General features: G+C 29.2%; 61 protein-coding genes and 1 tRNA gene (1 of these 62 running past the window's edge). 22 read left to right on the forward strand and 40 right to left on the reverse strand.

Annotated features, from left to right (window positions below; genetic code table 11):
* The 6 genes from lpxK to ACTTAT_RS04660 all read right to left on the reverse strand — a co-directional run.
* On the reverse strand, positions 1-890 hold an 890-nt coding region (lpxK, locus tag ACTTAT_RS04635), incomplete at its 3' end, for a tetraacyldisaccharide 4'-kinase (protein ID WP_440679916.1).
* Complete coding sequence (locus ACTTAT_RS04640; protein WP_440679917.1) at positions 891-2,120, reverse strand: 3-deoxy-D-manno-octulosonic acid transferase; 1,230 nt, start codon at positions 2,118-2,120, stop codon at positions 891-893. It abuts the gene before it with no gap.
* On the reverse strand, positions 2,120-3,853 hold the full coding sequence (locus tag ACTTAT_RS04645; protein ID WP_440679918.1) for an ABC transporter ATP-binding protein: 1,734 nt from the start codon (positions 3,851-3,853) through the stop codon (positions 2,120-2,122). Before ACTTAT_RS04645 ends, ACTTAT_RS04640 begins: the two co-directional genes overlap by 1 nt.
* Complete coding sequence (locus tag ACTTAT_RS04650) at positions 3,854-5,173, reverse strand: TldD/PmbA family protein (protein WP_440679919.1); 1,320 nt, start codon at positions 5,171-5,173, stop codon at positions 3,854-3,856.
* Positions 5,166-6,026 carry a 4-hydroxybenzoate octaprenyltransferase gene (gene ubiA / locus ACTTAT_RS04655; protein ID WP_440679920.1) on the reverse strand — a complete coding sequence of 287 codons (861 nt, stop codon included), beginning with the start codon at positions 6,024-6,026 and terminating at the stop codon, positions 5,166-5,168. Before ubiA ends, ACTTAT_RS04650 begins: the two co-directional genes overlap by 8 nt.
* 4 nt (positions 6,027-6,030) lie before the next feature.
* On the reverse strand, positions 6,031-6,699 hold the full coding sequence (locus tag ACTTAT_RS04660) for a haloacid dehalogenase type II (RefSeq protein ID WP_440679921.1): 669 nt from the start codon (positions 6,697-6,699) through the stop codon (positions 6,031-6,033).
* A 21-nt stretch (positions 6,700-6,720) separates the two neighbouring features.
* Here ACTTAT_RS04660 and ACTTAT_RS04665 point away from each other — a divergent pair, with 21 nt between their 5' ends.
* A complete protein-coding gene (locus ACTTAT_RS04665; protein WP_440679922.1) occupies positions 6,721-7,425 on the forward strand; it encodes an RsmE family RNA methyltransferase in 705 nt (234 codons plus the stop codon).
* Position 7,426: 1 nt separating this feature from the next.
* Here the strand turns inward: ACTTAT_RS04665 and tldD are convergent, their stop codons facing one another.
* Positions 7,427-8,845, reverse strand: coding sequence for a metalloprotease TldD (gene tldD, locus ACTTAT_RS04670; RefSeq protein ID WP_440679923.1), 1,419 nt, complete (start codon positions 8,843-8,845; stop codon positions 7,427-7,429).
* Positions 8,846-8,916: 71 nt separating this feature from the next.
* Here tldD and coxB point away from each other — a divergent pair, with 71 nt between their 5' ends.
* The 7 genes from coxB to thrC all read left to right on the forward strand — a co-directional run bounded on the left by coxB (position 8,917) and on the right by thrC (position 15,726).
* Positions 8,917-9,741 carry a cytochrome c oxidase subunit II gene (coxB, locus tag ACTTAT_RS04675; RefSeq protein ID WP_440679924.1) on the forward strand — a complete coding sequence of 275 codons (825 nt, stop codon included), beginning with the start codon at positions 8,917-8,919 and terminating at the stop codon, positions 9,739-9,741.
* Positions 9,741-11,348, forward strand: coding sequence for a cytochrome c oxidase subunit I (gene ctaD / locus ACTTAT_RS04680; protein ID WP_440679925.1), 1,608 nt, complete (start codon positions 9,741-9,743; stop codon positions 11,346-11,348). Before coxB ends, ctaD begins: the two co-directional genes overlap by 1 nt.
* A 6-nt stretch (positions 11,349-11,354) precedes the next feature.
* Positions 11,355-12,272 (forward strand): heme o synthase, encoded by a 918-nt coding sequence (gene cyoE / locus ACTTAT_RS04685; protein ID WP_440679926.1) that lies wholly within the window; start codon positions 11,355-11,357, stop codon positions 12,270-12,272.
* 111 nt (positions 12,273-12,383) lie between these two features.
* Entirely contained in the window at positions 12,384-12,908 is a 525-nt protein-coding gene (locus ACTTAT_RS04690) for a cytochrome c oxidase assembly protein (RefSeq protein ID WP_440679927.1), read from the forward strand.
* 8 nt (positions 12,909-12,916) lie between these two features.
* Positions 12,917-13,705, forward strand: coding sequence for a cytochrome c oxidase subunit 3 (locus ACTTAT_RS04695; RefSeq protein ID WP_009359827.1), 789 nt, complete (start codon positions 12,917-12,919; stop codon positions 13,703-13,705).
* Positions 13,706-13,756: 51 nt separating this feature from the next.
* Positions 13,757-14,350 (forward strand): SURF1 family protein, encoded by a 594-nt coding sequence (locus ACTTAT_RS04700; RefSeq protein WP_440679984.1) that lies wholly within the window; start codon positions 13,757-13,759, stop codon positions 14,348-14,350.
* The gene (thrC, locus tag ACTTAT_RS04705; protein ID WP_440679928.1) at positions 14,347-15,726 is read left to right on the forward strand and encodes a threonine synthase; all 1,380 of its coding nucleotides are present in this window, start codon (positions 14,347-14,349) and stop codon (positions 15,724-15,726) included. Before ACTTAT_RS04700 ends, thrC begins: the two co-directional genes overlap by 4 nt.
* On the opposite strand, the gene rnhA is transcribed toward thrC, so the two are convergent.
* Positions 15,723-16,142, reverse strand: a complete 420-nt coding sequence (rnhA, locus tag ACTTAT_RS04710; protein WP_440679929.1) for a ribonuclease HI — start codon at positions 16,140-16,142, stop codon at positions 15,723-15,725. The two genes, thrC and rnhA, sit on opposite strands and share 4 nt — an antisense overlap.
* On the reverse strand, positions 16,135-17,076 hold the full coding sequence (locus ACTTAT_RS04715) for a homoserine kinase (protein WP_440679930.1): 942 nt from the start codon (positions 17,074-17,076) through the stop codon (positions 16,135-16,137). The genes rnhA and ACTTAT_RS04715 overlap by 8 nt, the downstream gene beginning before the upstream one ends.
* A gap of 46 nt (positions 17,077-17,122) precedes the next feature.
* On the opposite strand from ACTTAT_RS04715, the gene ACTTAT_RS04720 reads away from it, so the two are divergent.
* Positions 17,123-17,353, forward strand: a complete 231-nt coding sequence (locus tag ACTTAT_RS04720; protein ID WP_040747250.1) for a CDGSH iron-sulfur domain-containing protein — start codon at positions 17,123-17,125, stop codon at positions 17,351-17,353.
* Positions 17,354-17,361: 8 nt separating this feature from the next.
* On the opposite strand, the gene ACTTAT_RS04725 is transcribed toward ACTTAT_RS04720, so the two are convergent.
* The 8 genes from ACTTAT_RS04725 to ACTTAT_RS04760 are packed head-to-tail and all read right to left on the reverse strand — an operon-like array spanning position 17,362 to position 23,147.
* Positions 17,362-17,853, reverse strand: coding sequence for a F0F1 ATP synthase subunit B family protein (locus tag ACTTAT_RS04725; protein ID WP_440679931.1), 492 nt, complete (start codon positions 17,851-17,853; stop codon positions 17,362-17,364).
* On the reverse strand, positions 17,854-18,426 hold the full coding sequence (locus tag ACTTAT_RS04730; RefSeq protein WP_440679932.1) for a F0F1 ATP synthase subunit B family protein: 573 nt from the start codon (positions 18,424-18,426) through the stop codon (positions 17,854-17,856). It abuts the gene before it with no gap.
* 10 nt (positions 18,427-18,436) lie between these two features.
* Positions 18,437-18,664, reverse strand: coding sequence for a F0F1 ATP synthase subunit C (locus ACTTAT_RS04735; RefSeq protein ID WP_009359834.1), 228 nt, complete (start codon positions 18,662-18,664; stop codon positions 18,437-18,439).
* A 14-nt stretch (positions 18,665-18,678) separates the two neighbouring features.
* Positions 18,679-19,410 carry a F0F1 ATP synthase subunit A gene (locus tag ACTTAT_RS04740; RefSeq protein WP_009359835.1) on the reverse strand — a complete coding sequence of 244 codons (732 nt, stop codon included), beginning with the start codon at positions 19,408-19,410 and terminating at the stop codon, positions 18,679-18,681.
* 5 nt (positions 19,411-19,415) lie between these two features.
* A complete protein-coding gene (locus tag ACTTAT_RS04745) occupies positions 19,416-19,688 on the reverse strand; it encodes an AtpZ/AtpI family protein (RefSeq protein ID WP_009359836.1) in 273 nt (90 codons plus the stop codon).
* A gap of 8 nt (positions 19,689-19,696) precedes the next feature.
* The gene (locus tag ACTTAT_RS04750; RefSeq protein WP_440679933.1) at positions 19,697-22,126 is read right to left on the reverse strand and encodes a chromosome segregation SMC family protein; all 2,430 of its coding nucleotides are present in this window, start codon (positions 22,124-22,126) and stop codon (positions 19,697-19,699) included.
* A 3-nt stretch (positions 22,127-22,129) separates the two neighbouring features.
* A complete protein-coding gene (locus ACTTAT_RS04755; RefSeq protein ID WP_440679934.1) occupies positions 22,130-22,714 on the reverse strand; it encodes a DsbA family protein in 585 nt (194 codons plus the stop codon).
* Complete coding sequence (locus tag ACTTAT_RS04760; protein ID WP_440679935.1) at positions 22,701-23,147, reverse strand: DciA family protein; 447 nt, start codon at positions 23,145-23,147, stop codon at positions 22,701-22,703. The genes ACTTAT_RS04755 and ACTTAT_RS04760 overlap by 14 nt, the downstream gene beginning before the upstream one ends.
* Before the next feature lie 6 nt (positions 23,148-23,153).
* Here ACTTAT_RS04760 and ACTTAT_RS04765 point away from each other — a divergent pair, with 6 nt between their 5' ends.
* A complete protein-coding gene (locus ACTTAT_RS04765; protein WP_440679936.1) occupies positions 23,154-24,167 on the forward strand; it encodes a hypothetical protein in 1,014 nt (337 codons plus the stop codon).
* Positions 24,164-25,282, forward strand: a complete 1,119-nt coding sequence (locus ACTTAT_RS04770) for an FAD-dependent monooxygenase (protein ID WP_440679937.1) — start codon at positions 24,164-24,166, stop codon at positions 25,280-25,282. The genes ACTTAT_RS04765 and ACTTAT_RS04770 overlap by 4 nt, the downstream gene beginning before the upstream one ends.
* Here the strand turns inward: ACTTAT_RS04770 and ACTTAT_RS04775 are convergent.
* From ACTTAT_RS04775 to ACTTAT_RS04785, 3 genes are all read right to left on the reverse strand, one after another.
* Entirely contained in the window at positions 25,277-26,338 is a 1,062-nt protein-coding gene (locus ACTTAT_RS04775) for a site-specific DNA-methyltransferase (protein ID WP_440679939.1), read from the reverse strand. The genes ACTTAT_RS04770 and ACTTAT_RS04775 overlap by 6 nt on opposite strands.
* A gap of 79 nt (positions 26,339-26,417) precedes the next feature.
* Positions 26,418-27,017, reverse strand: coding sequence for a ribonuclease HII (locus ACTTAT_RS04780; protein WP_440679940.1), 600 nt, complete (start codon positions 27,015-27,017; stop codon positions 26,418-26,420).
* Positions 27,011-27,667, reverse strand: a complete 657-nt coding sequence (locus tag ACTTAT_RS04785) for a uracil-DNA glycosylase (protein WP_440679941.1) — start codon at positions 27,665-27,667, stop codon at positions 27,011-27,013. Before ACTTAT_RS04785 ends, ACTTAT_RS04780 begins: the two co-directional genes overlap by 7 nt.
* Before the next feature lie 4 nt (positions 27,668-27,671).
* Between ACTTAT_RS04785 and ACTTAT_RS04790 the strand changes: the two genes are divergently transcribed.
* The 4 genes from ACTTAT_RS04790 to ACTTAT_RS04805 all read left to right on the forward strand — a co-directional run bounded on the left by ACTTAT_RS04790 (position 27,672) and on the right by ACTTAT_RS04805 (position 31,513).
* Positions 27,672-29,348 (forward strand): tetratricopeptide repeat protein, encoded by a 1,677-nt coding sequence (locus ACTTAT_RS04790; RefSeq protein WP_440679943.1) that lies wholly within the window; start codon positions 27,672-27,674, stop codon positions 29,346-29,348.
* A complete protein-coding gene (ispE, locus tag ACTTAT_RS04795; RefSeq protein ID WP_440679944.1) occupies positions 29,341-30,192 on the forward strand; it encodes a 4-(cytidine 5'-diphospho)-2-C-methyl-D-erythritol kinase in 852 nt (283 codons plus the stop codon). The genes ACTTAT_RS04790 and ispE overlap by 8 nt, the downstream gene beginning before the upstream one ends.
* 13 nt (positions 30,193-30,205) lie before the next feature.
* Positions 30,206-30,280, forward strand: a tRNA-Gln gene (locus ACTTAT_RS04800).
* 6 nt (positions 30,281-30,286) lie between these two features.
* Positions 30,287-31,513: a CCA tRNA nucleotidyltransferase gene (locus tag ACTTAT_RS04805; protein ID WP_440679945.1), complete on the forward strand. Its 1,227-nt coding sequence runs from the start codon at positions 30,287-30,289 to the stop codon at positions 31,511-31,513.
* On the opposite strand, the gene greA is transcribed toward ACTTAT_RS04805, so the two are convergent.
* Together greA and ACTTAT_RS04815 are read right to left on the reverse strand one after the other, a co-directional pair.
* Positions 31,514-31,990 (reverse strand): transcription elongation factor GreA, encoded by a 477-nt coding sequence (gene greA / locus ACTTAT_RS04810; protein ID WP_440679946.1) that lies wholly within the window; start codon positions 31,988-31,990, stop codon positions 31,514-31,516.
* A 52-nt stretch (positions 31,991-32,042) separates the two neighbouring features.
* A complete protein-coding gene (locus ACTTAT_RS04815) occupies positions 32,043-32,486 on the reverse strand; it encodes a tRNA (cytidine(34)-2'-O)-methyltransferase (RefSeq protein WP_440679947.1) in 444 nt (147 codons plus the stop codon).
* 81 nt (positions 32,487-32,567) lie between these two features.
* Between ACTTAT_RS04815 and petA the strand changes: the two genes are divergently transcribed.
* From petA to ACTTAT_RS04830, 3 genes are read left to right on the forward strand one after another with little or no spacing between them, the layout of a single operon-like run.
* A complete protein-coding gene (gene petA / locus ACTTAT_RS04820) occupies positions 32,568-33,098 on the forward strand; it encodes a ubiquinol-cytochrome c reductase iron-sulfur subunit (protein WP_440679948.1) in 531 nt (176 codons plus the stop codon).
* A gap of 8 nt (positions 33,099-33,106) precedes the next feature.
* The gene (locus ACTTAT_RS04825) at positions 33,107-34,372 is read left to right on the forward strand and encodes a cytochrome b (RefSeq protein ID WP_440679949.1); all 1,266 of its coding nucleotides are present in this window, start codon (positions 33,107-33,109) and stop codon (positions 34,370-34,372) included.
* Positions 34,373-35,143, forward strand: coding sequence for a cytochrome c1 (locus tag ACTTAT_RS04830; RefSeq protein ID WP_440679950.1), 771 nt, complete (start codon positions 34,373-34,375; stop codon positions 35,141-35,143).
* Here the strand turns inward: ACTTAT_RS04830 and ychF are convergent.
* The 10 genes from ychF to ACTTAT_RS04880 form a co-directional block, all read right to left on the reverse strand.
* Positions 35,120-36,196: a redox-regulated ATPase YchF gene (ychF, locus tag ACTTAT_RS04835; RefSeq protein ID WP_440679951.1), complete on the reverse strand. Its 1,077-nt coding sequence runs from the start codon at positions 36,194-36,196 to the stop codon at positions 35,120-35,122. The two genes, ACTTAT_RS04830 and ychF, sit on opposite strands and share 24 nt — an antisense overlap.
* Complete coding sequence (gene pth / locus ACTTAT_RS04840) at positions 36,193-36,747, reverse strand: aminoacyl-tRNA hydrolase (protein ID WP_440679952.1); 555 nt, start codon at positions 36,745-36,747, stop codon at positions 36,193-36,195. Before pth ends, ychF begins: the two co-directional genes overlap by 4 nt.
* Entirely contained in the window at positions 36,747-37,454 is a 708-nt protein-coding gene (locus tag ACTTAT_RS04845; protein WP_440679953.1) for a 50S ribosomal protein L25/general stress protein Ctc, read from the reverse strand. Before ACTTAT_RS04845 ends, pth begins: the two co-directional genes overlap by 1 nt.
* Before the next feature lie 62 nt (positions 37,455-37,516).
* Complete coding sequence (locus tag ACTTAT_RS04850; RefSeq protein ID WP_440679954.1) at positions 37,517-38,449, reverse strand: ribose-phosphate pyrophosphokinase; 933 nt, start codon at positions 38,447-38,449, stop codon at positions 37,517-37,519.
* Between the two features lie 3 nt (positions 38,450-38,452).
* Entirely contained in the window at positions 38,453-39,217 is a 765-nt protein-coding gene (gene pgeF, locus ACTTAT_RS04855; protein WP_440679955.1) for a peptidoglycan editing factor PgeF, read from the reverse strand.
* On the reverse strand, positions 39,207-40,238 hold the full coding sequence (locus ACTTAT_RS04860) for an SAM-dependent methyltransferase (protein ID WP_440679956.1): 1,032 nt from the start codon (positions 40,236-40,238) through the stop codon (positions 39,207-39,209). The genes pgeF and ACTTAT_RS04860 overlap by 11 nt, the downstream gene beginning before the upstream one ends.
* The gene (lgt, locus tag ACTTAT_RS04865; protein ID WP_440679957.1) at positions 40,219-40,995 is read right to left on the reverse strand and encodes a prolipoprotein diacylglyceryl transferase; all 777 of its coding nucleotides are present in this window, start codon (positions 40,993-40,995) and stop codon (positions 40,219-40,221) included. The genes ACTTAT_RS04860 and lgt overlap by 20 nt, the downstream gene beginning before the upstream one ends.
* Complete coding sequence (locus ACTTAT_RS04870) at positions 40,995-42,296, reverse strand: ATP-binding protein (protein WP_440679958.1); 1,302 nt, start codon at positions 42,294-42,296, stop codon at positions 40,995-40,997. The genes lgt and ACTTAT_RS04870 overlap by 1 nt, the downstream gene beginning before the upstream one ends.
* Positions 42,297-42,977, reverse strand: a complete 681-nt coding sequence (locus ACTTAT_RS04875; protein ID WP_440679959.1) for a response regulator transcription factor — start codon at positions 42,975-42,977, stop codon at positions 42,297-42,299. It abuts the gene before it with no gap.
* Positions 42,974-43,411 carry a MarR family winged helix-turn-helix transcriptional regulator gene (locus ACTTAT_RS04880; RefSeq protein ID WP_440679960.1) on the reverse strand — a complete coding sequence of 146 codons (438 nt, stop codon included), beginning with the start codon at positions 43,409-43,411 and terminating at the stop codon, positions 42,974-42,976. The genes ACTTAT_RS04875 and ACTTAT_RS04880 overlap by 4 nt, the downstream gene beginning before the upstream one ends.
* Before the next feature lie 62 nt (positions 43,412-43,473).
* On the opposite strand from ACTTAT_RS04880, the gene ACTTAT_RS04885 reads away from it, so the two are divergent.
* Entirely contained in the window at positions 43,474-44,364 is an 891-nt protein-coding gene (locus ACTTAT_RS04885) for a branched-chain amino acid aminotransferase (RefSeq protein WP_440679961.1), read from the forward strand.
* Here ACTTAT_RS04885 and pgsA read toward each other — a convergent pair.
* From pgsA to uvrB, 5 genes are read right to left on the reverse strand one after another with little or no spacing between them, the layout of a single operon-like run.
* A complete protein-coding gene (gene pgsA, locus ACTTAT_RS04890; RefSeq protein ID WP_009359864.1) occupies positions 44,361-44,918 on the reverse strand; it encodes a CDP-diacylglycerol--glycerol-3-phosphate 3-phosphatidyltransferase in 558 nt (185 codons plus the stop codon). The two genes, ACTTAT_RS04885 and pgsA, sit on opposite strands and share 4 nt — an antisense overlap.
* Complete coding sequence (gene uvrC, locus ACTTAT_RS04895) at positions 44,918-46,756, reverse strand: excinuclease ABC subunit UvrC (protein WP_440679962.1); 1,839 nt, start codon at positions 46,754-46,756, stop codon at positions 44,918-44,920. Before uvrC ends, pgsA begins: the two co-directional genes overlap by 1 nt.
* A 4-nt stretch (positions 46,757-46,760) precedes the next feature.
* The gene (locus tag ACTTAT_RS04900) at positions 46,761-47,156 is read right to left on the reverse strand and encodes a dihydroneopterin aldolase (protein WP_009359866.1); all 396 of its coding nucleotides are present in this window, start codon (positions 47,154-47,156) and stop codon (positions 46,761-46,763) included.
* On the reverse strand, positions 47,149-47,898 hold the full coding sequence (locus ACTTAT_RS04905) for an SDR family oxidoreductase (protein ID WP_440679963.1): 750 nt from the start codon (positions 47,896-47,898) through the stop codon (positions 47,149-47,151). Before ACTTAT_RS04905 ends, ACTTAT_RS04900 begins: the two co-directional genes overlap by 8 nt.
* Positions 47,895-50,042 (reverse strand): excinuclease ABC subunit UvrB, encoded by a 2,148-nt coding sequence (gene uvrB, locus ACTTAT_RS04910; RefSeq protein ID WP_440679964.1) that lies wholly within the window; start codon positions 50,040-50,042, stop codon positions 47,895-47,897. Before uvrB ends, ACTTAT_RS04905 begins: the two co-directional genes overlap by 4 nt.
* 5 nt (positions 50,043-50,047) lie before the next feature.
* Here uvrB and ACTTAT_RS04915 point away from each other — a divergent pair, with 5 nt between their 5' ends.
* Positions 50,048-51,247: a pyridoxal phosphate-dependent aminotransferase gene (locus tag ACTTAT_RS04915; protein WP_440679965.1), complete on the forward strand. Its 1,200-nt coding sequence runs from the start codon at positions 50,048-50,050 to the stop codon at positions 51,245-51,247.
* Here the strand turns inward: ACTTAT_RS04915 and trxB are convergent.
* Positions 51,244-52,188, reverse strand: coding sequence for a thioredoxin-disulfide reductase (gene trxB / locus ACTTAT_RS04920; RefSeq protein ID WP_440679966.1), 945 nt, complete (start codon positions 52,186-52,188; stop codon positions 51,244-51,246). The genes ACTTAT_RS04915 and trxB overlap by 4 nt on opposite strands.
* A gap of 90 nt (positions 52,189-52,278) precedes the next feature.
* On the opposite strand from trxB, the gene ACTTAT_RS04925 reads away from it, so the two are divergent.
* Together ACTTAT_RS04925 and ACTTAT_RS04930 are read left to right on the forward strand one after the other, a co-directional pair.
* Positions 52,279-53,184 carry a mitochondrial fission ELM1 family protein gene (locus tag ACTTAT_RS04925; protein WP_440679967.1) on the forward strand — a complete coding sequence of 302 codons (906 nt, stop codon included), beginning with the start codon at positions 52,279-52,281 and terminating at the stop codon, positions 53,182-53,184.
* Complete coding sequence (locus ACTTAT_RS04930) at positions 53,181-53,843, forward strand: hypothetical protein (RefSeq protein WP_440679968.1); 663 nt, start codon at positions 53,181-53,183, stop codon at positions 53,841-53,843. The genes ACTTAT_RS04925 and ACTTAT_RS04930 overlap by 4 nt, the downstream gene beginning before the upstream one ends.
* On the opposite strand, the gene carB is transcribed toward ACTTAT_RS04930, so the two are convergent.
* Both carB and carA read right to left on the reverse strand, forming a co-directional pair.
* Complete coding sequence (carB, locus tag ACTTAT_RS04935) at positions 53,844-57,053, reverse strand: carbamoyl-phosphate synthase large subunit (RefSeq protein WP_440679969.1); 3,210 nt, start codon at positions 57,051-57,053, stop codon at positions 53,844-53,846. It lies immediately after the preceding gene.
* Positions 57,037-57,671: the 3' portion of a glutamine-hydrolyzing carbamoyl-phosphate synthase small subunit gene (gene carA / locus ACTTAT_RS04940; RefSeq protein ID WP_440679970.1), read on the reverse strand. 550 nt of this gene lie beyond the right edge of the window; only the last 635 of its 1,185 coding nucleotides appear in the window; its start codon lies beyond the right edge, outside the window; the stop codon is at positions 57,037-57,039. The genes carB and carA overlap by 17 nt, the downstream gene beginning before the upstream one ends.

Below are 57,671 nucleotides of genomic sequence, written 5' to 3' on the forward strand. Positions count from 1 at the left end.
TTATTAATAATCAATTTAATTGATGCGGTGTAAATTATTTTTTTATATTTTTCAGGAATACTATTATAGTTTTTATCTGTTGTAATTAATTTTAAATTTTCATTATTTGCTCTATCTAAAAGATTTAATATTTCTTTTTCTGTGAATTTGTGGTGATCTTCAAATTCTGCAATATCTAAAACTTCGATATTATTTTTTTTTAAAATTTCAAAAAAACTATCATTATCACCAATACCACTAAATGCTAAAAACTTTTTATTATAAAATTCCTCGATATTTTTAATTTCATAATATGAATAAAATATTTTGATATTTGGATTATATTTTTTAAGGGTATCATTTATTTTTTCATTTTTTATTCCATTAATTACTGCAATTTTATATTGCCCTATTTCTTTTAATGGCTCTCTTAAAGGACCTGAAGGTAGTATAAGTTCATTTCCAAAACCTGTTTTAGATTTAACGCAAAGAATAGATATATCTTTTTTAAATGAGTAATCTTGCATACCATCATCAATAATGACTGACTCATAACCTTTTGATTCAGCATCTTTTAGACCGTCAACTCTTTTTTGAGGAGTAAATAAATCTTCTCCAATGTTTAAAAGTTTAATTTCATCATAATGTTTTTCTCTAAATTTTTTTAAAATACAGCACCTCTCCTTTTTTTTTAGCTCATCATATATTTTTTTTACCAAAGGAGTTTTTCCTGTGCCACCAAGGTAAAGGTTTCCAACGCAAATTGTTTTTATTTTTAATTTAGAATTAAAAATTGAATTAACTTTGTTGAATTTAATTAATAAAAAATAAATTAAGGAAAAAGGTAATAACAGTAAAGTAAAAGGGTGGATTTTGCTTTTCCAAAAATAGGGTATTTTAGTTCCAAACATTTAATGAATATAATTGTCTAGAAATTTTATAGTTTTTTTAAAAATCTTTTCACTAAATTCTTTATAATCTGAGCCAGCGTTATCTAAAATAGTTTTATTATTATATAAATATGCCAACAATTCTTTCTCAAGTTCAGATTGGTCATTTACAATTTTTGCAATTTTTTTATAAATTAGTACCTCATATATTTCTTTAAAGTTAAAGATATTGTTGCCGCTAAATATTTTGCAACCATACTTTGCAGGCTCTATTGGATTTTGACCACCATGATTAATAAAAGAGCCGCCCATAAAAACAATTTTTACTTTGTTAAAAATATCATCTGCAATACCAAATCTATCAACAACAACTATTCCACTAAAGTTATCTATTTTGTTGTTTGAAGAAATTTTTTGACAAACTATATTTTGCCTCTGAATTTTATTAACTATATTGTCTATATCATTTAAGTGTCTCGGAATTAAAAAAGTTAAAAAGTTTTTTTCACTGGAACTTATATTTTTGTGAGTTTTAATAATATGATCAACTTCACTATTATGAATACTCATAGCTGCCCAAGCTTTGAATGTATTATTTATTTCTATTATATTCGGTGTATTGGTATTAATATTTGTATATTTAATATTGCCAATAAATTTATATTTTTCAAAATTAAAAAATTTTAACATTTCAGCAACCTCTTGACTCTGAGGTAAAATAAAATCAAATTTGTTAAGAATTTTCCTAAAATTAGGTTTTAAAAATTTCCATTTTTTAAAAGAGTTTTTCGAAATTCTTGCATTGAGCAAAATGATTTTACATTTTTTAGAGGTCTGAAATATCATATTTGGCCAAATTTCAGATTCTACAAATACTGAAAATTTTGGTTTCCAAAATTTCAAGAAACGATAAATAATTATAGGACTATCAATAGGAGCGTACTGATGAAAAGTATTTTCATTTTTTAGATTTCTCTCAAAATAATTTGCAGAACTGGTAGTAACACTTGTTATTAATAAATTAATTTTTTTATTTTTTTGATAATGCTTAATCAAGGCATGGATTGACTTGATTTCTCCAAGACTAGCTACGTGAAACCAAATTATATTAGGTTTAGAATTTATACTTGAGTATCCAAGTTTTTCTATAAAACGTAATTTATCTTCTTTTTTTTTTATAACTCTAATTTTTAAAAAAATTTTTAAAAATGGATGAGTAATTAAGGTAAATAATTTATAAAAAAAAAACATCAATTTAAGGTTTGTTGATCACAAAGCTTTTTATAAATTCCATTTTGTAAAATTAGATCTTCATGTGATCCTTGTTCGGCAATAATTCCTTTATCAATAACATAAATTAAGTCAGCATTTTTTATAGTTGATAATCGATGAGCTATGGTAATTGTGGTCTTATTTTGAGATAAATTATTCATTGCTTCTTGAACTATTTTTTCAGACTCGGTATCTAAAGCAGAAGTTGCTTCATCCAACAAAATTATTGAAGAATTTTTAAGTATTGCTCTTGCAATTGATATTCTTTGTTTTTGTCCACCAGAGAGTTTTATTCCATTTTCGCCAACTAAAGTATTATATCCGTCATTCATTTCTTCAATAAACTTATCGCAATTTGCCTTTTCACATGCGGATTTAATTTCATCATCAGTTGCCAAGGGGTTACCAAATAATAAATTATTTTTAATTGTATCATCGAATAAAATAATTTCCTGAGAAACTAGCGCTATTTCTTTTCGTAAACTTTTAATTGTAATGTTTTTAATATCTTGCTGATCTATAGAGATATACCCTTCTTTTGGATCATAAAACCTAGGTATTAAGTTTAGTATTGTTGATTTACCGCCACCACTAGGCCCAACCAAGGCAACTTTTGTTTTCCCTTTGATCAAAAGTGAAATCGAGTTTAGTACGTTCGGACCGTTTTTATATTGCATAGAGACGTTTTTAAATTCGATATCTCCATTTTTAATATTCAAATCTTTTGCATTGTCATTGTCTTTAATAAGTACCTGTTCATCAAGAATTTTATAAATTCTTGTAGCAGCAGCAAAACCCTCGTTAAGACCTACATTAATACCTGCTAAAGCTCTTACTGGTTGATAAGCTAACATCAATGCTGTTAGAAAAGAAAAAAAAGCTCCCACTTCCAGGTCACCAGCTATACTTCTGTAACCACCAGCAAATACGACTAAAGCAACAGCAATTCCAGTAATAGTCTCCATCATTGGACCAGTTCCAAGTCTTGTTTTTTCTACTTTTGAACTTTTATTAATCCAGTTTTTTATTATTTGTGAGAGTTTTGACATTTCATTATTTTCTCTTTGAAAAATTTTTATCAAAGTTACAGATTTTAAAGTTTCGGATAAATATTTTGTAAATTGCTCATTAGCTTCAAGTGCCCCATAAACCGCTTTACCCATTCGTTTACCTAATTTTTTTGATATTAATGCTGCTAAAGGAATTAAAATAAGGGCAAGCAAACTTAGATAGATATCTTTACTAATCATTAGGGAGACAAGAAAAATTAAGCTTATTAATTCTTTAATAGAAGATAATCCTATTGTTTGAGTAATATTTTGTAATCGATGAGTATCTTCTGTAAAATTAGATATGAATTTTCCAGAATGATTATCATTAACATAAGATAAGTCAGCACCTAGTATTTTTTCAGCTAAGTTTTTTTGTATACTTTCTTTTACTTTGAAAGAGATATTAACTGATTGAATTCTTGTAAAATATAATGAAATAGATTTTGCAACAAAAGCAATTACTATAAGGGCTGGAATTATAAATAACATTTTATTATCTTTTTCTATAAAAATTTTTTTAATTGCCGGATCTAATAACCAAGCTACTGCTGCTGTTGCTGCACCGTTAATGACCATAAATATAAAAATTACACCAAGATCTGGAAGATACTTTTTTATTTGTGTTTTATAAATTCTTTTTGCTAATTGAATTTTATTCATCTATTTTCCTGCGATTGTCATTTGTTCGATAAATAGTGAAGGGGAATTTATTGATGTTTTAAAATCAAGATCATTAAGCGGAAGAGTCATTTTAAACATATCATTTAAGTTGCTAGCAATTGTTACTTCATTTACCGGATATGTTATTTCTCCATTTTCAATCATTAAACCTGAGGCTCCAACACTATAATTTCCATTAGTAACATCGCCAGCTCTTCCTATAAGCTCCAATACAAAAAAGGCTTTTTTTTGCTCAGATATAATTTTTTTTAAGTCGGTATTTCCGTTTTCAATATAAAGATTCGTTAAACCTCCACATCTTCCATTATTCTTCATTTTTAAAATTTTAGAATTGTAGGTATCAAGTAATAGATTTATAAATTTTCCATTTTTGACCAAATTAATTTTTTGATTTTTAACACCCTCTGAGTCAAAACATTGCGATCCAAGACCTCTTTTAATTAATGGGTCATCAATTATATTTATTTCTTTTGAAAAAATTTCACGTCCCAAAGATTCTTTTAAAAACGATATGCCCCTGGCAAAAGAAGATCCAGTGACTGCTGATGCGAAAGTCGATAGTAGTGATTTTGCAACTCTTTTATCAAAAATAACTGGCAATTTTCCAGAGTCTATTTTTTTTGCACCAAGTCTTTTGCACGCCTTTTCTGCAGCTAATTTTCCTACCTCTTTGGCTTTACTTAAATTATCAGAAAAGCGATTTACTGACATTTCATAATCTCTTTCCATTTGACCATTTTTCTCCGCAAGTGCTTCGCAAAAGACTGAGTAAGATGAGGTAGAATACCCTTCACAAAATCCTATGCTATTTGCAAAAATAAAATTAGATTTATTTTCGGAAAACGAAGATCCATTTGAGTTTTTTATTTCTGGAAATGAAAACATTTCATTTTCCATTTCTTTTAAATAGTTCTTTTTAAAATCATTAGATAGATCTTTTTCATCATAAAGATTTAAATCTTGAACTTTATTCTCCAATTCATTTTTATCTGGCAAACCTGCGTACTCATCTTCGGGAGAAATTTTAGTACATTCAATACATCTCTCTATGAGTTGATTGAGATTTTTTTCATTAAAATTAGAAGTTGAAACATTAGATTTTTTCTTACCAATATAAGTTGTTAATCCTAGAGATAGGACTTCTGAACGATCAGAGTGTTCGAGTTTTTTATTTCTAAAATTTATACTTTCTGAAATATTATTACTTAAACCAACTTCAACATCAGTAGCACCTAATTCTTTAGATTTACTTATACATTTTTGCGCTAGATCTGCGAGATTATCTTTGGATTTAAGCATGCTTTAAAACAAGTATTTGAATTATAAAAATAGACAACCCATAATAATTATTTAGTTTAAAAAGACTTAAATTTTTACTGTTATTATTAGTCTTAACCGACTTGATTTGAAATATCAAAAGAGACATTGGTATCAGGTAAAAAATAAACTCGTGCTTAAACAAACCTATGATCTGAAGGTTTGCAATAATTAATATTATAAAACTTAATGAATAAACCAAGGTCAAAAAAAACTTAATATTTTTTTTAAATTTTATTGCAGTTGATTTAACTCCAATTTTTAAATCATCTTCCAAATCTTGCATTCCATAAATAGTGTCGTACCCCAAGGTCCATAAGATTGCTGATAAATAAAAAAGAATGATTTCAAAATTAATTTTTTCAAAAAATACTAGATAACTTAAAATTATACCCCAGTTAAAAACAATACCTAAAAAAAGTTGGGGCCAGTAGGTTATTCGTTTCATAAAAGGATAACATATAATTAGTAATCCAGATGCTAAGCCAAATAAGATTGCATTTAAATTAAACTGAAAAAGTATAGCTAATGAAAGAGAGCATAAAGCAATAATTAAAATCCAGGCATTTATTAGAGATATTTTATTAGAAGCAATTGGTCTTGATTTTGTTCTATCTACTTTTTGATCAATTTTTCTATCAACAATATCATTATAAACACAACCAGCACTTCTCATTAAAACGGAACCAATAAAAAATAATAATAAGTATAAAAACCATTCATTATCCATAGGTCTTTTATTTAAGGCAATTGCAAACCCCCACGAGCATGGCCAGAATAAAAGCATAAAACCAATTGGCTTATCAAGTCGCATCAAAAGTAAATAATTTTTCATTTTTTTAAAAAAGTTTGGAGAGTTCAGATAGATCTTTAATAATTTTATTAGGTTGATAATTAAGTCTATCAAATTCTTTTCCAAATCGATCAACCCAACATGTTTGAAAACCGTATACTCCTCCGCCTACAACATCCCAGGTATTTGAGCTCATAAAGTAAACTTCACTTGGCGCGCATTTATATTTTTTTATTACCATTTCATAAACTTTAGGATTTGGTTTATAAACTTTTATTTCATCAACTGATAAAATATCATCAAATAAATTTTTCACCTTAGCGTGATTTACTAACTCATTAAGAAGAGCGGGGGAGCCATTGGATAAAATGCAGGTTTTAATTTTTTTTTCTCTTAAATATTTTAAACAATTTGATAACTCAGGATAAGCATTTAATTTTTTATATAGATCTAATAATTGATTTTTAAATTTAATATCAATTTTGTGCGTCCGCATTGCAAAGTCTAAAGAGTCTTCTGTGATTTTCCAAAAATCAACGTATTTTTTCATTAATGATCTTAGCCATGTATATTCAAGTTGCACAGTTCTCCAAGTAGAAGAAAAAGAAAGCCAATTTTGTCCAATCTCATCAGATAATTTTTGAGCTGCAGAATTAATGTCAAAGCATGTTCCATAGGCATCAAAAGCACAAACTTTAATATTTTCAATTTTCATAATGAGATATAAATTGATTTAATGACTAAAATTAGATTATTTTTCAATGAATCTCTAGAAGAAAAAAAATCAATTAATATTATTGGTGATGATTATCATTATCTTTCAAATGTAATGAGATGTGAAGTTGGTTCTGATATTTTTCTTTTTAATGATAAAAATGGTGAATATTTATGCAGCGTTATTGAAAAAAATAAAAAAAAATTAATTTTAGAAGTTACTCAAAAAGCAGAGTATGAAAAAATCCAAAATAATATTAATTTAATTTTCTGCCCTCCAAAATCACACAAACTTGATACTTTAATACAAAAATGTACTGAAATAGGAGTTAAAAGTTTTATACCTGTGATCTCTGATCACACAGAAAATCGCAAGTTAAATTTAAATAGAATTAGAAAGATTATTAAAGAAGCGGTAGAGCAGTCTAATCAGCTTAACATTCCACATATATTTGATCCCATAAGTTTTGATCAATTTTTAAATCAACAAAAAGACAAAGTATTTTTTGCTGATATACAGTCAGATATTAATCTTTCGAAATTAAAAATTGATTTAAAAGAAAATAATTCAATTTTAATTGGACCAGAGGGTGACTTTTCATCAAAGGAATTAAAGACTTTAAGATCAAACAATAATTTTATAAGTTTTTCTTTAGGAAAAAGAATTTTAAGAAGTGAAACTGCTGCTATTGCTTCTTTAGTTTTGCTTAACAACTTTTTTAACTAAACTAGATACTTGTTCCGCCAACAGTAATTTGATCAACCAAGATCGATGGCTGTCCAACTCCAACAGGCACCCATTGACCAGCTTTGCCACAAGTTCCAATACCAGGATCAAGTTTCATATCATTTCCAACCATTGAAACTTTAGTTAAAATATCTGGACCATTACCAATCAAAGTAACACCTTTTAATGGAGCTCCAATCTTTCCATTATTAATTTCATAAGCTTCAGTGCATGAAAATACAAATTTACCATTTGTTATATCTACCTGACCCCCACCAAACGAAACCGCATAAATACCTTTATCTACACTTTTAATCATTTCATCTTGAGTATGATTTCCATTAATCATGAATGTATTGGTCATTCTAGGCATTGGTGCATATTCAAAGCTTTCTCTTCTGCCATTTCCAGTTGGTTCAACTTTCATTAGTTTTGCATTCATTCGGTCTTGCATGAAATTTTTTAATATACCATTTTCAATTAAAACATTTCTTGATGTTGGAGTACCTTCGTCATCAATTGTTAATGATCCTCTTCGACTTGCAATTGTTCCATCATCAACAACAGTTACATTTTCATGTGCAATTTTTTGCCCAACCAAATTATGAAATGCAGATGTTTTTTTTCTATTAAAATCTCCTTCAAGACCGTGCCCGATAGCTTCATGTAAGATGATGCCTGGCCAGCCTGGGCCTAAAACAACTTTCATTTCACCTGCGGGAGCTGGTTTGCTATCTAAATTGACCTCAGCTTGTCTAATTGCTTCATCGCAAATATTCTTCCAGTTATCGCTGCCAAGATAATTTTCATAATCCATTCTGCCACCGGTACCATAAGATCCTGTTTCTTTTTTTCCATTTCTTTCCATCATCACAGAAACATTAAATCTGACTAATGGTCTTTGATCTTTGTAAACTTGGTTGTCAGATTTTATAATTTCTACAGATTGGTGTTCGCCAAAAAAAGATGCTGTCACTTGTTTTATATTTGGATTTTTTTGTCTTACATAATCATCTATTTTTCTTAAAAGCTCCACTTTTTCCTTAAAAGGTTTATTTTCAATTGGATCTTTATCTTCGTACAATTTTACATTTGTTCTTTTCGGGTTACTTTGTTTTTGAACTTTGTTTGAACCATTTTTCATGTTTGAAACCAAGTTTTGAGAAGCATCATTTAGAGATTTTTTAGATATAATATTAGAGTGACAAAATGCAGTTTTGTCGTCTTGGACTGCCCTAAAACCAAAACCTAAACTTGAGTCGAAACTTGTATTTTTAATCTTACCATCATCCAGTACGAGAGACTCACTTTTAGAATTTTCTAAGAATAGTTCACCATCATCACAGCTGTTTAAAGTCTCTGATACAACTTGCTCAGCCTGCTGTTGAGAAATGTCAGAATTGTTAAAAAAGTCGCTCATATATTAGTGTTTTGTCAAAGTGTCGCAAAGTACAATTTAGATGTTTTTGCTATAAAAGCAAAATCAAAATCATGAAAAAACTGTATTCTTTATTTTTTATTTTCACATCTTTTTCTGCGCAGGCAGCGCAGCCCAAAGATTGGCAATTAGGTTTTCAGCCTGCGGTAACATCCATAATGCAAGACATAACTTGGATGCACAACTACATCTTATTACCAGTAATTATTGGAATAAGCGTATTTGTTTTATTCTTAATGTTATATTTAATGGTAAAATTTAGAGAGTCTAAAAATCCAACTCCATCTAAATCAACTCACAATGTTATGTTAGAAGTCTTATGGACTGTTATTCCATGTCTAATATTAGTCGTCATTGCAGTACCATCTTTTAAATTACTTTATAAAGAAGAAACTATTCCAAAAGCTGACGTAACTTTAAAAGCCATAGGTTATCAATGGTACTGGGGTTATGAGTATCCAGATGAAAAAATTGCTTTTGAATCTGTGATGATTGAAGATAAAGATTTAAAACCAGGTCAGCCAAGATTATTGGCAACAGATACAAAAATTGTAGTTCCGGTAAATAAAGTTGTGAAAGTTCTAATTACATCTGCCGATGTAAATCACGCGTGGGCTATGCCAGCCTTTGGAGTAAAACGTGATGCAATAAAGGGAAGAATAAATGAGACTTGGTTTAAGGCAGAGAAAGAAGGTGTTTATTATGGTCAGTGTTCTGAGCTTTGCGGGATTAAGCATGCGTTCATGCCAATAGAACTTCATGTTGTTTCAGAAGATAAGTATGCCTCTTGGCTAGTTGAGGCAAAAAAGAAATATGCAATGGAAGATGATAATAATTCTAGAATTGTAAAAAAGAATAAAATTAAGGAGAAAATGTAATGTCAACATATACTGCATCTGCAGATCATGCGCATGATCACAACCCTACAGGTTGGAGAAGATGGTTACTATCAACAAACCATAAAGATATCGGAACACTTTATTTGTGGTTCGCATTAATTGCTGGAGTTATTGGTTTTGCATTTTCAGTAATTATTCGTGCTGAGTTAATGTATCCAGGTGATGGAATTTTAGGTGGCAATTATCACTTGTATAATGTTTTGGTTACTGGTCATGGCTTATTAATGATTTTCTTCATGGTAATGCCAGCAATGATTGGTGGATTTGGAAATTGGTTTGTTCCAATTCAAATTGGTGCACCAGACATGGCTTTTCCTAGAATGAATAATATTTCTTTCTGGTTATTACCTACAGCTCTTATTCTTTTAATAGCTTCACTATTTGTTGAAGGCCCTCCAGGTCAAACTGGTGTTGGAGGAGGTTGGACAATTTACCCTCCGCTTTCTACAACAGCTCAACCAGGTCCTGCGATGGATTTAGCGATATTAAGTTTACACGTGGCTGGTGCTTCTTCAATTTTGGGAGCAATTAATTTCATTACTACAATATTTAACATGAGAGCTCCTGGGATGACTTTACACAAAATGCCATTGTTCGTATGGTCAATGCTAATTACGGCATTCTTATTATTACTTGCTGTCCCAGTATTAGCTGGCGGTATAACAATGTTATTAACTGATAGAAATTTTGGGACTGCTTTCTTTAATCCTGAAGGCGGTGGAGATCCAATTTTATTCCAACATTTATTTTGGTTTTTTGGTCATCCAGAAGTTTACATTTTAATTCTACCGGGCTTTGGAATGATCAGTCACATTGTGTCTACCTTTTCAAAAAAACCTGTTTTTGGATACTTAGGAATGGCTTATGCGATGGTCTCAATTGGTTTTGTAGGTTTTATCGTTTGGGCTCACCACATGTACACTGTGGGTATGGGTGCAGACACTCGAGCTTATTTCACTTTTGCAACTATGGTCATTGCAGTTCCTACAGGAATTAAAGTATTTTCATGGATAGCTACAATGTGGGGAGGTTCAATTAGATTTGATACTCCTATGCTTTGGGCTTTAGGCTTTATCTTTTTATTTACGGTTGGCGGAGTTACTGGAGTAGTTTTAGCTAATGCAGGTGTAGATACTGCGCTACATGATACTTATTATGTTGTTGCACATTTCCATTATGTGCTCTCGTTAGGTGCGGTATTCTCAATTTTTGCAGGTTTTTATTATTGGTTCGGTAAAATGTCAGGTTACGAAATTTCACCATTTTTAGGAAAGCTTCATTTTTGGTTAACTTTTATCTCAGTTAATTTAGTATTTTTCCCACAACACTTTCTAGGCTTAGCAGGAATGCCAAGAAGATATGCAGATTATCCTGATGCTTATGCGGGGTGGAATTATATTTCATCACTAGGATCTATGCTTTCAGTAGTAAGTTTAGCCGTATTTTTTGCTGCAGTTATTCACGCGTTTATGAGAAAGAAAGCTGTGGAAGCAAATTATTGGGGTGAAGGTGCAACAACATTAGAGTGGACTTTATCTTCTCCACCGCCTTTCCATCAATTTAACGAGTTACCTAAAATTAAATAACTTGAAGTGTCTGCGAGAACAACTGAATTAAACAATACTACAGTAAGTTTCTCGCAGATTTTTATTTCCTTTTATGAGCTAATGAAACCAAGAGTGATGTCACTCGTGATTTTTACAGCTTTAGTCGGATTAGTTATTGCGCCAGTAAAAGTTAATTTTTTAAATTCAGTTATTTCTCTTTTCTTTGTGGCAATTGGTGCTGGTGCGGCTGGTGCATTAAATATGTGGTACGAGTCTGATACTGATAAGTTAATGAGCAGAACTTGCCTTAGGCCTTTACCATTAGGTAAGTTAAAGCAAGACCATGCCTTATGGTTTGGCTTATCAATGTCAATTTTATCAATAATTGGACTTTATTCTTTTTCTAATTTTTTATCTGCTTTAGTGTTAACAATTACAATCGGTTTTTATTTTTTTGTTTATACAGTTTGGCTTAAAAGAAAAACTCCTCAAAATATTGTCATAGGTGGAGCAGCTGGTGCTTTCCCACCAGTTATTGGATGGACTATCGCAACGAATAGTATTTCAATTGAACCAGTTATTTTATTTTTAATTATTTTTTTATGGACCCCATCTCATTTTTGGGCGTTAAGCCTATATAAAAATGAAGATTACAAAAATGCAGGCATTCCAATGCTACCAGTTGTAGCTGGAGAAAATTATACAAAAAAAAATATTCTAATTTATTCAGTTCTTTTATTTCCATTTACAATTTTGCCATACTTTTTAGGTTTTGCAGGAATAATAAATTTGATTACCGCAGTAGGTTTTGGGTTTTATTATATTTATTTATCATACAAACTTTTTAAAGAAGTTGATAAAAAAATTTATGACAAGATAGCTACAAAAATTTTTGTTTTTTCAATTTTTTACTTATTCTTTATATTTTCAACAATCTTAATTGATAATTACCTCGGAATTTAAATGGATAAAAAAACTAAGAAAAAAAATTATATCACTCTTGGAATATTAGTTGTGATTATGATTTTCTTGTTTTTTATTACAATTTATCAAATTGGCGTTTCACTAAAATAAGTGTCTAAAACCTTTAAAATCAATCCTAAATACTTAGTAGTATTAGTTATAGGGATGATAGGTTTATCTTTCGCTTCAGTTCCGCTTTATGATCTATTTTGTAGAGTTACAGGTTTTGGTGGAACTACTCAAAAGACTAATAAAGAGTCAAAGGTCGTTTTGGATAAGAAAATTAAAATAAGATTTGATGCGAATACCAGCCCTGATTTATCTTTTAATTTTAAACCCGCTAAAAATTTGAGTGAAGTTAAAATAGGAGAAGTTGATACTATTAAATTTTTAGTTGAGAATCAGCAATCTGAACCAGAAAAGGTGATATCAACTTTTAATACCAGTCCCCCAATTGTTGGTAAGTATTTTCAAAAATTGCAGTGTTTTTGTTTTGAAAAACAAACAATAAAACCCAATGAAATTAAAGAATTTACAGTCGCATATTATGTAGACCCAAAAATTGTAGAAGACCCAGCGACGAAAGGGACCAGTGAGATAACTTTATCTTACAGTCTATTTAAAGTAAAAGATTGAGAATTATTATGGCAGCTGAAAAAAAACATGATTATCATTTAGTTGACCCAAGTCCTTGGCCAATTTTCTGTTCCTTCGCAGCTTTAATTTTAGCAGTTGGTGCGGTTTACTATTTTACATCTAAAAATTTATGGTTGGTTTATGTAGGGGCAGCAGTAACGCTATACGGTATGTTCATGTGGTTTAGAGATGTCATTAATGAGGCCGAGCATAATGGAGATCACACTCCAGTTGTTCAAATTGGCATGAGGTATGGAATGATACTTTTCATTGTTTCTGAAGTCATGTTTTTTGTAGCATGGTTCTGGGCGTATTTTGATGCAAGTCTTTACCCTGATGCAGTTGGCGGGTCAGTATGGCCTCCAAAAGGAATTGAAACATTGGACCCATGGCATATCCCTTTAATTAACACATTAATTTTATTATTATCTGGAACCACTGTAACTTGGGCTCATCACGCTCTATTAGAAAATGACAGAAAGAGTTTAAAACAAGGTTTAATTTTAACAGTTATACTAGGTGCAATATTTACAATGTTCCAAGCGTATGAATATGTGGTTGCGCCATTTAATCTATCATCAGGAATTTACGGAGCTACATTTTATATGGCGACAGGCTTCCATGGATTTCATGTGTTAGTTGGAACATTATTTTTATTGGTATGTTTATTCAGAGTAAATGCTGGACATTATAAACCAGATCATCACTTTGGATTTGAAGCAGCTGCATGGTATTGGCATTTTGTTGATGTTGTATGGCTATTTTTATTTGCTGCAGTCTACATTTGGGGCAGTTAAAATTTTCTGAAGTCAAAATTTTTTAATTTATTTACTTATTTTATAATTCTCATACTCTTTTCACTTGGGTCTTGGCAAGTTTACAGGCTTCAATGGAAAAATGAACTAATATCAGAAATATCAAAGTCATACTTAAAGCCATCTAAAAATTTTAGTTCTAATTCAGAATTATACTCAAAAGTTCAAATTACAGGAAAGATTCTTCATGAACCCATATTTGTTTACTCGCTGGGATCAAAAGGTAGTTATGGGTACGATGTATATTTGCCGATTGAAACTGTAGGTACAATTGTATTATCTAAGGCAGGCTGGTCACCAAAAAAATTTAAATTAGCTAAAAAGGACTTCGAGGACGTCAAAGTTTTTGATGCTATTTTATTAAAACCAAAAAGAAAAAATGCATTTACTCCTGATAATTCCACTGAACTTATTTTCTTTTTGGATATGTCATTACTTGAGTTAAATTATAAAAAAAAACTATTTCCTCTAATTGCAGAAAATAATTCAAATCTTTTAAAAGAGTATAATCTAAAAAAAACAGAGAAAATTAAATTACCAAATAATCATTTGCAATATGCTTTAACATGGTACAGTTTATGTTTTGTGATAATTATAGCATTCTTAGTTTACAGAAAAAAAATATGAAATATTTTAGTACTAGAGATAAAATCTTAGATTTAACATTTAAAGAAATATTCTTTAAAGGTCTTTCGCAAGATGGAGGTTTATTTTTACCAAAAAATATTCCAGTTATCTCATCTTCAGATTTAAAAAGGTTTAGCAATTATAATTTTCAAGAAATGAGCTATCAAATATTTAGCTTATTTGTAGGTGATACATTTTCTCAAGATGAATTAAGATCTATAATTGATAAAGCATACGCAACTTTCCGAAATGATAATATTGTAGACATCAAAAAGCTCGATCACATCTCTTTTGTCCAGCTTCATCACGGACCAACATTGGCATTTAAAGATATTGCCATGCAAGTTTTAGGACAAATGTATGAGTTTCTTTTAAAGGAGACAAATCAAAAAATTAATCTTGTTACTGCAACATCTGGAGACACAGGAGCAGCAGCTATTGATGCAATTCAAAATAAAAAAAATATTAATATTTTTGTTTTACATCCGGATAATAGAATTTCTGAGGTTCAAAGAAAACTCATGACTACCTATGATGCAAACAATGTTTTTAATATAGCAATCAAAGGTAGTTTTGATGATTGTCAAAAAATCGTTAAGGACATGTTTGTCGATAAAGAATTTTCAAATCATATTAATATGTCTGGTGTAAACTCTATAAATTGGGCACGTATTATTGCGCAAATAGTTTATTATTTTTATATTTTTTACAAATGTAACAAAAAAGACTCTATTGTAGTTTCAGTTCCCACAGGGAATTTTGGAGATGTTTACGCAGGATATGTAGCAAAACAGATGGGCTTAAACATAAAAAATCTAATTGTTGCAACAAATCAGAATAATATTTTAGAACGCTGTATTAAAAGTGGTGAATATAAGCCTTTAGAAGTTGTTGGATCTATATCTCCTAGTATGGATATTCAAGTTGCTAGTAATTTTGAGAGAATTTTATTTTATTTATGTAAACAAAATTCTGATGAACTAAGTAATTTAATGAATGATTTAAAAACTAAAGGATTTTTTAATCTTTCACAAACTCAGTTAAAAAATTTACAAAAGGATTTTTCAGCAAGTAGCTGCAGCGAAGATGAAACTCTTGAGATTATAAGAGATATTTATAACAAACATAAATATATTATTGATCCTCATACTGCGACTGCTGTCAAACCACTAAATCAAGAAAATTATAAAGATTATGAGTGTTTTTGTTTTGAGACCGCACACCCATCAAAATTTCCGCTTGCAATTAATAAAGCTATTAATAAATTTCCTAATTTACCTAATGAATTCAATGGGATCGATAACAAAATAGAAAAATTTGATATTCTAGATAATAATATAAATACTGTTAAAGAATATATTTTAAAAAAAATTTAATTCTCAACTTCAGATCTAGCTAACTCATCTGCCATATTATTATATTGATTATTGGCATGTCCCTTTACCCAATTCCACTGTACATTCTTTTCAGAATTTAATTGATCTAATTCATTCCAAAGATCTTTATTTTTTACATCTTGTTTGTTTGCTGTTTTCCAGCCGTTTTTTTTCCAATTCGAGATCCATTTCTCAATACCATCTTTAGTATATTTTGAATCTGTATAAATTTCTAAATCTTTACCTTTAACGTATTTGAGAGCAGATATCACAGCAGTTAGTTCCATTCTGTTATTTGTAGTATTATCTTTCGAGCCAGAAATTTTCTCAATTTTTTCACCATCTAAGATTATAGCGGCCCAACCTCCACGACCAGGATTTCCAGAACACGCTCCATCAGTATAAATTTTAATCATATAAAGTTTTATGTAAATTCTTATAAAAATAATCCATTTTAATTAAATATTCGCGTGGATCTTTTTTGCTAACCTCTGCATTTTTGGGTGTATTTTTTAAATCATATAATCTTGTTACAAAAAATCGAATAGCTGCACCAAGACATAGTATATTAAGTGATCTTAATTCTTTATTACTTATTTTTTTGATAGACAGGTATCCTTGTAAAAGTTTTTTTATTTTTAATTTATTAATATTATTTTGATTAAAACAGAATGCATTAATACATACCGCAAGTTCATATAAATAAGGACTGTTACATGAAAAATAAAAATCTATAAAACCAGAAAATTTATCATTTTTGAAAAAAATATTATCCGGAAATAGATCTGCATGTATTATCCCACTAGAAAGTTTTCTCGGTTTATATTGTTTATATATTTTTAGATACTTTTTTAATTTTTTTGAATAATTAGGGTAATTTTTTTCAGTTTTATTAAATATTTTTACCCATTCACTATAACCAAGAGTATTTTTTCTTTTAAGTTTTATCCGTGATGAAATTTGATGAAATTTTGCAATTTGTTTTCCTACATTTAAACAGTTTTTGTATGAAAGTTTTCTTTTTGACTTTCCATCTAGAAAAGACACAATAATTGCTGGTTTATTATTAATTTGAAAGATTGTTCTATTATTTTTATTTCTAATAGGTTTTGGGCATTTAATTTTTTTTTTGTTTAGTACATCCATTAAATTAACAAAGAATGGTACATCTTGTTTACGAACACGCTTTTCGAAAATCGTAAGTATTAATTTTTGTTTTGATGTTTTGATAAAGTAATTAGTATTTTCTATTCCTTCTTTGATGCCATGAAATTTTTCTAATTTACCGATATCATAATTATGAATGATTTTTTTTATGTCGATTAATTTTAATTTTGTAAATACAGCCATTTTTTATTTTACATTTTTAAATTTTAGCATAGGTATGTATAGACTTATGGATAAAAAAGTTAAACAACCGATTCAAGTAAATCTTGATAAAGATCGTGTATATTTTTGGTGCACCTGTGGGCTATCAGACAAACAACCAATGTGTGATGGATCACACAAAGGTAAGTCAGAAAAAAAATCTCAAAGTTTTAGAGTTGAAGAGACGAAGGAGTATTATCTTTGTACATGTAAATTAACAAACAACCCACCATATTGTGATGGTTCACATAATTCTTAAAAATATTATTAATTAATATTTTTCAATTTTTCTATAGATTGTTTAACTTTAGAAAGATTAATTTCTTCTTGTTTTTTACTATCTAAATTTTCAGTTAAAACTTTTTCGACAGTTTCAAGAGCAACCTTTGTTGCCACTTTTTTTACTTGATTAATTGCATCATTTTTAGCTTGTTCAATTTTATTTTGAGCTGCTTTTTCCTTATTTTCTAAAGAAATCTTCATTTTTTCTAACGAAGCTGAAATTTCATCGTCACTTATTTTTTGAGCTTTAGCCAAAATATTTGAATTTTCTTCATCAGATTTTTCTAATTTACTTTTTGCCTCACTTAGAAGTTTTTCACTATTTGATTTCAACTCCTCTGCTTCATTAATTTTATTTTTTAATTCATTTATTTTATTATCAATTTGTCCCAATACAATTTGTGGAACTTTTTTAAAGACTAAAAGAAGCACAAAAAGAAAAAATGCGATAGCTACCCAAAAGCTTGCATCAAACATTTAATTTAATTCTCCCATTTTCTTTTTGCTGATATCTTCAATCTTTTTAATAATAATATTTTGATCAATTTCATCAATAAGTGAAAGCTCTTTAAGTAATTCCCCAGATACTTGACTTGCAATCGTTTGCACATCTTTAATTGAATTAGATTTAAAACTTTGTATTTCTTTTTCAGCTTTCTCAGCAAGTTCTGAAATGTTTTTATCTAATTCGTTCTTTTTTTTATCAAACTCAGCATTTAATTTTTTTCTTCCGTTAGTGATAATTTCTTGAGCTTCTTTTTTTGAATTAGAAATTAATTCTTTGTATTCATTATTTAATTTTTCAGTTTGCTCAGCTAGAGTTTTTGCTTCATCTACCAGATCACTTACGTAATCATTTCTTTGTTCAATACTTTCAGAAAGTCTTGGAAAAACTATTTTAGATATAACAATATACAGGCCTCCAAATGTTACAATTAACCAAAAAATTTGAGGCACCCAACTATTTGGATCAAGTTGGGGCATTCCACCACTTTCAGCAGCAAAAGCTGCTGAAGAGGCAAAAATTGAAAATATTAAAACCCTTAACATTAAAAATTATTTAAAATGCAAATAAGATAATTAATGCAACAACTAATCCAAATAATCCTGTGGCTTCTGCTAATGCGAAACCAAGTAATAAATTTGGAAATTGTTTTTGAGCCGCTGATGGATTTCTAATTGCTGCAGAAAGGTAATTACCAAAAATAGTACCAATACCCACACCTGCTCCAGCTAAAGCTATCGCTGCAAGTCCTGCTCCAATTAATTTTGCTGCTGCTACTTCCATTTTTTCCTCCTTTGTTAATGATGTAAATTAAGCGCATCATTTAAATAGATGCATGTTAAAATTGCAAAAACATACGCTTGAAGAAAAGCAACAAGTATCTCCAAGCCAGTTAATGCAACAGAAAAACCTAATGGCAACCAACCACCTACTAAACCTAAACTAATCACAAAACCACCAAATACCTTCATCATAGTATGACCAGCCATCATGTTTGCAAAAAGTCTTACTGATAAACTTACAGGTCTACTTAGGTAAGATATCACTTCAATTACAACTATAATTGGAAGCAATACTACCGGTACTCCCGAAGGTACAAATAATTTTAAATATCCAAAGCCATGTTTAACAAAACCTATAATTGTAACACCTATAAAAATAAAAATTGCTAGTGCAAAAGTTACAATAATGTGACTTGTAACTGTGAACGAGTAGGGGATCATTCCAATCATGTTACAAAATAATACAAAAAGAAATAAAGTTAAAATAAATGGAAAATAAGGTCTCGCCTTACTGCCTGCAGTTTCAGAAATCATTTTTGCTACAAACTCGTAGGCCATTTCAGCTAACAACTGTAGCCTTGATGGTACTAATGATTTTTTTTGTGTCGCAAATATAAATAATAAAGAAATTGTAGCTACTGTTATTACCATAAATAAACTTGCATTACTGAACGAGATATCAAAGTTTCCTATTTCTATCTTTGGGCCAATGGTTTTGACCTCGAACTGATTCATTGGATTTGCCATAAAATTTAGTCTTTATTAATCATTTTAGAAGATCGCACAACATTAAATATGCCTGCAACTGATCCGATAATAAAAAAAATTATTATAAAAACTGGCGTAGTTTCAAGCCATTTATCAACATAAAATCCTATGAAGCTTGCGACAAAAACAGCAGCAACAAACTCCGTACCCATTTTCATTGCAATCCCAAGAGGACTAGCATTTTTTTCTTTGATTTCTTTTTCTTTTAACTCTGATTGAATTTCTTTAACTTTGTCTTTTAATTCTTTGAGTTCCATTAATTAATTTATGCTACTAATTCTTCAGCCTTATCTAAATTAACAGCAACTAACTGGCTTACACCTCTTTCGGCCATAGTAACTCCGTATAATCTATTCATTTTTGACATGGTAAGCGCATGGTGTGTTATGATTACAAATTTTGTATCTGTAAGTCTTGTAAGTTCTTCTACCAATCCATTGAACCTAGTGACGTTAGCGTCATCTAGAGGTGCATCGACTTCATCCAAGACACATATTGGAGCAGGATTAATCAAAAATACGGCAAAAATTAATGCAAGTGCTGTTAAAGCTTGCTCACCTCCAGATAATAGTGTGATTGATTGAAGTTTTTTACCAGGTGGACTGACCAAAAGTTCAAGACCTGCTTCTAGAGGATCATCGGACTCTATTAATTCTAATCTTGCATTTCCACCTGCAAATAACTTTGTATATACATCATTAAATTTTCTATTAACTTTTTCAAAAGCATCTAACAATCTTTCACGTCCTTTTTGGTTTAAATCATTGATACTTGACTTAAGTTTTTGAAGTCCATGAACTAAATCTTTTCTGTCATTCATCATTTTATCTATTTTATCCTGTAGTTCTTTAGTTTCGTTGTCTGCTCTCAAATTTACTGCACCCATTGACTCTCTACTCTTTTTTAGAATGTCCAAATGATTTTGGGCATCTTCTATTGATAATTGATTTAGATTTTCAATTTTTGAAAAGTCAGCAATGCCATTTAAATCTATGTTAAAATCAATTAAACTTTTTTGCTGCAATTCTTTGAGTTTAGATCTTAAACCTTCAATAATTGTTTGTGATCGCACTCTAAACTCAGTTTTTTGCAGTGTACTTTCGTTAATTTTTTTTAAAGCTAAATTTAACTCATTAATTTTATTTTCTTTAATAATGAGATTTGACTTTATACCCTCAATATCCTCTTCTATATTTTTAATATTCTGTTGATACGATCCTCTTTTTTCTGCAATTTGTCTTGGTTTATCCTCTTCTTTTTCTAATCCATTTTCTAAAGAGTTAACTTTTTCTTTAAGCTCACTTAGTTTATTTGTTGAATTTTCTTTTAAATCTCTCCAGTTTTGAATTTCTTTATCAATATTATTTAGCCTTTCTTTTCTTTTGATTGCTTCTTGCTTTACTAAATCATATTTACCAAATCTTGATGCATATTTTTCCTGTTGATTTTCAATATTTTCAAATTCTTTGTTAAATTCTTGTTGAATAGCATCTTCATTGATTTCCTCTTTATTTTTAACAATATTAATTAGTTTATTAAAAAAACTTTTAAGAGCTTCTTTTGCTTTGTTTAGTTGATTTAAAGAATCCTTGTAATCGTCTGTTGCTGCTTTCTCAATTTCATAATAATTTTTTTCAACTTCAGCAATATCATTCCTTTCTTTAATAAGCCTCTCTTCATTATTGGTTGAATTTGCTATGATTTCTTTTTCTCTGCTAATATCCGAATAAGTTAATTTTATATCTTTTTTTATTTTTTCAATTTCAATTTTGACTCTTTCCTCATCTTTATTGATTTGATCAAATTCAATTTTTAATTTTTGCAAATTTGAGCTTAACTCATTTGATTTAATATTTATTGGTTGTATTTCAGCTTTAAGTTTTTCAATTTCATTCTCATTAAAGTTTTTTTCAATGTTTACAGCGCTTATTTCGTCTTCAAATTCATTTAGCTTATCTTTGTTTTCTTCAATTTCTTTTTCAACTTGGATAGAATTTAAAAGTATAATAGCTGCTTCATATCTTCTAATTTCATCTGAAATTTCTTTATATTTTGATGCCTCTTCTGCTTGCTTGACTAAATTCTTAAGTTGGTTTTCTGTTTGCTTCATTAAATCGTCAGCTTTTTTTAAATTATTCTCAGCTGCATTTAATCTTAGCTCTGCTTCATGTCTTCTGGCGTGTAATCCCGCAATACCTGCCGCTTCTTCTAATATTGCTCTTCGATCAGTCGGTTTTGCAGTTATTAAAGCTCCGACACGCCCCTGACTAACCATTGATGGAGAATGTGGTCCAGTAGATAGGTCGGCAAAAACAATTTGAACATCTTTGGCTCTAACTTCTTTACCGTTAATATAATATTTTGAGCCTTTATCTTTTTCTAACTTTCTTTTTATTTCTATTTCTGGAATGCCTTTAAATTGTACAACATCATCGTTATTTTCAAGTTTTATAGAAACTTCACAAATATTTTTTGACGGTCTATTAGATGTCCCATTAAAAATAACATCTTCCATTCCAGATCCTCTCAAACTTTTAGCAGAAGTTTCACCCATTACCCATCTAAGAGCTTCAACAACATTTGACTTACCGCAACCATTTGGTCCAACTATTCCAGTGAGACCTTTTTCAAAATAGAAATTGGTTTTATCAGCAAATGATTTAAATCCAGAGACTTCTATTTCTTTAAATTTCATTTATTAAAGTAACTTATCTATATATTTTTCAAGTTCTTTCGTGGAACCTTTAAATTTTTTTTCATTTATAATTAAAGTTGGTGTAGAGTCTATTTCATATTTTGATTGTGCTTTTATACGACTTTGCAAAACAGCATCTTCATTCTTTTTATTTTTTAAACAATCTTGAAAATCTTTCCCTTGCAGCCCGAGTTTACTGGTTATTTTTTCAATGTTTGATTCTAACTCCTTTAGAGTTTTTGCAGTTGTCCATTGTGGTTGCGTTTTATAAATTTCATCTAAATAGGATTTTTGCGTCTCTAAAGGTAGACATTTTTGAATTTGAGCAGCTTTTAAACCAGATAAATCTAAAGGAAAGTCCATTAGCTTAATCAGTACTTTCTCACTTAATACATATTTTTCTAATAATTTTGGCATAACATTTAAATGAAAATCTGCACAGTGAGGGCAGGTAAGAGATGAAAAAACTTTTATAACTATTTTAGGTTCTGGATCTAATTTACCATAATACGGAAAGTCATCCTTAGCATTTGCTGACATTGCAAAAAATGTAACAAAGATACATATTAATATTTTATTTTTTATCATTACTAAAATTTTTAAGTTTATTTTTTAACTCTTCATCATTTAATGAACCTATCAAATTTTCCATTTTTTTGTTTAATTTTAAACCCTTTTTGACACCTTGTGGACTCTTGTTTTCTTTAATGTTTATCAAAATTTTACTTGCAAACTTAAACCCTAAAAAAGAGTTAACCTTTTCTATAATCTCGTCTCTAGAGTAATCAACATCGATAAGATAGTTTCTATCTACTTTTAAAAAAATAGAATTTTCACTATTATATTTTTGAACTTTAACTAATTCACACTTTTTGGATAGATTTTCACCAACTATTTTTTTCCAAGATTTTTTAAGATTTTCATAATTACTTGTGGGGTGGTTTTTAATTAATTTCTTCAAATTTTCTGGTAATAAAGTGTGAATAGGTTTTAAAGTACTAAAAGATCTATTTTTTTTCATTTTGTTATGCACTCATCAATATCAAAAAAAATTTTAGCTTGGTATCAAAAATATCAAAGAGATTTACCTTGGAGAAAATATAAAAATCAAAAAGATAGGCATTATAAAGTTTTACTTAGTGAATTCATGCTGCAGCAGACTCAGGTAAAAACGGCATTGCCTTTTTTTAACAACTTCTACAAGAAAATTAATTCTTTGGAAAAACTTTCTAAAACAAGTCAGGCAAAAGTAAATAAATTATGGCAAGGTTTAGGTTATTATAGACGAGCAAAATTTTTATTAGAAACATCAAAGATTATAAAAAAAAAATATAATTATAAACTTCCAAGCCAATATGAAGATTTGATAGCTTTACCTGGTATCGGAGACTATACCGCAAAAGCAATATTATCAATTGCGTTTGACAAAAATGAAATTGGAATGGATGGGAATGTAGAAAGAGTTGTTACTAGAATTTTTAATATTTCCGGTAAAAAAAAAATTTTAAAGTATGTTGAGAGATTAAAAGTTGAAAAAAAATCCAGTTTTTTAATGCAAGGTTTAATGGAGCTTGGTGCACTAATTTGCAAACCAAAATTACCGCTATGTAGTGATTGCTTTTTAAATAAAAATTGTAAATATTCATCAAATAAAAAATTTAATCTAGATAAGAAAGTAAAAGCAGAAAAAAAAATAAAAAAATTTATAGCTATTATTTTTCGTAAAAATAAAAAAATATTGTTGAGACACGAAAAAAATCTTGGTCCATTAAAGGAGTTTTTGAATGTGCCTTTGGTTCCCGAGATATCACAAGAGGGTCGTAATTATAAAAAAATTCTAAAGAAAAATAAAAATTATCAAAATCTTGGCATATTAAATATATCTATATCAAATTTTAAGGCAGAAATATTATGTCTTGAAACAAAGAAAATGATAAAAGTTAATCGTCCATATTATTTTATGAATGCTACAGAGCTAAAAAGTAAATTTATTTCCAGCTTTTTAAAAAAAATATTAAAAAAGATTAAATTTATAAAATGAAAAAAGTAGCTATAGTTGGAGCGGGAATTTCAGGGTTAGTACTAGCATCATTTTTAAAGAAAAATGACAACTGTCAAATTACAATTTTTGAAAAAGATATAATCAATAATAAAAATATAAATGGAATTCAAATCTCACCAAATGCCTTACACATTTTAAATAGTTTGGATTTTGATCGACTCGATCAAACTAAATTTTATTCAGTTAAAGGAATTAATTTTTTTGATATTTTCGAAAAAGAAAAAATTGCCTCAATGAAATTTAATTATTTAAATTCAAATCAATATTTAACTATGAATAGATCAGATTTAATTGACTTTTTAATTAAAAACTATTCTTTAGAAAAAAATATAATTAATAAAAGTGTATCCGAAATCATTCATAATAGAGTCATTTTGAAAGATAAATCTGATTTCGAATTTGATATTATTGTTGTTGCTGACGGTATATTTTCAAAATTAAGGCCTGCATATGTAAGACCATTATACTCTGGTTTCTGCGCGTATAGAGGTTTTTTTTCTAATTCTGTACAGGAGGAATATATCAATCTTTTAATGGGTAAAAATTTTCATTTGGTAGTTTATCCAATAGATCAAATGAAAAATAATTCGTTCACTCTAGTTTCAAAAACAAAAAAAAATCCTGATGATGATAATTATAATAATTTAGCTACAAACTTTAATGAAATGTTTCAGGATCTGCTACCAGAAAGATTTAAAAAAGTTTGTATTTGTGAAAATATAAAATCGTGGCCAATTTACTCATTAAATAAAATATTTTATGGAAATGATAACACTTTTTTTATTGGCGACTCTGCTCATGGATTTATTCCATCTAGAGCACAAGGAGCTGCACAGGCTATAGAAGATTCATTTGCTTTGTATAAAATTATTTCGAGCAAGAATTTATCAGTTAGACGGTTTTCTAAATTAAGAGTGGATAGGGTAAAAAAAATTAAAGAAAAATCTGAAAATAATTTATTTATTTTTCATCAAAGTTTATTGATTAACAGATTAATAAGAAATTTTATTATTAGAATAATTTGCAAATATAAATTTTTGACAAAAAAATTTAACTCTTTTATATTTGATTATAAAATTGAAAGAAATCTATAAAGAACTTCTAATTTTTTTTCTTAAATAATCAATCGGCTCAAGCTTACCTTCAATATTGAAATGCCAGTATGACCATCCATTGCAAGACGGCATTCCCTGAATTTCAGCGCCAACTTTATGAATAGACCCTTGAATTTTGTTGCAATATATTGAACCATCCGACATTACCTTTGCTTTGTATCTCTTTTTTAAATCAAATAAGTTTAAACCAGGTTCTACGATACCCGTCTCTACCAAGTATCCAAAAGGAATTCTTTTTTCTTTCTTTTTATTCGTCATAGGAATATTGAAATTTTCATCGACCTCTTTAATTCTTTTAATTCTTTGTTCAGCTGCCTTGAAATATTTTTTATCTTTTTCTATACCTATAAAGTTTCTTCCTAATTTTTTTGCTACTGCTCCAGTTGTTCCAGTTCCCATGAAAGGATCTAAAATAATGTCATTTTTGTTACTTGCACAAAGTAATACTCGATAGAGAAGAGCTTCTGGCTTTTGAGTTGAATGAATCTTTTTATTTTTAGATGTTATTCTCTCTGATCCATTACATATTGGAATATCCCAATCAGACCTTAGTTGTTTATCTTCATTAAAAGTTTTCATTGAATGATAGTTGAAAGTATACTTTGATTTTTCAGATTTTGCTGCCCATATTAATGTTTCATGGGCATTTGTGAGTCTAGTACCTTTAAAATTAGGCATCGGATTTCTTTTGTTCCAAATGACATCGTTTAAAATCCAATAGCTATTATCTTGTATTAATTTTCCAACTCTAAAAATATTATGATAACTACCTATGACCCAAATAGATCCATTTTTTTTTAAAATTCTTTTGCATTCTTTCAACCAACTATTTGTAAAATCATCATATGTTTTAAAAGAATCAAATTTATCCCAGTAGTCATTTACTGCAGATACTTTAGAAGCATCAGGTCTGAAAAGTTTATTTTTTAACTGAAGATTATATGGAGGATCAGCAAAAATTAAATCTACACTTTCAGATTCGATTTCTTTAAGCTTATCCAAACAATCTTGATTATATAATTCTGCAAAAGTCATATTTCAACCGGAGGTAGAATAGACTAAATATACTTCTTTTTGTCAATGACCTTCAATTATCAAATAGTGTTAAAGTTTTTTATAGACTCAATATTTTGTGTATTGGAGCAAATGATTTTCGATGGTGATCTGTAATACCGTGTTCTTTAATAGCCTCTAAATGTTTTTGAGTACCATAACCTGAATTTGTATCCCATGAATATTGAACAAAATTCTTTGAGAGTTTTGACATTATTTGATCTCTGTACACTTTTGCAATTATAGAAGCCGCAGCAATCGATGGGTATTTAGCATCACCCTTGATTTTTGTAATTATGTTTTGGTTTGTTTTATCGAATGACCAAGGGCCATCCACCAGTATTTTATGGTCTTTCGGCAAATCAAATTGGTCAACTGCTCGTTTCATTGAAATTAGCGAAGCCTGAAGAATGTTAATTTTATCAATTTCATCTACTTCAGCTATACCTAATTTAAATTTACTTTTTGTTTTTAATATTTCAAAAACTTTCTCTCTTTTAACTTTGGATAATTTTTTAGAATCATCAAGGCATTTATAATCGAAATCTAAAGGTAAAATTACAGCTGCAGATACTACAGGGCCCGCGAGCGGGCCTCTGCCAACTTCATCAACTCCAACAATAAAATTAGATATTTTTTTTTCTTCTAAGATGCTTAGCACAAATTTTGTTCGATAATCTTTTGTTTTAAATTTTTTAAATCTTCCCACGATGCTTTTTTCTGCGAGGGTTGTCTAAGCAAAAAAGCTGGATGATAGCTCGGCAAGCAATCATATTCATTATTGCTTATTTTAATTTTATTCCAATGACCCCTTGATTTAGTAAGTGACTGAGTATTTTCAAAAAAAAAATTAAATGTCACAGATCCTAAAATAAAAATAATTTTTGGATTTATTATTTTAATATGGTCAAATATTATGGACCTGTAGTTTTTAATTTCGACAGGACCTAATTTCTTATTATCTTGCAATCTAAAATTTATAATATTTGTAAGATATACTTTGTTTCTATCAAGATTAATCGCCATTAGCATTTTATCTAAAAGCTCACCAGATTCACCAGAAAATGGTTTTCCATTAATTTCATCAGAAACTCCAGGCGCATCACCAATAATCATTATTTTAGATTTTGAATTTCCATCAGAAAAGACAATTTGATCTTGTTTTTTATTATAGAAGTCTTTTAAGTTATTAATTTTTTTTTTTAAGTCATTTAAAGTTTGACAACTATTGCTGATTTTTTTATTAAAAATAACTCTGTCATAAACACCCGATGATTGATAGAAATCAAAGATATTTTTATTTTGCATCATAATCATGAACTTAAAAAAATTTTTAATAATTTGTAGTATTTTATTTGCATTATCCACTATTGAGGCAACAGCTTTTATTTTTAAAAATAGAACAATTATTCACTCAGATGATTATATTAAAAATTATTTGTATGGTTCAATTTTATACGATGAAAATAAACACAACTTGGCAGCGAAAAACTTAGACAAAATAAATGAGCTGACAGGACGACATATTGAATATGACATTAAATATATAAGTTCTTTAGTAATTAACGGCAAACTAGGTGAGGCTGCGAAAATAATATCTGAAACTGAAAGAGTATATTCCGATATTTTCTTATTTGATTTTATAAAATCAGTTAATTTTTTGAAGCAAAAAAAATACGAAGTTGCGCTGTCAGAAATAAAAAAAATCAAAAGTAATGACCCGCTTTTTAAAGAATTTCAAAATTCTCTAATTTTTTGGATAAAAATTCAAGATAAGAAAAAAAACAGATTAAATGAAATTAAAGAATATAAATCTAGATATTTAAGCATAGGTTTAATAAATAAATTTTTATCTTCTTACTACTTAGGGAACCTAAAGCTTTATAATGATTATAATAGCAAAGTTCTAAATTCTAATGGATTGATACGGTATCAAATTTTTTCAGCATGGAATGAAAAAAAAATTAGCAATCATAAAAAAGCTATAGATATTTTAGAAACTGCATTAACCAAAAATGATAGAAATTTACTTTTAAAACAATCAATCATAGACTTTAAAAAAAATAATAATCAGATTTTATCTTTTTATGATCCAAAAAAATTTGATGATAATATTGCAGAAATTTTCTATTTATTTTCAAATCTATATAAGCAAAGAGATGATGAATTTTCAAACTTACTACTATCATTATCATTAGAGTTTAATGATAGATTTTTATCAAATCATCTTGCTTCTTTTGAAAACCATTTATCTGATAGCAAATCTAAAAATTTTAACTACTTATTAATAAGTAAACTAAAAAATATTGGATCAGAGTATAGGTGGTATATTGATTATCAAATTGCAATACACGAAGAAAAAGAAAACATAAAATTTTTAGAAAAATCAATAGTTGCTGATGATTTATTTTTAAAAGATAAATATTTTGATTTGGCAAATTTTTATAGAATTAAAAAAGACTATCAACTAGCGCTAAATTATTATGAAAAAATTGAAAAACTTAATTTAGATCTTGATTGGACTTTTTATTATTTTAAAGGAATTTGTCATGAGAGATTGAATATGTGGGATATGTCTGAAAAAAATTTAAAAAAATCTATTTCTCTATCACCTAAGCAATATTCCGTAATTAACTATTTGGCATATAGTTGGCTCGAGAGAGAAAAGAATATTGATGAAGCAACTGAAATGTTAGAAGATGCAGTTAAATTAAGCAAGTGGGAATTAGGTTACATTATAGACTCATTAGGTTGGGCTTATTTTTTACAAAAAGATTTTGATAAAGCTGAAAAATTATTAAAAATTGCTTATGAAAAAACACCATCAGAAAGCGAGGTCTATGATCACTATGGAGATGTTTTGTGGGTACAGAATAAATTTTTACAAGCACGTTATGTTTGGAAAAATGCATTAAATTTAGAAAATATTGATCCTGAGAGAGAAAAAAGAATAAAAGATAAAATTGTAAATGGGTTAAAAATTAGTGAATAAAATTAAATCATTTGCCAAGGTAAATTTATTTTTAAAAGTTGTCGGAAAATCTAAAAATTATCATAATCTCTATAGTTTAATTTCTCAAATAAACTTATTCGATGAAATATCAATTCAAGAAATATCAGCAAAAAAAAGTAAATTTTTATTTACAGGACCTTTCAAAATTAAATCAGAAAAAAACACTATTTCTGATTTGATTTATTTAATGAAAAAAAAATTTTTATTTTTAAAAGATAAAAACTTTATTGTACGAGTAAAAAAAAATATACCAAATGGCTCTGGACTGGGTGGAGCATCCTCAAATGCAGTAACTGTTTTTAGATATTTAAAAAAAAAATATAAACTAAAAATCTCATATAAAGAGAGTCTTAAATTATTAGCAAAAATTGGAAAAGACTGCCCTTTATTTATTGATAATAAAGTAAAATTAATAAAATCTTCAGGGGAAAGATATGAAAAATTTCATCATAAGTTAAACTTAAAATTACTTATAATTTTTCCAAATCAGTCCATCTCAACAAAAAAAGTTTTTAACAAGTTAAACAAATTTTCAAAAATTAGTATTAATAAAAAAATTAATTTGGCAAAAAAACTCTCATTAATAAATTTATGCAAACTTTATAAAAATGATTTATTTGCTCCAGCATCTAGAATTTCAAAAAAAATTATAGATTTGAGTAAAATACTAGATAAACTTGATAGCATCTTATATTATTCAATGACTGGAAGCGGTTCAGCTTTTTTTGTTATTTGCGATACTAAAAAATCACTTTTAAATATTCAAAAAATGATTAAAAAGCAGAAAAAAGCTTTTTGGACTACGATAGCTAAAACAATTTAATTGTTAAATTAATTGGGGCATAGCCAAGCGGTAAGGCAGCGGTTTTTGGTACCGCCATTCCTAGGTTCGAATCCTAGTGCCCCAGCCAACAAAAATGATTTCTAATCTTATAAAATTGAATGAATATGAGGAAGCGAAAAAGGTCTTTCATATAATTAATTCAGAAGAAGAAGATGTTGTATGTTTATTTGTTGGCGGATGTGTAAGAGATTTGCTTTTTGGTAAAGAACTTTCTGATATTGATTTTGCAACTTCATTAGAGCCTGAGCAAGTAAAAAATAAACTCAATAAATCTAATATTACTTACGTTGACACATTTGAAAAATATGGTTCTATAAAAGTATTTATCAATAATAAATTTTTTGAAGTTAATACTTTAAGAAAAGATTTTAATGAAGATGGCAGGCACGCAAGTGTAATGTTCACCAAAGATTGGAGACAAGATGCGCTTAGACGAGATTTTACAATTAATTCTATTTATTGTGATCTAGATGGCAGGATTTATGATCCTTTTAAAGGTGTTGATGATATAAAAAATGGATATATAAAATTTATTGGAGATCCAGCCAAAAGAATTAAAGAAGATTATTTAAGAGCTTTAAGATATTTTAGATTTCATATCCAATTTTCAAAACATGATCATGAAGAATATGTCTTAAAATATATTAGCCAAAATCAAGATAATATAGAGAATTTGTCCAAAGAGAGATTAATTGGCGAAATGAGTAAAATCTTAATAAGTGGACTTGGTTATAAATTGTTTTCAAATAATTTTTCTAAAGATCTTTTTTTATCAGTTTATAAAGGAATAAAATATTTAACACGCCTAGAATTCAAAAGAAAAAAAAGAATTTTAAAAAAAGAAGTTGATTGGGTAGTTTTAATATCGCTATTGTTAATTGACCAAACAAGAAATTTTGAAAGATTTGTAAAAGATTTTCATTTATCAAATGAAATTAAAAATCGTTTAAATAATCTTCAATTGCAATTTACTTTTAAAACAACAGATACAATTGAAAAAATTGAAAATTTAAAAAAAGCTGTGTTAAAATATGGAGTTGCATCAGTTATTGATTTTATTCATTTTCAATATTTGGTTAATGAAAAATATCACTATGATTTATACGAGAGTAATCTTAAAGTTATAAAGGAAACAAAACCTCCAGAATTTAAATTTGATGCAAATATACTTATCAAAAAAGGTTTTAAAGAAGATGCAAATTTAGGGATTGCAATTAATTTTTTAAAGCAAAGGTGGGTAGCAAATAATTATGAAATTAGAGATAAGGATATAGATGACGCTATTCAATTATTTAAATAATTAAATATATTGAACATTTGTTATTTCAAAATTTTTTTCACCAGAGGGAGTTTTTATCTCAGCAAATTCTCCTTTAGTTTTTCCAATAAATCCTCTTCCCATAGGTGATTGATAAAATAAAAGACCGTTCTTTACGTCGGCTTCATCTTTGCCAACTATTTTATACTTACTTTCTTTGTCAGTTTCTAAATCCTTAACAGTGATGGTTGCACCAAAAATTACTTTATCGTCTTTTTTTAATTTAGTAACATCAATGACATTTGCTGTCGCGATAGTTGTTTCAAGCTCTTTAATTCTTCTTTCGTTCAAACCTTGCTCTTCTTTTGCTGCATGATATTCAGCATTTTCTTTCAAGTCTCCATGAGACCTTGCCTCAGCAATCGCTTGTACAATTTTAGGTCTCGTATTATTTTTTCTATCATCAAGTTCTACTCTAATTTTTTGTAAACCTGATATTGTTATTGGTTGCTTATCCATGATTTATATTAACATTTTGTTTTAGTTCAAAAAAGACATAACTTAATTAAATTTACCCAAATTGCCTTAAGGCTTCGGATGAAGCAATTGCTACACTGGTGGCTAAATTGAGCGAACGTGTATTGTTTTTAATTGGAATATTCAGTTTATTTTTAATGGTCTCATGAACTTCTTCACTTACACCTTTACTTTCACTTCCAAAAAGCAAGGTATCATTTTTTTCAAAAGTGAATTTAGTGTAGTTATTTTTAGTTTTAGTCGTAAATAATATTACTCTTTTCTGTTTTTTGCTCTTCACAAAGGTATCAAAACTTTCATGGTAAAAAATTTCACAATCTTTCAAGTAATCCATATAGATTCGGTCTAGTTTTTTTTCATTAAGAACAAAACCTGCTGGCTTAATAATTTCTAGTTTCAGACCTAGGCATGCACAAGTCCTAATTATAGCTGCAGTATTTTGAGGAATATCTGGCTGATATAAAGCAATATTGAGCATATTTTATCCAATCTGCGTCATTGTTGTATTAGAAAAACATCTTAAATTAATAATATATTCCTTTCATCAAAAAATTTAAAAATGTCAGAAGAAAAAAATAATAAAGACAAACCAACAAGAAGAGAATTTATTCATATCGCTACAACGACAGTTGGAGCAGTAGGAGCTGGATGTGTAGCTCTTCCATTAGTCACTCAAATGAACCCAGATGCTTCAGTTAAAGCATTGGCTAAAGTTGAGGTTGATATTAGCAAGATTGATAAAGGTAACGAAGTTACAGTAATGTGGAGAGGTAAACCTATTTTTATTAGAAGAAGAACAGACGAAGAGGTGATGAAAGCTAGACAGGTAAGTCTCAAAGAACTTAAGGATCCTCAAAAGGATGAAGAGAGAGTAAAAAAAGGAAAAGATGAATGGTTAGTGATGGTTGGAGTTTGTACTCATTTAGGATGCGTTCCTTTAAAGCAACAAGGAGAATATGGTGGATGGTTTTGCCCTTGTCATGGTTCTCATTATGATATCTCAGGAAGAATTAGAAAAGGTCCAGCACCAGTAAACATGGAAGTCCCAAACTATGAGTTTGTCTCAGATACAAAATTAGTGATAGGTTAATAATAATTATGAGCGATACGAATTATAAACCCACATCAGCTTTTGGAAGATGGTTTGATGAAAGACTTCCATTATTAACATTATTTAATGGACACTTAATGCAGTATCCAACACCTAAAAATTTAAATTATTGGTGGACATTTGGTGGAATATTAACTTTTTGTTTAGTTACACAAATTATAACAGGTATCGTATTAGCTATGCACTACACTGCGCATGCTGATTTAGCTTTTTCTAGCGTAGAACATATTATGAGAGATGTGAATTACGGTTGGTTAATTAGATATATCCATGCAAATGGTGCATCAATGTTTTTCTTAGCAGTTTACATTCACATTTTTAGAGCTTTATTTTATGGTTCATACAAATCACCAAGAGAAGTAATTTGGATTTTAGGTATTTTAATTTATCTTTTAATGATGGCGGCTGCATTCATGGGTTATGTTTTGCCATGGGGTCAGATGAGTTTCTGGGGTGCTACTGTTATTACAAACTTATTTAGTGCAATACCGCTAGTAGGTGAAAGTATTACTCAATGGCTTTGGGGCGGTTACTCAGTTGACAACCCAACGCTAACTAGATTTTTTAGTTTACATTATTTAATACCATTTTTAATTTTAGGTTTAGTAATACTTCATATTTGGGCACTACATGTTCCGGGTAACAATAACCCAGTTGGAATTGATTTAAAAAAAGATGGTTCAGATACAGTTCCATTTCATCCATACATTGTAATTAAGGATTTATTTGCACTTGTAATTTTTATGATAGTTTTTGCAGGCTTTGTTTTTTATGCACCAAATATTTTAGGTCATTCAGATAATTACATACAAGCAGATCCATTAGTAACACCAGCGCACATTGTGCCAGAATGGTACCTATTACCATTTTATGCAATTTTAAGATCAGTACCAGATAAGTTAGGTGGTGTAATTTTGATGTTTAGTGCAATTTTAATATTAGCAGCACTCCCATGGTTAGATACATCTAAAGTAAGATCGGCAGTTTTTAGACCAATTTATAAACAGTTTTTTTGGATATTAGTGATAGATGTTTTGGTGCTAGGTTACATCGGTGCAATGCCTGCAGAGGGCATGTACGTAGCAATTGGTAGAGTTGCAACAGTTTATTATTTTGCTCATTTTTTAATTATTTTACCGATTTTAGGTTTCACTGAAAAAACAAAACCAATACCTACAAGTATTGCTGACCCAATATTTACAGGTTCAGGTAATCCTGCTTTTGCTAAAAAGATAGATAAAGACCTTCAGTAAATGAAATTACTATTCTCAATATTTTTATCTATTTTAATTTCATTTAATTCATTTGCAGCAGGTGAAGCAGAAAAGCCCATGAAAGTAGACTGGTCTTTTAATGGTTTTTTTGGAAAGTTTGATAGGGCTCAACTGCAAAGAGGTTATCAAGTTTATAAAGAAGTTTGCGCATCTTGTCATTCAATGAAATATCTAAGCTATAGAAATCTAGGTGAACCAGGTGGACCTGAATTCTCAGATGCAGAAGTAAAGGCAATTGCAGCTGGGTTTACTGTTAAAGATGGACCAAATGAAGATGGAGAAATGTTTGAGAGAGCTGGATTGCCAAAAGATAAATTTATCAGTCCATACCCAAATGAGAAAGCTGCAAGAGCTGTTAATGGTGGTGCATATCCTCCAGATATGTCAGTGCTAGTAAAAGCTAGATCTGGTGGAGCTAATTATATTTACTCAATTCTAATGGGTTATGAAAACCCACCTTCAGATATGAAAATAGAGGAGGGTGTTTATTACAATAAATATATGGCGGGCAATAAAATTAGAATGTCTGCGCCGTTGAGCGATGGTAGTGTAGAATATTCTGACGGAACGAAAGCTACAGTTTCACAAATGTCACAAGATGTAACTGCTTTCCTTACTTGGGCGGCAGAGCCTCATTTAGAAAAGAGAAAAAGGATTGGCTTTAAAACTATTCTTTATTTATTAATTTTTAGTGTTCTTGTATTCTTTTCGATGAAAAAAATTTGGTCACGTGTTGAAACGAAAGTGTAAAATATCACCATCTTGAACTTTATAATCTTTCCCTTCAATTCTTAACTTCCCATTATCTCTACACCCTGACTCACCATTAAACTTAATATACTCTTCATACGCAATAACCTCAGCTTTAATAAAGCCTTTTTTAAAATCAGTATGTATTACAGCAGCAGCATCTGGCGCTTTGCTATCTTTTTTTACAGTCCAAGCTTTTGTTTCTAGAGGTCCTGCTGTAAAGTAAGTACACAAGTCTAGTGATTTGTAACTTGATTTAATTAATCTATCTAAGCCAGTTTCATTTAAGCCAATTTCTTTCATAAATTCTTTTGCATCAGCATCACTTAAATCGTTAATTTGCTGTTCTATTTCAGCGGATATTAGTACTACCTCATTATTTTTGTTTTTCTCTAAAACTTTCTGAGTATATTTATTTCCTTTTGCAACACTTCCCTCATCTGTATTACAGACAATAATTTTTGGTTTTAACGTTAATAAGTTAGACATATTGATAATTTTCTCATCGTATTTTTCTCTTAGATGATTTATTGAATCACCTTTTTTTAGTAACTCCATAGCGCTTGATAGTAAGCTATCTAATTCTTCATTTTCAGATTTATTTTTTTTCTTTTTATCTAATCTTTTTTCCAATGATTCTAAATCTGCTAACATTAGCTCAGTTTCAATAATTTCAAGATCACGATTAGGATCAACAGTCTTATTTACATTTTGAATATCATCTGAGTCAAAACATCTTAATAAATGTACTATTGCATCCACTTCTCTTATGTGTGATAAAAATTTATTTCCCAAACCTTCTCCTTTAGATGCGCCCTCAACTAGTCCCGCAATATCAACAAAGGTAATTAATGTATTAATTACTTTTTCAGATTTTGCTATTTTAGATATTTTATCTAATCTTGAGTCTGGAACCGCAACCACCCCAACATTTGGCTCTATAGTACAAAAAGGAAAATTTGCTGCTTCAGCATTTTTAGATTTTGTCAAAGCATTGAAAGTTGTTGATTTACCAACATTTGGCAGTCCAACTATCCCGCATTTAAAACTCATATAATATTATTTACCTTACTTGAAAATTCATCAAATTTTTTTAAAAGTACAAGTTGTAAGTTTTTTTTTATAGATACAAAAGAATTTTTAATAAGTTTAACCTCTTCTTTTTTGAAATCATTTAAAACATAATTTTCGACTAGATTTTTTTCGCCTGGATGTCCAATCCCAACTCTAATTCGGTTAAAATCATTACCGATATGTTCCGAGATAGACTCTATTCCATTATGACCACCACTAGAACCGCCATTCTTAACTTTAATTTTACCGATCTCGAGATCCAAATCATCATGAATTACAAAAATATTTTCATTATCAAGTTTATAGAATTTTTTAATCTCAAACAAAGATTCTCCAGATAAATTCATATATGTCATTGGTTTTAATAAAAGTGTTTTCTGGTTAACTATTTTTTCTTCAGCAAGAAGACCTTTAAATTTTTTTTTATAATTTTCTGCTGATACTAGAAAGTCTAGGAGAGCAAATCCAACGTTGTGTCTATTGTTTTGATATTTTTGATCTGGATTACCAAGGCCAGCCAACAAGAGCATTATTTCTTGTCAGCACTCTCTTTTTTTTCTTCACCAGATTTATCAGCATCTCCAGATTTAGCTTCTGTAGTTTTTGCTTCCTCACCACCATCAGTTGTAGCATCTGCTCCTTCTGCAGCTGGCTCTGGTTCTTTAACTACTGTTGGTGCAGCCACTGTGGCTATAGTAAAGTCTCTATCTTTAATCGTAGGAACAACTCCTTCAGGTAAATTAATTGCTGATATATGAATACTTTCGCCAATTTCTCTTTTTGCTAAATCTACAATTAACTCTGATGGAATTTTATCTGCAGGACAATCTAGTTCTACTTTACGTCTCACTATGTTTAAAACTCCTCCCATTTTTAATCCTGGGCAAGTCTCTTCGTTTAAAAACTTCACTAGAATCCAAACGATAACTTTAGTGTTTGCTGATAGTTTTTGAAAATCGACATGAATTGGTTGATTAGAGATATTTTCGAATTCTATATCTCTCGGCAATACTTCATATTCTTTTCCATCTAAATTAATTTTAAATACTTTACTTTTGAAATTTGTTGTTTTTAAGAAATGGTCTAATGTACTCTTCTTAACGCTTAAATTAATATTCTTATCAATATCACCATATAATATTCCTGGTACAAATCCTTTAGATCTTAGTTTGTTAAGCTCTGATTTAGTTTTTGTGGATCTTACTTCAGCTTCTATAGTGTTGTTTTCTGAACTCATGATTGGCAGGTTTTTACAATAAAGTATAAAAAAGACAAGTGAGATTTATTGTAAAAAAAGGCCTATTTAAACAGTTTTGATACAGATTTTGATATAGAAATACGTTTAATTGCCTCAGCAAGTAAAGTGCCCACATTGATAATTTGAAATTTTGCTGATCGCCCGATTTTTTTATCATTCAAAATTGAATTTGAAATTACAAATTTTTTAATTTTTGATTTATTTATTTTTTTTACTGCTTCTCCAGTAAGCACTCCGTGCACAACATAAGCATAAACATCTTTTGCACCTTTATTTTTTAAAGCAGTAGCTGCATTTACAATTGTTCCACCACTATCTACTAAATCGTCAATAATTATGCAGGTTTTATTTTTTACATTTCCAATTACATTCATGACTTCTGATTTTCCAGGACCTGACCTTCTCTTATCAATTATGGCAAGATCCGCAGACAATCTTTTACCTATTGCTCTTGCTCTTTCAACCCCACCTACATCAGGCGCAACACAAACTATATTTTTTGATTTAATATATTTTTTTATGTGCGATACAAATGTTGGGGCAGCAAATAAATTATCAACTGGAATGTCGAAAAATCCTTGGATTTGATTAGCGTGCAGGTCCATTGTAAGAATACGATTTACACCAGATCCAATTAATAGATTAGCAAACAACTTAGCACTAATTGGCGATCTTGGTGTCACCTTACGATCTTGTCTCGCATAAGCAAAATAAGGAAGTACTGCGGTAATACTTTTTGCTGATGCTCTTCTTAAGGCATCAACGCAAATTAATAATTCCATGATGCTATCATTGACAGGTGTAGATGTACTCTGAATGACAAAAACATCCTGACCTCTCATATTTTCATTAATTTCAACATAGACTTCACCATCAGCAAATCTTGTAATTTTTGTATCAACAATTTTTTTTCCTAATTTTTTTGCGATATCTTTTGATAAGCTAACGTTATTAGTACAAGATATTATTTTCATGAATTACGAATCTTTTACTATGACTGAAATGTTTCTTCCATAATCATCTTCTTTTTTATGCACAGATCTCCTAAAACTAAAAAAAAATTTAGGACTTGAGTATGTATCCTTCTCAATAATTTGAATATTTTTTCTACTTAGCTTTTGTTCAATTAATTTTGTAAGTGCGTATTGTTTAATATTGAAGAATATCTTACCTTTTTTTATTTTAAACAATTTTTGATATTTGTTATTCTTGTTTATTATTTTGTTTTTAAAATCTGATTTTACCTCATAGCTTTTAAATCCAATACACGGTCCTATAGCACAAATAATATCGTTTTTTTTTATTTTATTTTTTATGAATAATTTTAAAGCATTTTTTATGATATTTTTATGCAAACCCTTCCAACCTCCATGTACAGCACAAATAAATTTTCCACATCTTGATGAAAAAAGTATCGGAACACAGTCTGCTGTTAATACTCCAATAATAATTTTATTTAATGAAGTAAAAATACCATCAGCATATCCAAGTCTTATTTTTTTATTTTTTCTCTTTAAATGTATTATTTTGTTACTATGGATTTGATTTAATAAATTTATGTTATTACAACTAAATTTTTTTTTAATAACTTCAATATTTTTGATAACATATATTTTTTTGTCTTTTGATCCCAAACCACAGTTCAAAGACTTGTAAATACCCTTGGAGCAACCTCCTTTTTTTGAAAAAAAACCATGAGAAATATTTTTAACTTTAGATAATTTTTGAGACTTAATTTGCATTAGTAATAATTAAACATTTAAATAAATTCCCCATTTTCTTGGGATGAATTAGTCTATCTACTGACATCTCTAGTTTTAATTTATCTTTTTCAGAAGTTAAAATATTAGTTGCTTGTCTCAACCTTTCAATAATCCCAGCCCTAGTTAAAAACTCTGATTGAGACATAATTATGTTATCAAAATTGGATTTGTTGTTAAAAATTTTTTTTATTAAATTAAAGTTGATTAGATAGGTTATATCGACATTTCCAGGATCTTCAAAAATACTTACTTTTTTATGATTCTTTAGTCCTTGTAGTGTATTTTTAAATTTATTATCTAGGTAACCGTAGTCAAAAGTTAAAAAACAATTATCTTTATTTTTTTTTAAAACTTTTTTAATTTGATTTAAAAATTCAATTGCTGATGGTGAAAATTCAATAAAATCATTATTCTTACTTACTAGTTTGAAAATTTTTTGATTTTTATTTTTGAGTTTAGCATATTCTGAAATAATCTTATTTTTTTTGTTGTCATAGCATACATATTTTTCATACCAATCATTTTTAATTTTTTTTAAATGCTTGACTGGAAATGCATCTAATAGTTCATTTGATACTATAAATAAGTTTTTGCATTTTAAATCATCAAGTGATTTTATCCAATTAACTTTGAGTTTGCTTAAATTTTTTTTTTGTTTCTTTTTTAAATTTTCACTTTTTTCTAATATAAAATATGAGAAATTAATATTTTTAAATTTATTAATAGTATTAATAATATCTCTTGCCATTACACCCTCTCCAGCACCAATTTCAAGAATTGAAAAACTATAAAATTTTTTTTCTAAAAAATAATTAGTTATATAAATTGCTATAATTTCTCCAAATATACTTGAAATATATGGCGATGTAATAAAGTCGCCCCTGGGTCCAAATATTTTTTTCTTTTCGTAATAACTAGATTTATATTTGTATAGACAAGTATTAATGTAATCATCTAATGGTATTTTTTTTTTCTTTATATTATTTATTATTTTTAACATTAACTATAAGTATCAATCCTAATGATAACATAAATAAACTTAAAATTGTTCCCATGCTAAAAAATCCAAATATATAGCCCAGATGTTCATCTGGTAATCTAAATTGCTCAGCAAAAATTCTAAAACAACTGTAAAAAATTAAGAAAGAGGCCGATACAAAACCTGTAGTTTTTTTAATTTTATAGATTAGATTTAAAATTAAAAATAATATTAGCCCCTCAAGTATAGCCTCGTAAAGCTGTGATGGATGTCGTGGTATTTGATCTATTTTTATAAAAATTACAGACCAAGGCAAATTGCTGGGTGAACCAATTAGCTCTGAATTTATAAAATTTGCTATTCTTCCTAAAAAAAGACCAATTGGAGTAATGATGGCTAATAAATCTGTAAAAATTAAAAGTTTTAAATTTTTAATTTTTGAAAAATAAATTGATATTAAAATGACACCAATGAGACCCCCGTGAAAAGACATACCACCTTGCCAAACATAGAGTATTTCAATTGGATTAGTTAAGTAAAATTGAAAATCATAAAATAATACATAACCAATCCTTCCTCCAATAATTATCCCAATAATTGCAAATGGCAGATAGTCGTCGAGTATTTTAGGTTCAAAATTAAAATAATTATTATTTTTAATTAAATACTTTCCATATTGAATTGCGAATACCAACCCAAAGATATATGCTAAGGAGTACCACCTAATAGCAAAGCCAAAAAATTCAAAAGCAACTGGATCAAAATTATTTACAAACATTATGATGGGAATATTAAATTTACTCTTAAGCCAGAGCCTTTAGGATTGTCCTGAAGCTCTATTTGTCCACCATGAGAATTGACGATATCTTGTACAATTGATAACCCAAGTCCGACACTCCCAGAGCTTGAAGTTCTGCTTTTATCTAATCTATAAAATGGTCTTAAAACTCTTTCCTTTTCGCGATCTGGAATTCCTGGACCGTCGTCATCGATTATAATTACTACTTTATCTTTAGTATCCTTAACTTTTATTTCTACTGAATTACCATATTTCAAAGCATTTTCTACAACATTAAGAATGCATCTTTTAATTAGGTGTTGTCTGCCTGTGAGAAAATAATTTTTATTACAATCAAGTTTTATTTTTGAACCACTAAATTTATGGAAAATTTCATTTAACATAATTGATAAATTAAATTTATTTGAGGATAATTCAGATTGTGATGTTGAGTAATCTAAATAATCAGTAATCATTTTCTGCATTTCGTTTACGTCTTCTTTTATTTTATTTAATTTTCCATCTTTATTTAAAATTTCTATTTGTAGTTTTAATCTTGTTAATGGTGTTTTTAAGTCATGACTTATTCCCGATAGCATAGATGTTCTTTGGCTAATATGCCTTAATATTCGTTGTTTCATTTTTTCAAATTCATTTATTGCTTTTCTAATTTCTATTGCTCCAGATGGCTTTGTTTCAGCAACATATTGACCTTTTCCAAATTTCTCAGCTGCAGAAGCCAAGTTTGTTATTGGTCTAATTTGGTTTCTTAAAAATAATAAGGAAATTATAATGAGTAAAAAAGCTGGAACTAGTATCCAGAGTAGAAAAATTCTTCCTGAAGTATTTCTTATTCTTGATTTAGGTACAATTAAATCAATTATTTGATTATTAAATTCTACTAAAATTTTAACATAATCTTTATGTATTTTGGTATTAAACCAAAATTTATAATTTAAATTTTTTTGAAATTCTTCATTTAGCAACCTGTCATAAAAAGCAAATTTGGAATAATTTGGTTCTTGATATATTTTTCCAACCGATACCTTTATTACATAAGGTTGACTATCTTGAAATGCTTTTAGAATTATTCCTTTTTTTTCTGTATCTTTTTCATTTTCATATAACTTAATGAAGGTTACAATTTCATCTGATAAAGAATTGACTAAGCCTTTATTTGTTTTCAGCCATAGACTGTCAAAGAAAACAACAGAAAGCAAAATCTGAAATAAAATTACGGGTGCTATTATGATAAGAAAATATCTAAAAAATAAAGTTTTAGGTAAAAACTTTTTAATCATTTAGTCGGCCCAAAGAACATACCCATTACCCCTAACAGTTTGAAGGTATATTGGATTTTTTGGATCGGGTTCTATTTTTTGTCTTAATCTGGTTATTACTACATCAACAGCACGTTCTTTGTTTAAATTAATAATTTTGGATATATCCTCTCTTTGAAATACTTTACCCAAAGACATTATCATCTTTTCAAGTAGCAGCTTTTCGGATTGATTAATTTTTTCAACATTTTTTTTAAAAGTTATAGTCATTTTTTTTAAATCAACTTTTCTTTCACCAAATTTTATGAGGTGCATGCCTTCTCTTAAACTTTTAACTCTTTTTAGAATATTTTTAATTCTCAAGACTAATTCTTTTGGCTCAAAAGGTTTTGGAACATAATCATCTGCTCCAGTTTCTAGCCCATGAATTCTGCTAGCAGACTCACCCATTGCAGTTAAAAAAATTATAGGTGTGTCTTTATCTTTTCTAATTTCTTTGGTTAACTCTAAACCAGATTGACCAGGCATCATAATATCTACAATTAATAGATCAAATTCTAAAAGTTGAATTTTATTTTTTGCATCTTCAGCATCTTTTGCAGTAGACACAAAAAAATTTTCACTTTCTAGATATTCTTTTAATGGTTCACGAATACCTTCTTCATCATCAATTATTAATATATGTTTTTTTTCTTCACTCATCCTATGATTCTTTTTAACACATTTTTAAAGTAATTAACTTCATCTGGTGACGATTTTTTGAATGCATTTAGTATTCTATTTTTTTGAGAATTAAATAAGCTATTAGTAAGTTCTAAGCCTTTTTCTGATAAATATACTTCTTTTTCTCTTCCATCTTTTTCAGCTTTCTTTTGTAAAATTAAATTTTTTTTGATTAGATCTTGCAATACTCTGTTTAAACTCTGTTTAGTAACTTTTAAATTATTTAAGATTTCAGTGACCTTGATGCCTGGGTTATTATTAATTAGAATAATTAATCTGTGGTGAGCTTTACCTAAAGCATTTCTTTTTAATGTTTGTTCGCTGTCAGAAAATGAGGCAGTATAGGCCTTCAATAATAGTTCAACAACATCTTTAAGGTTTTGTTCTTTAAGGTAGAGAAAATCTTTTAGCATAAGATATTAGTCAGTATTATTGACTTATATTACATTCAAATATAATTTCTATCTACTTCAATATGGAACCTGTCCCGTACGATAAAAGAAATGGAAAAATTTGGTTTAACGGCCAAGTTATAGATTGGAAAGACGCCAAGCTTCATGTCCTTACTCATGGATTGCATTATGGCAGCTGTGTATTTGAAGGGGAGAGAGTTTATAATGGAGAAATATTTAAATTAAGAGAACATACTGATCGTTTAATATATTCAGCTAGAAGAATGGGTTTTGAAATACCCTACACCGTAGATCAAATTGATGAAGCTTGTAATGAGATTATTAAAATTCAAAATGTTCAAAATGGTTATGTAAGACCTGTTGCCTGGAGAGGTAGTGAAATGATGGCAATATCCGCACAAAAAAATAAAATCCATTTTGCAATTGCCACTTGGGAATGGGGATCTTATTTTGACCCAAAAATTAAAGAACATGGAATTAAATTAAATGTTTCTAAATGGAGGAGACCAGCTCCAAATACAATACCCTGGGATACAAAAGCTGCAGGATTGTATATGATCTGTACACTTTCAAAACATGAAGCAGAAAAAGATGGATTTAATGACTCACTGATGCTTGATCATGAGGACTTTGTAGCTGAAGCAACTGGAGCAAATATTTTTTTCTTGAATGAAGAAACTAAAGAAATTCACACTCCAATACCTGACTGTTTTTTAGATGGGATTACGAGAAGAACTATAATTGATATTGCAAAAGAAAAAGGTTTTAAAATTATAGAGAGAAAAATTAAGCTAGAAGAATTGAAAAATTTTGAAGCTTGCTTTTTAACTGGTACAGCAGCTGAAGTGACACCTGTTTCTCAAATTGGGGATTATAGTTTTAAAGTTACAAACTCTATAGGAAGTTTTTTTGATAAGTACTTAGAAATAGTTAATCGAAAAGTTATTGCTTAATCAAGGGCATGATCAATGCCTTTTTTTATATAATCATAACCAGTATAAACAGTAAGAATTGCAGAGAGCCATAACAAAGTAATACCTATTTCCAAACCATAACCCCCTAATAATTTATCTCCAGAATTTCCTGCCAGCAAAATTGAAATTGAAAACATTTGAAAAAAAGTTTTAACTTTTGCAAGTTGAGAAACTGGCATTTTTAATTTAAATTTAGCGAGATACTCGCGTAAACCTGATACTAAAATTTCTCTGCATAAAATTATTATTGCTGCGATTATATTAGTATTTGTAATCGTATCATTTTTAACTAATAGAATTAAAGCTGTAACTACAATAATTTTATCTGCAATTGGATCTAGCATCTCTCCAAGTCTAGATTGTTGTTTGAGAAGTCTTGCAAGAAAACCATCAACAAAATCAGTAAAGCTTGCCAAAACAAAAATTCCGCATGCAAGCCAGTCACCAAGTGTACCAGGTAAAAAAAATACAAAGACTAATATGGGAACTAAAATTATTCTTCCTATAGTTAATATATTTGGTATTTTTAACATTAAAGAATATTTTTCTTTTTATGAAAAAAATTATAAACTTTTTCTGCTGAACTGTCATTAATTCCATCAATAGATTTGATATCATCTAAACTAGCACCTTCTATTGCTTTTGCAGATCCAAAATGACTTAAAAGTGCTTTTTTTCTTTTTGATCCAATTCCATCAATTTCATCTAAAGGAGATTTAAACATTTGTTTAGTTTTTTTCTTTCGATGAGTAGTAATTGCAAATCGATGAGCTTCATCTCTTATTCTTTGAGTCAAAAATAGCACAGGATCATTTTTGTCTAACTCTATAACACCATCTTCACTAATAAATTTTTCATTACCTTTGTTACGCTCTTTTCCCTTAGATATTGCGATAATCTTAAGGCCATGAAATCCTAAATCATTTAATTTATTTCTCACAACTGAATACTGACCTTTGCCGCCATCAATGAGCAATAAATCAGGTACATTCTCATCTGTTAGCGAGTCTACTTTTGAGAAACGTCTCTGTATGACTTCGGTCATCATACCATAATCATCGTTTGATTTTATTTTAGTATTTTTGATATTAAATTTTCTATATCTATTTTTAATAAATCCATCTTTTCCAAAGGCAATTAATGCACCAATATTACTATCTCCTTGATTATGACTATTATCGTATACTTCTATTAAAGATGGGGTAAAACCTAATTTGAATTTTTCACCCATTGAAATAAGTAGATCATTATTTTTTTCCTGTGATAGTATTTTAATTTGAAGTTGTTCTTGTGCATTTTTAACAGCATTTTTCACCATTGAATTTTTTGGCGATATTTTAATTGAAATTTTTTTATTATATTTTTTTTCAAATGCAGATTTTATTAACTCATGATTTTCAGGAGTTAAATTTAGAACTAATTCAGATGGAGGCTCTTTGTTTTCGTAAAACTGAGTTAAAAAAGATTTTAGGATATGCTCATCACTATCCTCATGATCATGTTTTGGGTAAAAATACTGACTGCCCCAGTTTTGTTTAGATCGGTAAAAAAATATTACTACACACGTTATATTTTCTTTTCTATAACTAACAATTAAATCTGCATCTTTTAAATTATTTTTTTGAATATTTTGAGATGATTGGATGTAAGTTAAGGATTTAATTCTATCTCTTAATATAGCTGCTTTTTCAAAATTAAGTTTGTCACTTTCTTTTTCCATTTCTTGTGACATTTTTTTTTGTATATCTCTTGATTTTCCATTTAAAAAACTTGAGCATTCATCAACAGTTTTGGAATATTCGCTTTTTGTAATTTCTCCAGTGCATGGTCCTGAGCATCTTTTAATTTGATATAAAATACAGGGTCGAGACCTTCCTTTGAAAGTGTTGTCATCGCAAACCCTTATCTGGAAAACTTTCTGAAGCATTTTAATTGTCCAATTAGCTGACGCGATTGATGCAAAAGGACCAAAATAAATATCCTTATCATTATGTTTACCTCTAAATTTAGTTATCTGAGGATAGTCATGGCTTGATCTAATTTGTATATATGGGAAAGATTTATCATCTTTAAGCAAGACATTATATCTAGGTTTATTTTTTTTTATTAAATTTGCTTCTAAAAGAAGTGCTTCGGATTCATTTAAAGTGCTAATTGTATCTATTCTATTTGTCGATGCTATCATTCTCTCTGTTCTAATTGGCTGTGTAGAACTGGAGGAATAATTCGATAATCGGTTTGGTAAGTTTTTAGCTTTACCAACATAAATGATTTTATTTTTCTCATCAAATACTTGATAAACCCCAGGACTATTAGAGCATAGTTTAGATTTATTTTTAAATATCTCTTTACCTTGTTCTAAAGAGTTCATATTTCTAAATTCTTTTTTTTGTTATTTCATAGCCAACACTTTCGCATTCTTTTACGGCCTGAGTTTTCTCAATTCTAATTTTGACTTTGTTCACTCTTTGATCGTCAAATATTTTAGTAATAATTTTCTCAGACAAAGTCTCTAGAAAATTAATATCCTCATTTAAAATTTTTTTTATAATTTTTATGATTTGGTCATAATCTATAATTTCATTTAAAGAATTATCTTGATACAAATTTTCATTTGTAAAAATTTTTAAATTAAAAACTAGTTCTTGTTTTGTAATTTTTTCATGAGGATAATACCCAAATTTTGCATTTAATTTTAAGTTTTTAATAATGATTACCTCTTCAGAGGTTTTGATGTTATTTTTTATTTTAATTACTTTTTTTTCACTCATTAATATTTATTAAATCTTTAGTTTGCCAATTTAAACTTTGACCGCTATCAATCGCGATTGATTGACCAGTTATAGATTGATTCTGAATAAAAAAATTACAAGCATTAAAAATTTCTTTTTTATCTACTTGTTTTTTTAACAAGGTATTTAAATACTGTTTTTTAAAATGTTTTGTTGATTGCCTAGTATTTTTAATTACTGGACCTGGTGCAATAGCATTAACTCTGATTTTTGGCGCCAATCGCATCGCTGCTGTTTTTGTCATATTAAATAATATTAATTTACTTACAGTGTAAGAAAAAAAATAAGGAGTAAGTTTAAAAACTCTTTGATCAAGTATATTTGTTATTGTCGCATTTTCACTTTTATTAAGCTTTTGATTAGCAAAATTAGAGATTAAAATTGCCGGTGCTTTAGCATTTGTATCTAGATGTTTGTTCCAACTTTTCTCATTAAATTTTAGGATATCGTCATTTTCAAAAACTGAAGCACAATTAATTAAATGATGAATTTTACCAACTTTTTTTTTAGCATCATGAAAAAGTTTTTTTACAGATTGGTATTTTTCTAAATTCGCTTTTATTAAAATTGCTTTACTATATTTTGAAATATATTTTTTTGTATTTTCAGCATCTATCTTTGATTTATTATAATGAAGTATTATATTTGCACCTTTTTTTGCAAATCCAACCGCGATTTCTTTACCAATTCTTTTCCCGGCACCTGTAATTAGTATATTCATTTTTTTTTGTACCTTTTGCCAGCTCTTGTACCAGCTCTTCCTTGTGTAGATCTACCAGCATTTTTAGATTTATAGTTCTTAGTAAATGAATTTACGGTTAGACCCATATCAGATTGCTCTAATTTTCTAATTTCATCTCTTATTTCAGCTGCCTTTTCAAACTCTAAGTTATCAGCGGCGCTTTGCATATCTTTTTTCAATGCCTTCATATGTTTTTTTAAATTATGTCCTGGTTTAGTGAATTTATCTGTATTTAAATAATCTTTTTCATAAACACTCTCTAGTATATCCCCAATTTCTTTTTTAATTGATGATGCACTAATATTATTTTTTTTATTATATTCTTGTTGTTTTGTTCTCCTTCTGTCAGTCTCTTCAATTGCTTTAGTTATACTTTTTGTTTTCTTATCTGCATATAAAATGACTTTTCCTTCAACATTCCTAGCCGCTCTTCCGATTGTTTGAACTAATGAAGTTTCTGATCTAAGAAAACCCTCTTTATCTGCATCTAAGATAGCAACTAACGAACATTCAGGAATATCAAGCCCTTCTCTTAAAAGATTTATGCCAACTAAAACATCAAAGTGACCAAGCCTTAAATCTCTGATTATTTCTATTCTTTCAAGTGTATCTATATCCGAATGCATATATCTAACTTTAATACCATTTTCGTCAAAGTACTCTGTTAAATCTTCAGCCATTTTTTTTGTCAGTGTAGTAACCAAAACTCTTTGCTCTTTTTTTATTATTCCCTGACATTCATTTAAAAGATCATCCACTTGATTTTTTGCGGGTCGTATTTCAACTTCGGGATCAGTTAAACCAGTTGGTCTAATAATCTGTTCTGCAAAAACACCTTTTGTTTGTTCTATTTCCCAAGGACCAGGGGTAGCAGATACAAATACTGTTTGTGGCCTCATCAAATCCCACTCTTCAAACTTTAATGGTCGATTATCCATACATGATGGCAATCTAAAACCATAATCAGATAAAGTTTTTTTTCTTGTATAGTCACCTTTATACATTCCGTTCAATTGAGGTACAGTAACATGACTTTCGTCAACAAATACAAGTGCATTATCAGGCAGATATTCAAATAATGTTGGTGGTGGCTCTCCTTTATTTCTTCCTGATAAAAATCTTGAATAGTTTTCAATTCCTGAACAAGATCCTGTTGCCTCTATCATCTCAAGATCAAATCTTGTTCTTTCCTCAATTCTTTGTGCTTCTAAAAGTTTATTTTCTTCTCTAAATTTATCAATAGTTAGTCTTAATTCTTCTCTGATTTGTTTTATTGCTTGATTTACTGTAGGGCGAGGGGTGATATAGTGGCTATTAGCGTATACTTTAATTATATTTAAATTTTCAGTTTTATCTCCAGTGAGTGGATCAAATTCTTTAATAGAAACTAATTTACCTTCATCTAAGCTAAGTTTCCAGGCTCTATCCTCAAGGTGGGATGGAAAAATTTCTATGTTTTCTCCCCTGACTCTAAATGTTCCTCTTTGAAAGTTTTGGTCATTTCTTTTATACTGAAGTTCTATTAAACCTTTGATTACATTTTCTCTTTCATAATTTTCATTTTTGATAAATGTAAATGTCATTTTGCTATATGACTCTGCTGATCCAAGACCATAGATGCAAGAAACACTTGATACGATGATTACATCATCTTTTTCTAAAAGAGATCTTGTAGCTGAGTGCCTCATTCTATCTATTTGCTCATTAATAGATGACTCCTTTTCAATATAAGTATCTGATCTTGGAACATAAGCTTCTGGGGTATAGTAGTCATAATAAGATACGAAATACTCAACAGAGTTATTTGCAAAAAAACTCTTCATTTCACCATAAAGTTGAGCTGCTAAAGTTTTATTGGGAGCTAAAATGATCGCTGGTCTATTTAATGTTTCTATAATTTTAGCCATAGTGAAAGTTTTGCCTGATCCAGTGACCCCTAAAAGCACTTGATTTTTTTGTTGATCATTGAGACCAGAACAAAGCTCTTTTATAGCCATAGGTTGATCACCCGATGGTTTAAAGTTACTTGTTATTTTAAAATCTTTTCCACCCTCAAGCTTGTTTAAGGATAATTTATTTGTATCCTTGCTTTCTGATTTATTAATTGTATTTAATACAGACATATTTTATGAGCATCTTATCAAGTTCTTTATCAAGAATAAAACCTTCTCCAACAATAGCTGTTACTCAAAAAGCTAGAGAGTTAAAGGAAAAAGGTGTTGATGTGATTTCTTTAGGAGCAGGAGAACCTGATTTTGACACTCCTGATAATGTGAAAGAAGCCGCAATCAGAGCAATTAATAGCGGTGATACAAAATATACTGCTGTTGATGGAACTCCTAAACTTAAAGAAGCTATAATAAACAAATTTAAAAAGGAAAATGGTCTAGAGTTTTCAAAAGATCAAATTAATGTCGGTGCAGGTGGTAAACAAGTAATTTTTAATGCTATTTTATCTACTATAAACCCAGGAGACGAAGTATTAATTCCAGCGCCTTACTGGGTATCTTATCCAGATATTGTATTATTAGCAGGTGGTACCCCTAAGATTGTTATTTGTGATGAGAAAGATGAATTCAAAATCACATCTCAAAAACTGAAGAAAAACTTAAACAGTAAAACGAAATGGATTATTTTAAACTCTCCATCAAACCCAACTGGATCGTGCTATTCAAAAGATGAAATTGATGCAATAGCAGATATTTTAAAAGATTATCCAGAAGTTATGGTAATGAGCGACGATATTTATGAGCATGTAGTTTATGATAATTTTAAATTTTATACTATTGCTCAAAATAAAAATGTCACTGATAGAACGTTAACCATCAACGGTGTTAGCAAATCATATGCAATGACGGGTTGGAGAATTGGATATGCTGGTGGTCCAAAAGATTTAATTAAAGCTATGGCAAAGATACAATCTCAATCTACAACTAACCCTTCATCAATTAGCCAGGCTGCAGCAGTTGAAGCCTTAAATGGAGATCAATCTTTTATTAAAGATAGATCTGATGCATTTAAAGAGAGAAGAGATTTTGTTGTTTCTAAATTGAATAAAATTAATGGAATTGAATGTTTAAATCCACAAGGTGCATTTTATGTATTTCCAAGCTGCAAAGGTTGTATAGGTAAGACTCACTCTGACCTTGGAGAAATCAAAAACGATACTGATTTTGTAAGTAAACTACTAGAGTCAACTGGGGTTGCAGTTGTTCAAGGTTCAGCTTTTGGCCTAGAAGGTTTTTTTAGAATTTCATACGCTACATCAATGACAAACCTTGAAAAGGCAGTCGAAAGAATATCTGATTTCTGTTCTAAATTAAGTTAATGATTTAATAATTTTTCTGCTTCTAGTGCAGCCATACATCCCATGCCTGCTGCTGTAATTGCTTGTCTAAAAATTTTATCCTTAACATCACCTGCTGCAAAAACACCTTCTATATTTGTTGCTGTTGAGTCTGGATTTGTAATGATATATCCCTCATCATCCATTTTAATTTGATTTTTAAAAATACTTGTTGCTGGATTGTGTCCGATGGCAACAAAAAAACCGTGAATTTTTAATTCTTTTGTTAGATTATCTTTTACGTTTTTAATCGTAATGGACTCTAAATTTTTTGGATTATCAGTTCCATTTACTTTTTCTACAACGGTATTCCAAATAATTTCAATTTTTTCATTTTTAAATATTTTTTCTTGCAACATTTTTTCTGCACGTAATTCATCTCTTCGGTGAATTAAATATACTTTTGACGCTATACCAGAAAGGTAGATTGCCTCTTCGACAGCTGCATTTCCCCCTCCGACTACCGCTACTTCTTTGCCTTTATAAAAAAAACCATCGCACGTAGCACATGAACTTACACCAAAACCTTTGAAGCTTTCTTCGTTTTCAATTCCAAGCCACCTGGCCTGGGCGCCAGTAGAGATTATTACTGTATCAGATATAAATGTATTTCCATTTTGCCCTTTGCAAACAAATGGTCTTTTTGAAAAATCAACATCACTAATTATATCTGTTACAAATTCAGTGCCAACATTCTCGGCCTGTTTCTTCATTTCTTCCATTAACCATGGACCTCGAATAGCTTTTGCAAATCCAGGATAGTTTTCAACATCAGTGGTCGTAGTTAACTGACCGCCAGGCTCCATACCAGTAACCATTATAGGTTTTAGCATCGCTCTTGATGTATAAACAGCTGCACTATAACCTGCCGGACCCGATCCTATAATTAGTACTTTAGTTTTAAACTCTTTATTTTGACTCATTTGATTAATTTATAGAAACAATCTAATAAAATATAATTTATTATAATGAAAGCATTACACTGCTGGTTATTAACAGAGGGCGCCCATGGCATGATTAGTCAAGTTGAGGGTTTAGCAAAATCTTTAAATACAACTTTCGATCATCATACAATTGATCTGCCAGTTTTATTTAAATTTTTACCTCCATTTTTAACTCCAAAAATTCAACAAAGTTTTAATTTTAATGAAATAGTTAAAGATGATAGCTCATTTCCAGACATCATTATATCCTGTGGACGAAAGAGTGTAATTCCAAATATTGTTTTAAAAAAATATTTTAAAAAAAAATTTAATAAAGATTTAAAAAATATTCATATTCAAGACCCAAAGATATCATCTAAAAACTTTGACCTTATTATCACTCCACAGCACGATAATAAAATTAACTCTGAAAATATAATACGATCAGTTGGGGCATTGCATTACCTAAATGAAGAAGAGGTTATAAATAAAAATAACGGAGAAAATGTTATTACATTTGTATTAGGCGGACCAAATAAATATTATAATTTTAAAAAAGAAGATTTAGAAGTTCATTTTGAAAAAATTAATAACAATAAAAATTTAAAAAAAATTAATGTTATAGCATCAAGAAGAACACCCAAATCTGTATTTAATTTTTTAAGTTCAAAATTTAATCGCCTAGAATTTTGTTATGATTTTAGTTTAAATAAAAAAAATTATACAAATGCTTATGCTGAAGCTTCTCACATAGTAGTGACCTGTGATTCAACTTCAATGATTTCTGAAGCGGCTATAACTGGAAAACCATTATATGTAGCTAAATTACCCAATTTTAGGAATGACTACCGTTTTGAAAAATTTTTACAAAGCTTTAAAGATTTAAACATCATAAAGGAGTTCAATGGTAACTTAGAACACTGGACTTATGAAAAATTATATGAGAGTAAAAGAATAGCAAAAATAATTATAGAAAAATTTAATTTAGATAAATGAGCATTTTAAATTCTTTGAAAACAAGCAAACATGGTGTCAAACCATTTAGATATTGGGAATTTGATAAACCATTGACCGAAGGTATGATCAAAGAACTTTACGATGCCAAACTTGATGATCCAACGGCTCATGACATAGAATATGATGGTACTCGAGCAATTGATGGCGGAGATGGAAAATTAAGAGAGGGAATAAAGTCTGGCGGAAAAGCTTTAAAATTTAGATGTTTTATAAGTAAAGAAAATGAACAAAACTATCCTGAATTATTAAAATTAGTAAAAGATCTTCAAAAAAAAGAAACTCATCAATTTATTGGTGAAATGATAGGAAAAGATTTATCAAAATCTTTTGTGAGAGTAGAAATTTGTTGTGATAGAAAAGGTTTTTGGCTCAAGCCTCATTGCGATATCAAAGAAAAATTAATGTCTTCGATGTTATTTGTAAACAGAAATGGAGAGTCAGAAGAACTTGGAACTGATTTTTATAATGAGAAATTAGAAAAAGTTTATACTGTTCCGTATAAAGATAACTATGGTTATATATTTACAACTGATGAGAATAGTTGGCATGGTCTGGATAAAAAAGTAATTAAAGATGAAAGACGTTGTCTACAAGTCAATTACGTAACTTTTGAAACTGATTATCCTGTTCAAAAATAATTATAATTCCTGAATTCTTTTAATTTTTAAGGAATTCTTTTTTAAAGAATTTATAGCTTGAGTACATGCTTTTGCGCCTGCAAGAGTTGTAAAATAAGGGATTTTATTATTCAGAGCTGCTCTACGTAGTGACCATGAATCTTCAATAGACTTTTTTTCTGATGTAGTGTTGATGACGAGAGAGATTTTTTTATCATCTAAATACTCAACAATATGAGGACTCCCTTGGTTTACTTTGTTAATTTTTGTACATTCAATTCCATGTTTATTTAAAGTATCGGCAGTGCGGCCAGTTCCAAAAATTTTAAATCCAATATCAAAAAGATTTTTTGCATATTCACATACCTTTTCTTTATCTTCGTCTTTTACAGATATGAATGCAGATCCTTCTGTTGGAAGGTCATTTCCAGCTGACATTTGACTTTTTGCAAATGCCATTCCAAAATCACTATCAATTCCCATAGCTTCTCCGGTTGATTTCATTTCAGGCCCTAAAATTGTATCGACTTCTGGGAATTTATTGAAAGGGAATACAGCTTCTTTGATTGCAAAGATATCTAGCTTTTTGTCTAAATTTTTAAATTCTTTTAATTTTTTACCCGCCATGACTTGCGAAGCAATTTTTGCAACTGGAATGTTAAGAGCTTTTGAAACGTAAGGGACAGTTCGGCTTGCTCTTGGATTTACTTCAAGAATATAAATATCACTTCCTCTAATTGCAAATTGAATATTGATAAGACCAATTACATTTAATTTTTTAGCAAGAGATGTCGTTTGTTGTTTTAATTCTTGAATTAATTTTTCATCTAATGAAAATGGAGGAATACAACAAGCCGAGTCACCGGAGTGAATTCCAGCTTCTTCAATATGCTCCATAATGCCTGCGATAAATACATCCTGACCATCACAAACGGCATCAACATCGATCTCGATTGCGTCATTTAAAAATTTATCAATCAATACTGGACTATCACCGGAGACCTGGACAGCTTCTTCAATATATGTATTAAATTGCTCATCATCGTGAACAATTTCCATGGCACGACCACCTAATACATAAGAAGGCCTAATTACTATCGGGTAGCCAATTTTTTCAACAATAGTTTTTGCTTCTTCCTTGCCTCTTGCTAGGCCGCTTTCTGCTTGTTTTAAATTTAGTTCACTAACGATTTGATTAAATTTTTCTCTATCTTCAGCAGTATCAATTGACTCGAGTTGCGTTCCTAAAATAGGAAAACCAGACTCATGAATTTTTTTAGCTAATTTGATTGGTGTTTGTCCACCAAACTGAACGATTACACCTTTTATTTTTCCAGACGAACTTTCTTTTTTAAGTATTTCAATAATATATTCATCAATAAGAGGCTCAAAATAAAGCCTGTCACTAGTGTCATAATCTGTTGAAACCGTCTCTGGATTGCAATTAATCATAACTGTTTCAAATCCCATTTCTTTTAATGAGAAACTTGCCTGACAACAACAATAATCAAATTCAATACCTTGGCCAATTCTATTAGGTCCACCTCCAATTATTATGACTTTTTCTTTATCAGATGGATTAGCCTCGCATTCTCCGTCTGACATTAAACCATGATCATAAGTTGAATACATGTATGGTGTTAATGAGGAAAACTCAGCAGCACATGTATCAACTTTTTTATATGTAATATTAATTTTGTTATCTTTTTTATATTTTTCAACTTGATCTAAAGTTTTATTTGATAGCTCGGAAATTTTTTGATCTGAAAAACCAATTGATTTAATTAATTTGAATGTATCTTTTTGGAATGGGCTTTTAATAATTTCATTTTCAGTATCTACAATTTCTTTTATTTGTCTTAAAAACCATGGATCAATTTTACAGAGTTGATGAATATTTTCTAAGCTTAGTCCTTTTCTAAATCCCTCAGCAACGTATAAAATTCTTAAAGGTATATTTTTTTTCAATTGATCTTTTATAGTATTTAAATCACAGTCAACACTATCAAGGCCAGTTAGGCCAACTTCAAGCGAGACCAATGCCTTTTGCAAAGACTCTTTAAAATTTCTTCCAATCGACATACTTTCACCAACTGATTTCATTGCAGTTCCTAGTTCTGCTTTACTTTTTTTAAACTTTTCAAATGCAAATCTTGGAATTTTAGTAACAACATAATCGATAGTTGGTTCAAATGATGCCGGTGTTACCTTTGTGATATCATTTTGTATCTCATCTAATGTATAGCCAACTGCTAACTTGGCTGCGACTTTTGCAATAGGAAAACCAGTAGCTTTCGATGCCAATGCTGATGATCTTGAAACTCTTGGGTTCATTTCGATTACAATCATTCTTCCATCTTTTGGATTGATGGCAAATTGAACATTTGAACCACCTGTTTCAACTCCAATTTTTCTAAGACATGCAATTGATGCGTTTCTCATGACTTGATACTCTTTATCTGTTAGAGTTAGGGCAGGGGCTACTGTAATCGAGTCACCCGTATGTATTCCCATTGGATCTAAGTTTTCAATCGAACAAACAATAATTGCATTATCTTTTTTGTCCCTTACAACCTCCATTTCAAATTCTTTCCAACCAACTAAAGACTCTTCAACTAAAACTTCGTTAGTTGGAGATAAATCTAGACCGTTTTTTATAATTTGAAAAAATTCTTGTTCTGTATTGGCCACTCCTCCACCTGTACCTCCGAGCGTAAATGATGGTCTAATGATAGAGGGAACTCCAATCTTTTTGTACGCTTCTTTTGCATCTTCTTCATTTCTACATATATATGATCTTGCCGACTCAAGACCAATTTCATTCATATTTTTTTTAAATTTTTCTCTATTTTCTGCATTATCAATTGCTTCAGCATTGGCTCCAATTAATTCAACATTATATTTTTTTAATATTCCCTTTTGATCTAAACTCATTGCAGCATTAAGCCCAGTTTGACCACCCATGGTTGGCAGTATTGCATCAGGTTTTTCTTTTTTTATAATTTCTTCTAGGACCTGACCGTTTATAGGTTCAATATAAGTGATGTTTGCAACATTTGGATCAGTCATTATGGTTGCAGGATTAGAGTTAACTAAAATAATTTTATATCCTTCTTGCCTTAACGCTTTGCATGCTTGTGATCCAGAGTAATCAAATTCGCAAGCTTGTCCTATCACAATAGGACCAGCACCAATAATCATGATTTTATTAATATCAGTTCTTTTTGGCATTTTTTTCTACTTCTTTAATAAACTCTAAAAATAAATAATGACTATCATGAGGACCAGGACTTGCTTCTGGATGATATTGTACTGAGAAAGCTTTATATTTTTTTGATTTAATTCCTTCGATAGATTGATCAAACAAGGATATATGAGTTACCTCTACATCATTAGGAATATTATCTTTATCAACTTCGAAACCATGATTTTGTGATGTAATTTCAACAAGGTTATTATTTAAATTTTTTACAGGGTGATTTGCTCCTCTATGTCCTTGATGCATTTTTTTTGTTTTACAGTTTAAAGCATGTGCAAGTAATTGATGACCTAAGCAAATACCAAAGGTTGGAATATTACTCTCTAATATTTTTTTTATAGTTTCATTTGCAAATTTTGAGGTGGCAGCAGGGTCTCCCGGTCCATTTGACAGAAAAACTCCATCGGGTTTTAACTCTGATATTTTATTAAAGTTTGTATCAGCTGGCACAACTGTTAATTTTGTTTTTAAATTAGAGAAATTTCTTAAAATATTTTTTTTACAACCAAAGTCCAAAACTACAACATGGTATTTATGCTCATCATTTTTATTATAACCCTTTTCTTTTGACCATAATCCTTCATCATTCC

Origin of the sequence: Candidatus Pelagibacter sp. HIMB1517, from assembly GCF_052047895.1 — a bacterium.
GTDB lineage: Bacteria > Pseudomonadota > Alphaproteobacteria > Pelagibacterales > Pelagibacteraceae > HIMB114.

Coding starts and splice junctions, on each gene's coding strand:
- ubiA (WP_440679920.1), bottom strand. CDS start 6,026: ATGAAAAATTATTTACTTTTGATGCGACTTGATAAGCCAATTGGTTTT.
- ACTTAT_RS04785 (WP_440679941.1), bottom strand. CDS start 27,667: ATGATGCAAAATAAAAATATCTTTGATTTCTATCAATCATCGGGTGTT.
- ACTTAT_RS04860 (WP_440679956.1), bottom strand. CDS start 40,238: ATGTTAAAAATAATAAATAATATAAAGAAAAAAAAAATACCATTAGAT.
- ACTTAT_RS04885 (WP_440679961.1), top strand. CDS start 43,474: ATGGAACCTGTCCCGTACGATAAAAGAAATGGAAAAATTTGGTTTAAC.
- greA (WP_440679946.1), bottom strand. CDS start 31,990: ATGGATAAGCAACCAATAACAATATCAGGTTTACAAAAAATTAGAGTA.
- ACTTAT_RS04665 (WP_440679922.1), top strand. CDS start 6,721: ATGACTAAAATTAGATTATTTTTCAATGAATCTCTAGAAGAAAAAAAA.
- coxB (WP_440679924.1), top strand. CDS start 8,917: ATGAAAAAACTGTATTCTTTATTTTTTATTTTCACATCTTTTTCTGCG.
- ACTTAT_RS04645 (WP_440679918.1), bottom strand. CDS start 3,853: ATGAATAAAATTCAATTAGCAAAAAGAATTTATAAAACACAAATAAAA.
- ACTTAT_RS04660 (WP_440679921.1), bottom strand. CDS start 6,699: ATGAAAATTGAAAATATTAAAGTTTGTGCTTTTGATGCCTATGGAACA.
- ACTTAT_RS04915 (WP_440679965.1), top strand. CDS start 50,048: ATGAGCATCTTATCAAGTTCTTTATCAAGAATAAAACCTTCTCCAACA.
- ACTTAT_RS04770 (WP_440679937.1), top strand. CDS start 24,164: ATGAAAAAAGTAGCTATAGTTGGAGCGGGAATTTCAGGGTTAGTACTA.
- pgeF (WP_440679955.1), bottom strand. CDS start 39,217: ATGCAAATTAAGTCTCAAAAATTATCTAAAGTTAAAAATATTTCTCAT.
- ACTTAT_RS04825 (WP_440679949.1), top strand. CDS start 33,107: ATGAGCGATACGAATTATAAACCCACATCAGCTTTTGGAAGATGGTTT.
- ACTTAT_RS04775 (WP_440679939.1), bottom strand. CDS start 26,338: ATGACTTTTGCAGAATTATATAATCAAGATTGTTTGGATAAGCTTAAA.
- uvrC (WP_440679962.1), bottom strand. CDS start 46,756: ATGAACTCTTTAGAACAAGGTAAAGAGATATTTAAAAATAAATCTAAA.
- ACTTAT_RS04720 (WP_040747250.1), top strand. CDS start 17,123: ATGGATAAAAAAGTTAAACAACCGATTCAAGTAAATCTTGATAAAGAT.
- ACTTAT_RS04640 (WP_440679917.1), bottom strand. CDS start 2,120: ATGTTTTTTTTTTATAAATTATTTACCTTAATTACTCATCCATTTTTA.
- ACTTAT_RS04925 (WP_440679967.1), top strand. CDS start 52,279: ATGATTAGTCAAGTTGAGGGTTTAGCAAAATCTTTAAATACAACTTTC.
- ACTTAT_RS04805 (WP_440679945.1), top strand. CDS start 30,287: ATGATTTCTAATCTTATAAAATTGAATGAATATGAGGAAGCGAAAAAG.
- ctaD (WP_440679925.1), top strand. CDS start 9,741: ATGTCAACATATACTGCATCTGCAGATCATGCGCATGATCACAACCCT.
- ACTTAT_RS04930 (WP_440679968.1), top strand. CDS start 53,181: ATGAGCATTTTAAATTCTTTGAAAACAAGCAAACATGGTGTCAAACCA.
- ACTTAT_RS04900 (WP_009359866.1), bottom strand. CDS start 47,156: ATGAGTGAAAAAAAAGTAATTAAAATAAAAAATAACATCAAAACCTCT.
- tldD (WP_440679923.1), bottom strand. CDS start 8,845: ATGAGCGACTTTTTTAACAATTCTGACATTTCTCAACAGCAGGCTGAG.
- ACTTAT_RS04650 (WP_440679919.1), bottom strand. CDS start 5,173: ATGCTTAAATCCAAAGATAATCTCGCAGATCTAGCGCAAAAATGTATA.
- lgt (WP_440679957.1), bottom strand. CDS start 40,995: ATGTTTGTAAATAATTTTGATCCAGTTGCTTTTGAATTTTTTGGCTTT.
- trxB (WP_440679966.1), bottom strand. CDS start 52,188: ATGAGTCAAAATAAAGAGTTTAAAACTAAAGTACTAATTATAGGATCG.
- rnhA (WP_440679929.1), bottom strand. CDS start 16,142: ATGATTAAAATTTATACTGATGGAGCGTGTTCTGGAAATCCTGGTCGT.
- ychF (WP_440679951.1), bottom strand. CDS start 36,196: ATGAGTTTTAAATGCGGGATAGTTGGACTGCCAAATGTTGGTAAATCA.
- thrC (WP_440679928.1), top strand. CDS start 14,347: ATGAAATATTTTAGTACTAGAGATAAAATCTTAGATTTAACATTTAAA.
- uvrB (WP_440679964.1), bottom strand. CDS start 50,042: ATGTCTGTATTAAATACAATTAATAAATCAGAAAGCAAGGATACAAAT.
- ACTTAT_RS04765 (WP_440679936.1), top strand. CDS start 23,154: ATGCACTCATCAATATCAAAAAAAATTTTAGCTTGGTATCAAAAATAT.
- ACTTAT_RS04730 (WP_440679932.1), bottom strand. CDS start 18,426: ATGTTAAGGGTTTTAATATTTTCAATTTTTGCCTCTTCAGCAGCTTTT.
- pgsA (WP_009359864.1), bottom strand. CDS start 44,918: ATGTTAAAAATACCAAATATATTAACTATAGGAAGAATAATTTTAGTT.
- ACTTAT_RS04880 (WP_440679960.1), bottom strand. CDS start 43,411: ATGCTAAAAGATTTTCTCTACCTTAAAGAACAAAACCTTAAAGATGTT.
- ACTTAT_RS04845 (WP_440679953.1), bottom strand. CDS start 37,454: ATGAGTTCAGAAAACAACACTATAGAAGCTGAAGTAAGATCCACAAAA.
- ACTTAT_RS04695 (WP_009359827.1), top strand. CDS start 12,917: ATGGCAGCTGAAAAAAAACATGATTATCATTTAGTTGACCCAAGTCCT.
- ACTTAT_RS04815 (WP_440679947.1), bottom strand. CDS start 32,486: ATGCTCAATATTGCTTTATATCAGCCAGATATTCCTCAAAATACTGCA.
- ACTTAT_RS04905 (WP_440679963.1), bottom strand. CDS start 47,898: ATGAATATACTAATTACAGGTGCCGGGAAAAGAATTGGTAAAGAAATC.
- petA (WP_440679948.1), top strand. CDS start 32,568: ATGTCAGAAGAAAAAAATAATAAAGACAAACCAACAAGAAGAGAATTT.
- ACTTAT_RS04735 (WP_009359834.1), bottom strand. CDS start 18,664: ATGGAAGTAGCAGCAGCAAAATTAATTGGAGCAGGACTTGCAGCGATA.
- ACTTAT_RS04760 (WP_440679935.1), bottom strand. CDS start 23,147: ATGAAAAAAAATAGATCTTTTAGTACTTTAAAACCTATTCACACTTTA.
- ACTTAT_RS04725 (WP_440679931.1), bottom strand. CDS start 17,853: ATGTTTGATGCAAGCTTTTGGGTAGCTATCGCATTTTTTCTTTTTGTG.
- ACTTAT_RS04715 (WP_440679930.1), bottom strand. CDS start 17,076: ATGGCTGTATTTACAAAATTAAAATTAATCGACATAAAAAAAATCATT.
- ACTTAT_RS04745 (WP_009359836.1), bottom strand. CDS start 19,688: ATGGAACTCAAAGAATTAAAAGACAAAGTTAAAGAAATTCAATCAGAG.
- ACTTAT_RS04875 (WP_440679959.1), bottom strand. CDS start 42,977: ATGAGTGAAGAAAAAAAACATATATTAATAATTGATGATGAAGAAGGT.
- ACTTAT_RS04755 (WP_440679934.1), bottom strand. CDS start 22,714: ATGATAAAAAATAAAATATTAATATGTATCTTTGTTACATTTTTTGCA.
- ACTTAT_RS04870 (WP_440679958.1), bottom strand. CDS start 42,296: ATGATTAAAAAGTTTTTACCTAAAACTTTATTTTTTAGATATTTTCTT.
- ACTTAT_RS04790 (WP_440679943.1), top strand. CDS start 27,672: ATGAACTTAAAAAAATTTTTAATAATTTGTAGTATTTTATTTGCATTA.
- ACTTAT_RS04740 (WP_009359835.1), bottom strand. CDS start 19,410: ATGGCAAATCCAATGAATCAGTTCGAGGTCAAAACCATTGGCCCAAAG.
- ACTTAT_RS04750 (WP_440679933.1), bottom strand. CDS start 22,126: ATGAAATTTAAAGAAATAGAAGTCTCTGGATTTAAATCATTTGCTGAT.
- ACTTAT_RS04850 (WP_440679954.1), bottom strand. CDS start 38,449: ATGAAAATAATATCTTGTACTAATAACGTTAGCTTATCAAAAGATATC.
- pth (WP_440679952.1), bottom strand. CDS start 36,747: ATGCTCTTGTTGGCTGGCCTTGGTAATCCAGATCAAAAATATCAAAAC.
- ACTTAT_RS04830 (WP_440679950.1), top strand. CDS start 34,373: ATGAAATTACTATTCTCAATATTTTTATCTATTTTAATTTCATTTAAT.
- carB (WP_440679969.1), bottom strand. CDS start 57,053: ATGCCAAAAAGAACTGATATTAATAAAATCATGATTATTGGTGCTGGT.